Annotated in this window: 51 protein-coding genes and 3 pseudogenes (2 of these 54 running past the window's edge); 8 read left to right on the top strand and 46 right to left on the bottom strand. The window is 33.9% G+C overall.

The window, feature by feature from the left end:
• The 4 genes from FFM68_RS06615 to FFM68_RS06600 form a co-directional block, all read right to left on the bottom strand.
• Positions 1-72, bottom strand: the start of a protein-coding gene (locus FFM68_RS06615) for a hypothetical protein (protein ID WP_137618620.1). It extends 261 nt beyond the left edge of the window; 72 of the gene's 333 nt are visible here — the first part of the coding sequence; the start codon lies at positions 70-72; the stop codon falls past the left edge of the window.
• Positions 73-171: 99 nt separating this feature from the next.
• Entirely contained in the window at positions 172-537 is a 366-nt protein-coding gene (locus FFM68_RS06610) for a hypothetical protein (protein WP_137618619.1), read from the bottom strand.
• 433 nt (positions 538-970) lie between these two features.
• Positions 971-2,251, bottom strand: a complete 1,281-nt coding sequence (locus FFM68_RS06605; RefSeq protein WP_137618618.1) for a 2-hydroxycarboxylate transporter family protein — start codon at positions 2,249-2,251, stop codon at positions 971-973.
• A gap of 17 nt (positions 2,252-2,268) precedes the next feature.
• Positions 2,269-3,891: a malolactic enzyme gene (locus FFM68_RS06600; protein WP_137618617.1), complete on the bottom strand. Its 1,623-nt coding sequence runs from the start codon at positions 3,889-3,891 to the stop codon at positions 2,269-2,271.
• A gap of 161 nt (positions 3,892-4,052) precedes the next feature.
• On the opposite strand from FFM68_RS06600, the gene FFM68_RS06595 reads away from it, so the two are divergent.
• Positions 4,053-4,946 carry a LysR family transcriptional regulator gene (locus tag FFM68_RS06595; protein WP_137618616.1) on the top strand — a complete coding sequence of 298 codons (894 nt, stop codon included), beginning with the start codon at positions 4,053-4,055 and terminating at the stop codon, positions 4,944-4,946.
• A gap of 144 nt (positions 4,947-5,090) precedes the next feature.
• Here the strand turns inward: FFM68_RS06595 and FFM68_RS06590 are convergent, their stop codons facing one another.
• On the bottom strand, positions 5,091-5,765 hold the full coding sequence (locus tag FFM68_RS06590) for an alpha/beta hydrolase fold domain-containing protein (RefSeq protein WP_275578070.1): 675 nt from the start codon (positions 5,763-5,765) through the stop codon (positions 5,091-5,093).
• 255 nt (positions 5,766-6,020) lie between these two features.
• Positions 6,021-6,320, bottom strand: coding sequence for a hypothetical protein (locus FFM68_RS06585; protein WP_137618614.1), 300 nt, complete (start codon positions 6,318-6,320; stop codon positions 6,021-6,023).
• A 257-nt stretch (positions 6,321-6,577) separates the two neighbouring features.
• On the opposite strand from FFM68_RS06585, the gene FFM68_RS06580 reads away from it, so the two are divergent.
• Positions 6,578-8,677 carry an LTA synthase family protein gene (locus FFM68_RS06580; protein WP_137618613.1) on the top strand — a complete coding sequence of 700 codons (2,100 nt, stop codon included), beginning with the start codon at positions 6,578-6,580 and terminating at the stop codon, positions 8,675-8,677.
• Between the two features lie 87 nt (positions 8,678-8,764).
• Here the strand turns inward: FFM68_RS06580 and FFM68_RS06575 are convergent, their stop codons facing one another.
• The 7 genes from FFM68_RS06575 to pbp4 form a co-directional block, all read right to left on the bottom strand.
• Positions 8,765-10,651 carry an endonuclease MutS2 gene (locus FFM68_RS06575; RefSeq protein WP_137618612.1) on the bottom strand — a complete coding sequence of 629 codons (1,887 nt, stop codon included), beginning with the start codon at positions 10,649-10,651 and terminating at the stop codon, positions 8,765-8,767.
• Positions 10,652-11,040: 389 nt separating this feature from the next.
• Positions 11,041-12,921: an asparagine synthase (glutamine-hydrolyzing) gene (gene asnB / locus FFM68_RS06570; protein WP_137618611.1), complete on the bottom strand. Its 1,881-nt coding sequence runs from the start codon at positions 12,919-12,921 to the stop codon at positions 11,041-11,043.
• Between the two features lie 203 nt (positions 12,922-13,124).
• Positions 13,125-14,153: a hypothetical protein gene (locus FFM68_RS06565; RefSeq protein ID WP_137618610.1), complete on the bottom strand. Its 1,029-nt coding sequence runs from the start codon at positions 14,151-14,153 to the stop codon at positions 13,125-13,127.
• Positions 14,154-15,002: a hypothetical protein gene (locus FFM68_RS06560; RefSeq protein WP_137618609.1), complete on the bottom strand. Its 849-nt coding sequence runs from the start codon at positions 15,000-15,002 to the stop codon at positions 14,154-14,156.
• Positions 15,003-15,201: 199 nt separating this feature from the next.
• Positions 15,202-16,239: a DUF1002 domain-containing protein gene (locus FFM68_RS06555; protein WP_137618608.1), complete on the bottom strand. Its 1,038-nt coding sequence runs from the start codon at positions 16,237-16,239 to the stop codon at positions 15,202-15,204.
• A 210-nt stretch (positions 16,240-16,449) separates the two neighbouring features.
• Positions 16,450-16,632, bottom strand: a complete 183-nt coding sequence (locus tag FFM68_RS06550) for a hypothetical protein (protein WP_137608440.1) — start codon at positions 16,630-16,632, stop codon at positions 16,450-16,452.
• Between the two features lie 55 nt (positions 16,633-16,687).
• Entirely contained in the window at positions 16,688-18,709 is a 2,022-nt protein-coding gene (gene pbp4 / locus FFM68_RS06545; RefSeq protein WP_137618607.1) for a penicillin-binding protein PBP4(5), read from the bottom strand.
• A 65-nt stretch (positions 18,710-18,774) separates the two neighbouring features.
• On the opposite strand from pbp4, the gene FFM68_RS06540 reads away from it, so the two are divergent.
• Positions 18,775-19,314, top strand: a complete 540-nt coding sequence (locus tag FFM68_RS06540) for a guanylate kinase (protein WP_137618606.1) — start codon at positions 18,775-18,777, stop codon at positions 19,312-19,314.
• Here FFM68_RS06540 and FFM68_RS06535 read toward each other — a convergent pair.
• The 6 genes from FFM68_RS06535 to FFM68_RS06510 form a co-directional block, all read right to left on the bottom strand.
• Complete coding sequence (locus FFM68_RS06535) at positions 19,306-19,953, bottom strand: GNAT family N-acetyltransferase (protein ID WP_137618605.1); 648 nt, start codon at positions 19,951-19,953, stop codon at positions 19,306-19,308. The two genes, FFM68_RS06540 and FFM68_RS06535, sit on opposite strands and share 9 nt — an antisense overlap.
• Entirely contained in the window at positions 19,943-20,854 is a 912-nt protein-coding gene (locus tag FFM68_RS06530; protein WP_137618604.1) for a sce7725 family protein, read from the bottom strand. The genes FFM68_RS06535 and FFM68_RS06530 overlap by 11 nt, the downstream gene beginning before the upstream one ends.
• Before the next feature lie 5 nt (positions 20,855-20,859).
• The gene (locus FFM68_RS06525; protein ID WP_137618715.1) at positions 20,860-21,546 is read right to left on the bottom strand and encodes a hypothetical protein; all 687 of its coding nucleotides are present in this window, start codon (positions 21,544-21,546) and stop codon (positions 20,860-20,862) included.
• Between the two features lie 74 nt (positions 21,547-21,620).
• Positions 21,621-22,943, bottom strand: a complete 1,323-nt coding sequence (locus FFM68_RS06520; protein WP_137618603.1) for a dihydrolipoyl dehydrogenase family protein — start codon at positions 22,941-22,943, stop codon at positions 21,621-21,623.
• A gap of 2 nt (positions 22,944-22,945) precedes the next feature.
• A complete protein-coding gene (locus tag FFM68_RS06515) occupies positions 22,946-23,899 on the bottom strand; it encodes an ABC transporter ATP-binding protein (RefSeq protein WP_137618602.1) in 954 nt (317 codons plus the stop codon).
• A complete protein-coding gene (locus tag FFM68_RS06510; protein ID WP_137618601.1) occupies positions 23,900-25,435 on the bottom strand; it encodes an ABC transporter permease/substrate-binding protein in 1,536 nt (511 codons plus the stop codon).
• A gap of 70 nt (positions 25,436-25,505) precedes the next feature.
• Between FFM68_RS06510 and FFM68_RS06505 the strand changes: the two genes are divergently transcribed.
• Positions 25,506-26,126, top strand: coding sequence for a hypothetical protein (locus FFM68_RS06505; protein ID WP_244925812.1), 621 nt, complete (start codon positions 25,506-25,508; stop codon positions 26,124-26,126).
• A gap of 390 nt (positions 26,127-26,516) precedes the next feature.
• On the opposite strand, the pseudogene FFM68_RS06500 reads toward FFM68_RS06505, so the two are convergent.
• The 7 genes and pseudogenes from FFM68_RS06500 to FFM68_RS06460 form a co-directional block, all read right to left on the bottom strand.
• Positions 26,517-26,690: pseudogene (locus FFM68_RS06500) on the bottom strand (metal-sulfur cluster assembly factor); the annotation flags it as partial.
• Between the two features lie 347 nt (positions 26,691-27,037).
• Positions 27,038-27,322, bottom strand: a complete 285-nt coding sequence (locus tag FFM68_RS06495; protein WP_002338257.1) for a hypothetical protein — start codon at positions 27,320-27,322, stop codon at positions 27,038-27,040.
• Position 27,323: 1 nt separating this feature from the next.
• Positions 27,324-28,442, bottom strand: coding sequence for a UvrD-helicase domain-containing protein (locus tag FFM68_RS06490; RefSeq protein ID WP_119364752.1), 1,119 nt, complete (start codon positions 28,440-28,442; stop codon positions 27,324-27,326).
• A complete protein-coding gene (locus tag FFM68_RS06485) occupies positions 28,421-30,034 on the bottom strand; it encodes an ATP-dependent nuclease (protein WP_137618599.1) in 1,614 nt (537 codons plus the stop codon). The genes FFM68_RS06490 and FFM68_RS06485 overlap by 22 nt, the downstream gene beginning before the upstream one ends.
• Positions 30,035-30,294: 260 nt before the next feature.
• Positions 30,295-31,464: an HNH endonuclease family protein gene (locus FFM68_RS06480; protein WP_137618598.1), complete on the bottom strand. Its 1,170-nt coding sequence runs from the start codon at positions 31,462-31,464 to the stop codon at positions 30,295-30,297.
• Positions 31,461-32,765, bottom strand: coding sequence for an adenine-specific methyltransferase EcoRI family protein (locus FFM68_RS06475; RefSeq protein WP_137603275.1), 1,305 nt, complete (start codon positions 32,763-32,765; stop codon positions 31,461-31,463). Before FFM68_RS06475 ends, FFM68_RS06480 begins: the two co-directional genes overlap by 4 nt.
• Positions 32,766-33,811: 1,046 nt before the next feature.
• The gene (locus tag FFM68_RS06460; protein ID WP_137618596.1) at positions 33,812-33,994 is read right to left on the bottom strand and encodes a hypothetical protein; all 183 of its coding nucleotides are present in this window, start codon (positions 33,992-33,994) and stop codon (positions 33,812-33,814) included.
• Positions 33,995-34,263: 269 nt separating this feature from the next.
• Here FFM68_RS06460 and FFM68_RS06455 point away from each other — a divergent pair, with 269 nt between their 5' ends.
• Positions 34,264-34,779 carry a DUF6933 domain-containing protein gene (locus FFM68_RS06455; RefSeq protein WP_137618595.1) on the top strand — a complete coding sequence of 172 codons (516 nt, stop codon included), beginning with the start codon at positions 34,264-34,266 and terminating at the stop codon, positions 34,777-34,779.
• A gap of 2,443 nt (positions 34,780-37,222) precedes the next feature.
• On the opposite strand, the gene FFM68_RS06440 is transcribed toward FFM68_RS06455, so the two are convergent.
• The 7 genes from FFM68_RS06440 to FFM68_RS06405 all read right to left on the bottom strand — a co-directional run bounded on the left by FFM68_RS06440 (position 37,223) and on the right by FFM68_RS06405 (position 43,551).
• Positions 37,223-39,064 (bottom strand): hypothetical protein, encoded by a 1,842-nt coding sequence (locus tag FFM68_RS06440; RefSeq protein ID WP_137618594.1) that lies wholly within the window; start codon positions 39,062-39,064, stop codon positions 37,223-37,225.
• Entirely contained in the window at positions 39,045-39,314 is a 270-nt protein-coding gene (locus FFM68_RS06435) for a hypothetical protein (protein ID WP_137618593.1), read from the bottom strand. Before FFM68_RS06435 ends, FFM68_RS06440 begins: the two co-directional genes overlap by 20 nt.
• A 535-nt stretch (positions 39,315-39,849) precedes the next feature.
• Positions 39,850-40,326 (bottom strand): hypothetical protein, encoded by a 477-nt coding sequence (locus tag FFM68_RS06430; protein ID WP_137603279.1) that lies wholly within the window; start codon positions 40,324-40,326, stop codon positions 39,850-39,852.
• Positions 40,327-40,328: 2 nt separating this feature from the next.
• Entirely contained in the window at positions 40,329-40,970 is a 642-nt protein-coding gene (locus tag FFM68_RS06425) for a Fic family protein (protein ID WP_167483467.1), read from the bottom strand.
• A gap of 474 nt (positions 40,971-41,444) precedes the next feature.
• Positions 41,445-41,681 (bottom strand): hypothetical protein, encoded by a 237-nt coding sequence (locus FFM68_RS06415; protein WP_137603281.1) that lies wholly within the window; start codon positions 41,679-41,681, stop codon positions 41,445-41,447.
• Positions 41,674-42,762, bottom strand: a complete 1,089-nt coding sequence (locus tag FFM68_RS06410) for a hypothetical protein (protein ID WP_137603282.1) — start codon at positions 42,760-42,762, stop codon at positions 41,674-41,676. Before FFM68_RS06410 ends, FFM68_RS06415 begins: the two co-directional genes overlap by 8 nt.
• A 219-nt stretch (positions 42,763-42,981) precedes the next feature.
• Positions 42,982-43,551: a recombinase family protein gene (locus FFM68_RS06405; protein WP_137603283.1), complete on the bottom strand. Its 570-nt coding sequence runs from the start codon at positions 43,549-43,551 to the stop codon at positions 42,982-42,984.
• A 341-nt stretch (positions 43,552-43,892) separates the two neighbouring features.
• Here FFM68_RS06405 and FFM68_RS06400 point away from each other — a divergent pair, with 341 nt between their 5' ends.
• Complete coding sequence (locus FFM68_RS06400) at positions 43,893-44,573, top strand: hypothetical protein (RefSeq protein WP_137618591.1); 681 nt, start codon at positions 43,893-43,895, stop codon at positions 44,571-44,573.
• A gap of 946 nt (positions 44,574-45,519) precedes the next feature.
• A complete protein-coding gene (locus FFM68_RS06395; RefSeq protein ID WP_242618492.1) occupies positions 45,520-46,443 on the top strand; it encodes a hypothetical protein in 924 nt (307 codons plus the stop codon).
• Positions 46,444-46,464: 21 nt separating this feature from the next.
• Here the strand turns inward: FFM68_RS06395 and FFM68_RS06390 are convergent, their stop codons facing one another.
• The 12 genes and pseudogenes from FFM68_RS06390 to FFM68_RS06340 all read right to left on the bottom strand — a co-directional run bounded on the left by FFM68_RS06390 (position 46,465) and on the right by FFM68_RS06340 (position 56,071).
• Positions 46,465-46,824 carry a DUF1304 domain-containing protein gene (locus FFM68_RS06390; protein ID WP_130760066.1) on the bottom strand — a complete coding sequence of 120 codons (360 nt, stop codon included), beginning with the start codon at positions 46,822-46,824 and terminating at the stop codon, positions 46,465-46,467.
• A 92-nt stretch (positions 46,825-46,916) separates the two neighbouring features.
• Positions 46,917-47,489 (bottom strand): tyrosine-type recombinase/integrase, encoded by a 573-nt coding sequence (locus FFM68_RS06385; protein WP_130760065.1) that lies wholly within the window; start codon positions 47,487-47,489, stop codon positions 46,917-46,919.
• A 228-nt stretch (positions 47,490-47,717) separates the two neighbouring features.
• Complete coding sequence (locus tag FFM68_RS06380) at positions 47,718-48,278, bottom strand: hypothetical protein (protein WP_137618590.1); 561 nt, start codon at positions 48,276-48,278, stop codon at positions 47,718-47,720.
• On the bottom strand, positions 48,271-48,891 hold the full coding sequence (locus FFM68_RS06375) for an AbiTii domain-containing protein (protein WP_137618589.1): 621 nt from the start codon (positions 48,889-48,891) through the stop codon (positions 48,271-48,273). The genes FFM68_RS06380 and FFM68_RS06375 overlap by 8 nt, the downstream gene beginning before the upstream one ends.
• A 79-nt stretch (positions 48,892-48,970) precedes the next feature.
• Positions 48,971-49,948, bottom strand: a complete 978-nt coding sequence (locus tag FFM68_RS06370; protein ID WP_137618588.1) for a tyrosine-type recombinase/integrase — start codon at positions 49,946-49,948, stop codon at positions 48,971-48,973.
• Positions 49,949-50,129: 181 nt separating this feature from the next.
• Entirely contained in the window at positions 50,130-50,471 is a 342-nt protein-coding gene (locus FFM68_RS06365) for a metal-sulfur cluster assembly factor (RefSeq protein WP_137608428.1), read from the bottom strand.
• A gap of 175 nt (positions 50,472-50,646) precedes the next feature.
• Positions 50,647-51,705 carry a D-alanine--(R)-lactate ligase gene (vanA, locus tag FFM68_RS06360; protein ID WP_137618587.1) on the bottom strand — a complete coding sequence of 353 codons (1,059 nt, stop codon included), beginning with the start codon at positions 51,703-51,705 and terminating at the stop codon, positions 50,647-50,649.
• A gap of 38 nt (positions 51,706-51,743) precedes the next feature.
• A pseudogene (locus FFM68_RS06355) lies at positions 51,744-52,319 on the bottom strand (M15 family metallopeptidase); the annotation flags it as partial.
• Between the two features lie 135 nt (positions 52,320-52,454).
• Positions 52,455-52,820, bottom strand: a pseudogene (locus tag FFM68_RS13250) (VanZ family protein); the annotation flags it as partial.
• A 136-nt stretch (positions 52,821-52,956) separates the two neighbouring features.
• Complete coding sequence (locus tag FFM68_RS06350) at positions 52,957-54,303, bottom strand: sensor histidine kinase (RefSeq protein WP_204652632.1); 1,347 nt, start codon at positions 54,301-54,303, stop codon at positions 52,957-52,959.
• Entirely contained in the window at positions 54,300-54,962 is a 663-nt protein-coding gene (locus tag FFM68_RS06345; RefSeq protein ID WP_137618585.1) for a response regulator transcription factor, read from the bottom strand. The genes FFM68_RS06350 and FFM68_RS06345 overlap by 4 nt, the downstream gene beginning before the upstream one ends.
• 206 nt (positions 54,963-55,168) lie before the next feature.
• A complete protein-coding gene (locus FFM68_RS06340; protein WP_137618584.1) occupies positions 55,169-56,071 on the bottom strand; it encodes a YitT family protein in 903 nt (300 codons plus the stop codon).
• Positions 56,072-56,219: 148 nt separating this feature from the next.
• On the opposite strand from FFM68_RS06340, the gene FFM68_RS06335 reads away from it, so the two are divergent.
• Positions 56,220-56,711: a YajQ family cyclic di-GMP-binding protein gene (locus tag FFM68_RS06335; RefSeq protein WP_137618583.1), complete on the top strand. Its 492-nt coding sequence runs from the start codon at positions 56,220-56,222 to the stop codon at positions 56,709-56,711.
• Between the two features lie 150 nt (positions 56,712-56,861).
• Here the strand turns inward: FFM68_RS06335 and FFM68_RS06330 are convergent, their stop codons facing one another.
• Positions 56,862-57,671 carry the 3' end of a helicase C-terminal domain-containing protein gene (locus tag FFM68_RS06330; protein WP_137618582.1) on the bottom strand. Its footprint extends 1,533 nt past the window's final position, so only the last 810 of its 2,343 coding nucleotides appear in the window; its start codon lies beyond the right edge, outside the window; the stop codon is at positions 56,862-56,864.

Below are 57,671 nucleotides of genomic sequence, written 5' to 3'. Positions count from 1 at the left end.
AGTTATTCCTACATATCCAAAAGGATACACCCCGTCAGCATTAATCGAAATTATCCATACTATTTTTTTCATATGTGCTTTTCCTCCAAACTCATTAAATTTGAGCCCAGTTGATATTTACTTACCTTAACAAAAATATCTCTATCGTTGTCTAGTATTTTCCAAAATGGTCTACTGTTTTAGGACTCGGTTGCTCTTTACTTTGTAATCCATGACTGAACAGAAAATTTTCTTAAAAGAGTTTTTAGAAAAGTAGTCATCAATATAGAATTTCATTTTCTCATAATCTCTTTTCATAAATAATACGGCTGGTATTTCGATAATTGGTAAATTGTTTTCGTTTTCAAAAGGAGGAGATGGTTTTGGAACCACCAGATAATCAACTTTATCTTTATCCTTGATGTAATTGATAGAAACATCATAATCCTTTAAAAAATAATCTTTCAAATCATCGTGATTCTTGATTGATGGCGCAGCAAAGATCGAGCCATAATTGATCCCTGTGCTGACTGTTAATACAAAACATATCTTTTTCATACTATGCCTCCTCCTTTTTACTAACTATAACGCAAATGACCGCCTTTGGTAAATCGCTTTCAAAATATTCTTGAAGTAGCCTCTATTTCCAAATAAAGCAGTAGAATTTACGACATACTCAATTAATTTTTTTCATGCAATTTAAAAAAACAAAGGATTATTTTTCGTTTCTCTAAAAAATTTATCGTGACTTCTGGGTTGCTAATAGATAAAGTTTTAGTTCTTGATTAACTATTTCTGTAAACAAGCCAATCCCTCTCAATATGAAGTTTCCACAGTCTCTTATAAGATCTTTTTTTAATAAACTAGAATTATTCTGCAATTTTACGGACTTATCTCTTAAAAAAGCCCGATCATCAAAAATGATCGGGCTCGCTACGTAATGCTATCTATTCAAAAATCAGGTCTTTATAAAATATCGTTCGTATCAAGTCTAACCATAAAAGAACCGGATAAGTACACCGCCCATAATTAGAACGATTGCGCCGCACAATCGATTGGCCATTTGCGCAAAGGCAATCATTTCCATTCGATTAGAAGCAGATAAAACGGCAATGTTTCCTGTTCCGCCCATCGAATTATTGACCATTCCAGCACCGATAGAAGTTTCTACAGGATACATTCCTAAAACCAATCCTAGGAACCAGCTAGTTAGCCCCATCGAAACAACACTCGTCAAACATAGTACGATGAATTGCCAAGTTAAAGCTGAAGCAAGCGTTGTAAGATCAATCATGGCTAACCCAATACCGGCTAAAACAGCATGTGTTAAGTTCGTCATAATAATTTGATTGAACATTACAACGGAATTCTCGAGTTCTTTGGGAACCGCGTTGAACGCTTTAAGCAAAAAGACAATAATAATCATAAATGCATATTCGTGAACATTTGGGAAAAATTTATTGAGGATCGCCCCAACCATAAGTAGTGAAAAAGCGAAAAGCATCCCCACACCGATTTTTGTCGCATCAAATGTAATTTTTGGTTTTTCAAGTTCTTCTTTCGTCGCAGAGACCAATGTCCCATGACCATTGTATTTTGTCTTATCAAATATTTTGGAAATCGAAAGCGCTCCAATGATCGCAATAATATTTCCAAAGGTCACAGCTGGTGCTAATTGAGAAAAGATTACCGCTTGATTTCCATGTGCTAAGCCATCCGCATAGATTTGAGAAAGTGGTGTAATCCCCGCTCCCATACCGCCGGACATCATAGGCATTGAAACATACATCACTGAATGAGCAAAACCTTTACCTAGCAAAACCCCTACAGTCCCTACTGCAAAGAAGCCGACAACCATGGTAACTAGCGCAACTGGTATAAATTTAGCAGATGCTTTAACAAGTAAACTTCTGTTCATTCCTAGTATCGAACCACAAATAAGTGCCGCGATATAGAAATCTAAAAAGCCAAATTTTCCACCCATAAATGTTCCTACTGCCATAATCACATCTGACGGAAGAAGATGAAATGCTGATATCAGCATCGCTCCGATCAGTGTAAAAACGGAGCCGCCGCCAAGGTAAGAATTCATAATCGGCAGCTTTTCACCGATAAAATATAGCAGGTGCCCTAACAAAACAAGAAGCAATGTAATCCCCACCATATTCAACGGCAGTTTTCCTAAGGCAATCGTACTTATCATGACGATTAGGAAAAAAGCATACAGTGGGAGACTAATTCCTGAAATTTTTATATCTTTTAATTTTTTCATTTTAAACAGTCAGCCTCCTAGTATTTTGGATACCATTTGATATTTCGAACAGCTTTTTCCATATCTTTTTCTTCAGCCTTAGCTAATCCTTGTTCTTGAGCTTTTTTAGCAACGGCTTCTGCTACTTTGATCGACATTTCTGTCACTTGTTCGAATGGAGGAAGAACCGGAGCACCCGCTTCATCTGGATTAACTAGTCCGCCTAATGAATGTGCTGCTGCACCGATCATTTCATCAGTAAGAAGTGCTGCTTCTGAAGCAAGCATACCTAATCCCAATCCTGGATAAATCAACGCATTGTTCGCTTGACCAATTTGGAAGTCGATTCCTTTGTAGTTTACATTGTTTGAAGGAACACCTGTTGCTACAAATGCTTTTCCGTCAGACCAAGTAATCACTTGTTCAGCCGTAGCTTCCAATTTTTTTGTCGGATTAGAAATTGGGAAAATAACTGGACGTTCTGTATTATCGCACATAGCTTCTACAACTTCTTGCGTAAAGGCTCCAGCATTTGTAGAAGTTCCAACTAAAATAGTCGGTTTAACTGTTTTTACAACATTCGCAAGATCTGTCAGTTCCGCCGCATTTGCAAAATCTTCACGTTTTTTTGCAAACGGTTTTTGAGCAGGGGTCAAATCTTCCATATCGTCAAAAAGTAATCCTTGTTTATCCATCATGAAGAAGTGTTTGTATGCTTCTTCTTCTGACAAACCTTCGCTTACCATTTCAGCATGAACACGGGCAGCAATACCAGCACCAGCAGATCCGCCGCCGTAGCAAAGATAGACTTGATCCGTTAATTTTTCGCCTGTAATATCAAGCGCTCCAAATATTCCGCCAAGAACTACGATCCCTGTTCCTTGAATATCATCATTGAACGTTGGAATTACGTTTTTATATTTGTTTAAGATATTTGAAGCCGTTGACCGACCAAAATCTTCCCAGTGTAAGTATAATTTAGGAAACATTTCTTCGGCTGTTTCTACAAAATTATCAATAAAATCATAATAACTTTCGCCATAGACACGTTCGTGACGATTTCCAAGATACATAGGATCTGCTAATAATTCTTTTCGATTGGTCCCTGCATCAATAACGATAGGTAAAACGGTAGCAGGATCAATCCCAGCTGCGGCAGTATAAACCATTAATTTCCCAACTGAAATATCAACACCTTGTGTTCCCCAATCGCCGATACCAAGAATCCCTTCAGCATCTGTTACAACGATAAGTCGAATATTTCTATCACCCGCTGCATTTTTTAAAGTAGCTTCGATATTTTCAGGATGATTGATATCAAGATAAGCTGCGTATTGTGGATCAACAAAAAGATGGCTATAGTTTTCAATGGTTTCTGCAATAACAGGATCATAAACAATTGGATTAAATTCTACAATATGTTGATTAAATAAATAATAGAACAATGTCCGATTCGTATTGAATATTTCCATCAAGAAATGACGTTTCTCGATATCAGAAGGTTTTTTCAAGTATTGTTGATACGTTTGTTCAGCTTGCTCTCCGATTGTTTGAATATATGGTGGTAAAAGTCCTACCAAACCAAGTTCTTTACGTTCTTCCATAGTAAAAGCTGTTCCTTTATTCAAAAAAGGATTATTTAATAGTTCATGTGCTCTCATGTGTGTGACCTCCAAGTAAATTTAATATAAGTAATCATTACTGAAGTATTTTAATGCCTATAAAAAATTATAGTCAAATCCCTTAGTTATGATAAATATTTTTTATATCAAATGGAAAGACTTGTGGTAAACTATGGAAAATGAAAGGAGTCTTTTAACCAATGAATCTGCATGATTTCGAATATTTTAATACCTTAGGAAACCTGCTTTCTTTTACTGCTGCAGCAAAATACTCTGGTGTTAGTCAACCTACGATCACTTATGCCGTAAAAAGGTTGGAAAAACATTATGATTGCGATTTAATCTATAAAGATCCTTCTCATAGAACAGTCGCTCTAACTAATGAGGGAAAAGTTTTAAAGATGCACATAGAGAATATCTTGGATGAGCTAGCTTTAATCGAACGGGCGATCGAACACTCTAAAAACAAACAGATCCCAATCGGTTTCCCACCCATTATTAGAGTAAAGATCCTCACTCAGTTATTACAAAAAAAAGAAAATATCGACTTCATCGCAAATTTTAATTTCATATCGGGCGGTTCTGAAGAGTTGTTAGCGAAACTTCTATCTGGGCACATTGATTTTAGTCTTATTGGTAGCATCACTCCACTCAACCATCCGAATTTAATCGTTAAACAACTCTATGAACGTGAGTTTTATATTTTTGTTTCTAAAAATAATCCTTTAGCACTTCGCGAGGAAATTTCCTTTGGCGAGGCACTGGAATATCCATTTATCCTACTTGATGAAAATTATGTCCATATGGAAGCTTTTCGGAACCTCAATGAAAAATATCATAAGAAAGCTAAGATCCTGCTTAGTTCTTCTGATATTCAAACTACTGGTCAGCTAGTTAAATCCAATGTTGGGATTACTTTAATGACAGATTTTCTTCCGTTTGCTGACATGGAAGGTCTTGTCAAAGTTCCCTTAATCGCAGAAGACAAACAAACTTTCCATGTCCAATATTCATATTTAAAGAATGCATTCCTCAGTGAAAAGCTGCAGGAATTAATCCTCCTTTTAGACGGACTCGATGAAAGTAAAAAATAGGTATCCATTTTACCCGAGCTATTTAATAATACAGAGCCAAAAGAAATCTATTTGAAAAGAGACTGTGACAAGATTTTGTCGCAGCCTCTTTTTATATCTATCTGATTTTTTTGAGAAATATTTTTACTTGTCAATAACTATTCCTTACCAATCAGTGTTGATCATATCGATAATAAGTTGATTGGCTTTTTCAGATTCAGGGATCATGTATAACATAAATATGTGTGGCATATTTTCTACCTGGATATAATTGATTGAAGGATTTTTCTCTGCTAAAAGTTTAGTATCAGGATTTGTGATATCTCGCGTGCCAGAGATCATTAAAACATTTAAGTCTTTGTAGTCTCCATTAATCGGACTAACGATAGGATCTGTAATCAAATGAGTTCCTTTATACCATTCACCGACATCTTTTAACGCAATCGGGGAAACAATGGTATCTCTTTTAGCCACGACTGTTATTTCTTCATTCTCAAGTGAAAAATCTACGAATGGAGATAAAGCGATGATATTTTTGACCTTCTTCTCTTTATTATAAACGGATTGACTGTAACCAAGCGAAATATTCCCACCGGCAGAATCCCCCATTAATGTTATCGTCTCATACGTATTCAAGTGACTAGAAATTGCGAGATCAATATACCGCATTACATCATCCACATTGCTTTTAGGCGTCAATGGGTAATTCAATACCAAGAGATCGGTTTCCGTCTCTTTTGTCAGCATATCTAAATAATCCCAATGCAAGCCTGATATCGGAAGAATAAATCCGCCGCCCGCTAAATAAATCAGAATTTTTTTGGAACCTTTACTGAACAGATAGTTAGTTGTCCCTTCAACTTCAATAGAAGTCTTTTTAAATCCCGTAAACTGCGTATTTTTAGGAACAGCAATTTTTGTTTGCCGCTTTGCTGCTTCTTTTTTAAACTATCCCCGCTTAATGTAAAAACTTTTTTAACGTTTAGTAACCGTGTTGCTAACAAAATCATATTTAGTTGAATACTCATCCAATAGAATCCTCTCCGATGTACACTTTATTTAGTTATTATTCACATTTTTTATTATAAAGTACTTTTAGGATTTTGCCCCATTTTTTGCGACTTGGTTTGGATACTCTTTTTTAAATTCTTGCCATTTTATTGATTCAACTAGATTTTCTTGTCCAGTAGTCAGATCTCGAATAGGAACTGTGCGCATTTGACTACTATAGACGGCCCAAAAGACAACGATTGCTGTTACACCAAGCAACCACCACCATGATTGCCAAAATGCCGCAAGGATGAAGAGAATTGTCAGAATTGATGTGGTGACAAATAATCTTTGCGTCATTTTGGTCGCTTGCTGAGCATAACGATGTTTGGGATCTAAATTCATAAGTTTGTCCTCGCTTTTAGTTTATATTTTTGCATAGGTATTGTAGCTGAAACATCTGATGGAATCAATCCATACGTTTGACGGATCGTAAGCTAAAAAAATTTGGATCTGCGTTTATTAAGAATTACTTACATTATATAAAAAGAGGGATTGAAATGCTGATATGTCAGCGTCTCTGACTTGCTTCAGTTTGACCTAAGTATAAAAAAACGATAAACTATTTAAGGATATGAAAAATAATTGTAAGGAGCATGAGAATGTTTCATTTAAAAAAATATAGTGATTTTATCAAGACTAGAATTGGATTTTTTAGTTTGTTGATTGGTTTGCTTTGGGTGAAAAATATGTTTGCCTATATCGTCGATTTTCATCTAGGAATCCAAAACCCTATGCAATTATTTATTTTACTGATCAATCCTCTGAGCGTTTCAATGTTATTGCTTAGCATCGGATTATTTATCAAGCGGCCAAAAGCTGCTTACGCGACGTTGTTTACTATTTACAGTTTACTGACGATTTGGCTGTTTTCAAATGCTGTTTATTATCGCGAATTTACAGATTTCATTACGATCAATACCTTGCTCGGCGCAGGTCAAGTATCGACAGGGTTAGGTGAAAGTGCTGTTCGTTTATTTCGCTGGTATGATATTTTTTATGTTTTAGATTTATTTATCTTCCCCGTTCTATTTTTCAAAAAGAAAATCGCAGTCGCTGAGAAATATCCGCGTTTTCGTCAAGCTGTGGCACTAACGGCCCTTTCTTTGTTAATAGGCAGCGGAAATATTTTCTTTGCAGAGATCGATCGCTCAGGTTTATTGAGTCGACAATTTTCACGGGAAAATTTAGTGAAATATTTAGGGGTCAATGCCTTTACTCTATATGATAGTTATCAAACGTATCAAAATAACCAAATTCGCGCTGAAGCAAGTCCGAACGATCTTAAAGAGGTTGAAAGCTATGTCAAAGATCATTACGCCGAGCCTAACGATTCCATGTATGGAATTGCTAAAGGAAAAAATGTAGTCTATATTCATTTAGAGAGTTTTCAACAGTTTTTGCTCGATTATCAATTAACTGACGAAAACGGTGTGCAGCATACGGTAACACCCTTTTTAAACAGTTTGTATCATGGCGAAAGTACGTATAGTTTTGATAACTTTTTCCATCAAGTCAAAGCTGGGAAAACCTCCGATGCTGAAACACTGATGGAAAACTCGTTATTCGGTTTGAATCAAGGAGCATTGTTTACTCAAATGGGTGATAAAAACACCTTTGAAGCGGCACCAAATATCTTGAAACAAAAAGCAGACTATACTTCCGCGGTCTTTCATGGACATTCTGCTTCGTTTTGGAATCGCGATAAGACCTATAAGCATTTAGGATTTGAATACTTCTTCGATTCCTCTTATTACGATATTAACGATGACAATTCGTTCCAATATGGGATGCATGACAAACCATTCTTACATCAATCTGTGCAGTATTTAGAACATTTGCAGCAGCCATTTTATGCAAAATTTATTACCGTGTCGAACCACTATCCCTACTCTCGTTTCAAAAACGACGAAGATGGGTTTCCGTTAGCCAATACTAAAGATGAAACGATCAATGGTTATTTTGCAACGGCGAATTATTTAGATACCGCATTAAAAGAATTCTTTGATTATATGAAAGCGAGCGGTTTATACGACAACTCGATTTTCGTCTTGTACGGAGATCACTATGGGATTTCCAATACACGCAATAAAGAGCTGGCCCCATTATTAGGGAAAGATTCTTCCGACTGGACAGATTATGATAATGCGCAATTGCAGCGAGTTCCTTTCATGATCCATATTCCCGGGACAACGACTGGCGGGATCAATCACACATATGGCGGACAAGTCGACGCACTCCCTACGCTGCTTCACTTATTAGGGATTGATTCTAAGAAATATCTACAACTTGGCCAAGATTTATTTTCAGCTGAACACAAACAAGTAGTGGCCTTTCGCGATGGTGATTTCGTTACCCCAGAATACACTTTTTATGGCGGTAAAATGTATGATAATCAAACAGGACAAGTTATCGACGAGCCAACACCGGAGCAAGAAAAGCTGTTTGTTGAGTTAAATCAAGAGGTGGATCAACAATTGATCACTTCTGATAAAATTACTAATGGCGACTTATTGAGGTATTATCAAGATAGTGGCTTAGATCCTATTGATCCAAGCTCATTTGATTACCATAATCAAAAAGCGCGCTTAGAAGAAATCGAACGGCAAAAAGGTGCACAGTCTTCCAGTTTATATAGTGAGAACAATCAAAAATCGACGATCGGTTTATATAAAACTAAGACCTATCAACAATATGAATAAAAAAAGCGACCCGGAAATTTAATTTCCCAGGTCGCTTTTTGCTAGACAACAATCGGGTTTCTCTGCTCCGATATGTCATACTAGAGTCTACTTTTGTTTTCTCTGCATGGCTTCTTTTTTTAATTTTCGCTGTGCTTTTTTTGAGCCGCGGTCGATATCACGTCGTTCTTTCCGCGACTGAAAGTCTTCGAATAAATTTTCAAGCTCATAATCTTTTGGATAAAGTTCGCTGGCACGGAATTCAAGTTTGATCCGGCGTTTCGGAACTTCTATAAACTGACCGTCAAGATACACCGATATGTTATCTGAAAATGGGATCTCTTGATAGATCAGAGCAGATTTCTGTTGTTCTAATAAGAAGACTTTGTCCCCTTTATAATAGGTCGAGTCATCTGCGCTTGTGATTGGTTTAGGTGATTTTACTTTAAAGCTTTTCTTTTCCAGCTGGTAATTCCGATCTGAAAAATATTTTTGTGCTTTACCGATGATCTGATCGGAAAGATCCATTTTTTTAGCGATCCATAGCGCGTTACTTTCTCCAGTCTGACCAATCAGCAAACGATACTTCGGTGTTAAGTGCTGTGCGTCAAAATCCATGGCCGCGGTAATAAAATCTGGGTGCAATTCTGTAAACCGTTTGATCTCTCCATAGTGAGTTGTAGTAATCAGTATACTGCCTTTTTGATAAAACTCTTCCATGATCGCAATGGCTAAAGCTGCGCCCTCGTTCGGTTCCGTTCCACTGCCTAATTCATCTAGTAAGATCAAACTATTTTTCCGCGTTTGACGGAGAATCTCAGAAATATTTTGCATATGGCCAGAGAAAGTACTCAACGCATTTTCGATACTTTGAGAATCACCGATATCAACGAAAATCTGATCGAAAATTGCGATTTCTGTACCTTCATGTGCGGGGATCTGCAGCCCAATCATCGTCATAAGCGTCAGTAGCGCGACGGTTTTTAAGACGACCGTTTTCCCACCGGCGTTAGGTCCAGTGATCGTCAAGCCTCGATAGTCTTTACCGATTGTCAAGTCAAGAGGCACTGCCTGTTCAATCAAGGGATGCTTCGCAGATACTAAACGAATATAGCCCTCAGCATTTATTTTCGGCGTGATACCGTTCAGTTCACGGCTGAACTTTCCCCGCGCAAAAATCTGATCAAACTCAGCTATAATCTCAAGATTTTGTTGAATTTGTGGAAAAGCTTCTGCCAACAAACCTGTAAGTGTCGCCAAAATTTGATAGACTTCAGCTTCTTCAATCATTTTATGATACGTTAATTGTTCGTTCCAACGACTGACGCTGCTAGGTTCAATATAGGCCGTTGTCCCCTTACTTGAAAGTTCAATAATCGTTCCAGTAATTTGTTTTTTATAGGCGGCTTTGATCGGAACAGTAAAAATATCATTGCGTTTAGTAATGATTGCTTCTTGCAATTTTTCTTTATTTTGACGGATAAATTTCTTTAATAGTTCCTGGATCTTGTCTTGTGTCTCCGCGATATCTCGCCGAGCTCTCCGCAACTCACGACTAGCCTCATCAACGATCCGTCCATTGCGAATCACCTGGTAGATCTCCGTTTCAATTTCAGAAAAATCACTGAGTCCTTGGGCATAACGATCCAAGGTAGGCGCGATTGTTTGATTTTTAGCAAAAAATTGCCGAATCAAACGCAAACTGCGTAAAAAATCTGCGTATTCAAGTAATTCCTGTGGTGATAGAACGAATCCTTTTTCGAGTTGATTCGTAATATGCTCAATACTCTGGAGCCCCATAAACGGTACGTGAAGGTTGCTGTCGAGTAATTTTTTTGCCTCCGTCGTTTCAGCCAATCTTTTTTCGACGACGGATAATTTTACGTGAGGTTGAGTTGCGACGATCAGTTTTTTTCCAAAGCTACTGATTGCATAGCTGCTTAATTGTTGTTTGATTTCATTAAATTGTGTTTTAGTATAGGTTTTAGTATTCATAGTCTCTTTCCTTTCGATTGAAAAGACACCTATCACTGCTGTGGGAAACTCAACTGGAAATTGTTTTGATCACAGCTACCTTTTTTTGTTGTGCTGTTTGCTGAATGGCCTGTCAAAAATATTGTTATCTTATACTGACAACTCAGAAAAGCCTCATCGACAAAAAAAGCTGTGAAGATTCCTCTTCACAGCTTGAATAGACTTATTCATCAGCTTTGATAGGTATCTAATTTGGCATGCGAAATAAACCTGTATCAACAGTTGGTTTTTTTCGCTATCAAGTTACTCCAAATTAAATAACTACACTCACAAAGCACACCTCAAAATTTTTTGTTAAGTTTCCTAAATAATAGTCTAACGTGATATTTTACGTTTGTCAATTATTATCCTTACGCGATTGCGGCTGGGACTGGTTTTACGCCTTCATTGATGAAGTATACTTGATACCAAGTTAAGAAAGTATAAATTGTCCAAATTTTACGGCGACCATCAGCGGTTCCCGCAAAGTTATCGTCTAATAGTTTTACGATTTTTTCTTGATCAAAGAACTCTTTGACGAAATCTTGCGTAAATAATTCGCGAACGAGTTGATAATATTTTTCTTCACGCAACCAATCTTTGATCGGCACTGGGAAACCAAGTTTTTCACGATTATACCATTCTTCCGGTAAATGACGAGCTGCCGCTTGGCGGAAGGCATATTTCGTATTTTCGGCATTGATCAAATATTTTGTTGGGACGACTTCTGAAACTTTCATCAATTCTTTATCTAATAGCGGCACTCGAACTTCTAATGAGCTAGCCATTGATAATTTATCAGCCTTCAACAAAATATCTTTTGGCATCCATTGGTGCATATCTAAATATTGCATTTTTTTGATTTCAGACATGTCTTGAACTTTTTCGTAATGAATATCGACGATTTCTTTGATCGTTGGACTTTGTTGGTACTCAGGCTGTAAGTAATCGACTGCTTCAGCTTCTTCAAAGACTTTGGCTTGTCCAATAAAGAATTCTTCGGCTGGTGCTAATGAAGTATATAAATGTAAAGCCCCTTTGAATGATTTTCCTTTTAATCCTTTAGCGATCGAGTAACGCATGCCTTTAGGTAATTTTTTTAACCCTTCTGCGACGACTTTAACGGCTTTAGATTTTGTATTCATACCATAAGCTTGGTATCCAGCAAACAACTCGTCTGCCCCTTCGCCGCTCAAGGCAACCCGAACGTCTCGACTAGCAAGTTCAGCCAAGAAATATAATGGCACACACGACGGATTTGAATCTGGTTCATCTAAGTGATACTGGATCAATGGGAAATATTCAAACGCTTCATCTCCAGTAACTACCCGTGAAGTATTATTTAAGTCAATTAAATCAGCTAATTTTTTCGCTTCGATCGATTCATTGTACGAATTGTCGCCAAATCCGATCGAATAAGAATGTTCTGGACGTAAAACAGCTGTTACATAGCTTGAATCCACACCAGATGATAAGAATGAACCGACTTCAACATCAGCGATTCGATGTGCTTCAATCGATTTCACTACAGTATCATCGATCAAATCAACGGTTTCTTCTAAGCTCATGTTTGTTTCTTGTTCTTTTACATCCCAGTATTGTTGGATATCTAATTTCCCATCTTTATAAAGGAAATAGTGACCCTCTTTGATCCGGTAAACATTTTTGAAGAAAGTTTCATCTAATGCTGAGTATTGGAAAGTCATATAAGGTTTCAATGCTTCTTTGTTCAATTCTTTAACAAAGTTTGGATGTTGTAAGAAGCTCTTGATCTCTGAACCATACATAAAGGTACCGTTCATCAGTGCGTAATATAGCGGTTTAATTCCAAAATGATCACGCGCACCAAATAATTCTTGTTTTTCCGTATCCCAGATCACAAAGGCAAACATCCCACGGATTTTTTGCAATAGATCGATACCATATTCTTCATAGCCATGCAGCAATACTTCCGTATCGGCATGGGTCGTAAAAATATGCCCTTTCGCGATCAAGTCTTCACGAATGCTTTGATAATTGTAGATTTCTCCATTAAAGGTAATGATTTTTGTGCCGTCTTCATTTTTAATCGGTTGAGTTCCGCCTTCAAGATCAATGATACTTAGCCGGCGAAAACCTAAGGCAGCACCTTCATCGATAAATTGTCCCGCACTATTTGGACCGCGGTGAACAATCGTATCCATCATATTTTTTACAATTTGTTCTTTTTGCGTTGTATTTGAACGGTCAATAAATCCTACTATTCCACACACAATCTCTACCCTCTTTCAAACATGGTAAATGATACTCTTTCATATCAACTTTCAAAGTATATCATAGGATTTGTGGACTTTCACGAGGGAACGCAATTTCCTATCAAAAAAGTGCGAAAGATTAATTTTTTTCAAAGAGAATCTTCTAATTGCGTTTGATCAAAGTAAAACGAGCTGCACCTATACTGGCACAGCTCGTTTCATTAGTGTTCATCAGTGATCGTCAATGGAACTAAAAATGGATAACTGCCAAAGAATTCGATCAGCGATTTATTTTTACGATCAGTATTGAGTTTCAAACTACTGTTTTGATCGATCGTTTTGATTGTCACTGACTGATTGTCGTTTAAAGCAATCAAATAACTGTTTTGATCAATCTTTTTAAAGTCGTACTCTTCGTTCTCCATCGCCGTGATGAAAATTTTATCCATCACATCTATTGGTGTTTTATGATGAAGATCCACCGATAAGTCTAACGGCTTGCTGTTGTCCAATAGATTATCTGCAAATTCAAATCCTAGCTCCTTCATATGAGCCATCACATCGTTCATTTCACGACTGAACATCGAGTTTTGACCGCTGGTGTAGATATGTTTGCTATAGCAATCCTTCAATAAAGTTAAGACTGCTTCATTAAAGACCGTAACTTTCATCGTTTCAGGAGCGACCTCCATCAATTTGATCTTGCTATTACGGAATTTCCCGTCAGAAGTCGGCATCATAAAGCTGAAAAGAATCTCATTTGTACTTGTCAACCGATAAGACAAATTGAAATGTTTGCTTTCCCAAGTTGAAAATTCATTAGTGGAAAGGTACAATTCCTGATTTTGCAAAGGTTTGATCAATTCAAAAGTAAAATACTCTAGCAACGCGCCTTTGGCAATAGCCGAGACGGTCAATTCTTCGGTTAAAAAGATTTGTTTGAAATAATCTAACAATGCAGGAAAATCAGATTCCATCAAAACTTTTCTAAATTTCAGATCAGCAATCTCTTTTTCTGCATCAGCGATCAAAAGCAGCAGATCTTGGTAGTTTTCTTCACGATTGTCATAGTAAGTCAACGAAGAATCGCTGACTGGTTTTGTTGAAGGTGTCGCTTTAAGTGTCTCGTTCGATTCGTCTGCAGTATCTTCAGGGTGAAGAATTTCTTTTTCATGAATGTTCAAATTGGCTTCTTCAGTATCGACCAAAGAATCGTAAATCTGATTGATTTTATTTTTTTCTTCCGCCATTTATTCCGCCCCCTTGGATAAAAAATCTCTGATAAAATTCTCAAGCGCGGTGTCCATCTCTTCCAAACCGCCGAAACGTTTCTTGATCAAACGCAGCTCTTTTAAGGCGATTGCTTGTTCTAGCGACAGACTATCGATTTTATTGGCTAACTCAATCTTTTGCGATTCACTGGATAATTGATCTTCCGCAAAAGGTGCCCATTGGCTTCGTTGTTGCTTCAAGTCTTTCAATTCACGATTGATGCCATCAATCTCTTCTTCGACTTTCTTTCGGTTCATGAAGCTTTTGGTTTCTTCCAATTCTGCTTTAAGTTTTTCCTGCTGAGCGATTTTTTCATCGAGCGCTTGCAACTCCGATTGTGCAGCAATCGTTTTTGCATCAAAATCATCTTGCTGGTTTTGGAGCTCGGTCAATTGTTTTTTGTATTCACCTTTTAATGTTTTTTCCCACTGTTGACGGATTTCAGGCAAAATTTCTATCGTCGGTTGCGTCGCATCGACTTGTAAAACCGCACGGTCCCGATAGTAGCTGCCAATTTGATAATTCATCAAGATCGGTGAAACGACTTCTTGCATGATCATAAATGGGAACGTCCGTTGGATCTCTTGATCCAATTTACTTGTCAAGAAATTGTCCATTTCGTGGTTTGTATTGCTGGATTGTTGGATTGAAGCGGGCAGTTCGTGCCAATAGATTTGATAAACATCGCCCATATGTTCAGCTTTCATTGCTTCTTCCAATCGTTTGATCTGTCCTAGCAATCCGCCCAATACACCAGAAGCTGATTCTTTTACTGAATCAAATGATGTTTCAGTTTGAAGTTCTTCCTTTTTCTCTGGAGTCTCCATCTAAGACCCTCCTTTATTTAATCATTATCTATTTCAATCATTTTTATTCAATTCAATTAGGAATATAGGAAATTCTCTAATTGGAATTGAAGCTCACTCCTCTATTTTACCCTAGCACAGCGATAATGATAAGCATAAACTATCAAAGTAGCTAAAAAAAGACCGTGTCTAGTGCAATCTAAAACACGATCTTTTTCTGTTATTTAGTTAAACCACTAAAGAAATCTTTGATTTGCTGCCATAGGTTAGCGAAGAATCCTTGATTATCTTCCAACGTCCCTTTAAGCGAGTCGCCGAATTTCCCAAGTTGATCCGATAATTTATTGACTGTTCCTTTGAAATCATCGCTGATCTTATCTAACTGTTCGATGGATTCTTTGTCTAATACTCCATCCGTTGTTTGGTATTGTTGCGCTAATGTTATCAGCTTATTAATATCATCTTTTGTGACGTACTGGGACAAATTATTTTTTTCCAAGGCATCATTGACGATTTTTTCGACATCTTCTTTTGTCGCCAATTCTCCTTGCTGTTCTTTAAGCTCAGCTAGATCTTTTTTTATGTCTACTAATGCCTGATTCAATTGTGCTTTATATGCTTCATCAGCTTTTTCCTTCTCATTATCAGACAGATCTTGGTTTTGACTTTGTTCATTCGCATTGTCGACGACTGATTGCGCAACATCTGACGTCGTATCTAATTCCGTTTGTGCCAGTTGTGCTCGTTCAGGATCAACCGTCTCTCCATTTGCTTCAAAGGCTTTATATACCCCGGTCAAGGCACTTTCACCAGTTACTTTCACTACACTAGCAACTTTAACCGTTGCATCAGTGATCCCAGCAGTAACTAATGGATTTTTATATTGGTCAGCTGTGATTTGAGTAATATTTTGCGGTGTCAAGATCTCGACATTGATTCCTTTACCTTGATATTCGCGGTTTACGACTACTGAACTAAGCATGACGCTATCATCACCGCTACCATAACCTAAATATTTTACAAGATCCGCTCCTGTTGCTTGTTCCATTTTAACAGTATCTTGACTGATCTTTAACGTATCCATCGTTTCAGTCAATTGTTGCTGACTCAATCCCGCTCCCGCTACAAAAGTCGATTTTCCCCAACGTTCGTTGATTGCGCCATCATCTGATGCGGCTTGAGCATTTGTTTGACCGATCAATCCAGCACTAAGGAAAAGACCTGCTCCGGCCAATAGAATATATTTATGAAGTTTCATTAGAATGCCTCCTGTATCTCTTGATATACGTATTTTAACTCATTTATCTTTTTTTACTTACTCATAGACCGATTCTTTAAACAATTATTTAGTAAACTAAGAATCTCTTAATTATTTTTTCAGCCTTAGGACGGAGGGAAAATTTGAGCTGTTATGCTTTATGATTAGCCAAAAGAGACTGCGACATTTTGCCGCAGTCTCTTTGATTAATTATTTTTCTTTAGTAGTAAAGTGAATCTTAGCTTGGTCATCGCGTTCCAAGTAGGTTGTTTCTTTTAAATAGCTGAAATGTAACTCAGCAATGCTAGGATCTTCTAACATTTTTTCGTAGCCTTCAAAAATTGCACGAATGTATTGCTTGTATGCTTGTTTTTTTCGTTGTCGCTTGTTCATAAGACACCGTCCTTCTTGGATATCTTACCAAGCATCCGCTTTTCAGACAAGTATTTTATTGATAGGTCTGTTGCAAATAGGTCAACAAAGTTTTGGAAAGATCTGTAGCGGAAGTTCCTTCAGGCTTATTTTCAAGAAATTCAACGACTGAATAATTTTGTTTAGCTGAATCAAATGCATATAAGAAACTATTTTCCTGACCTTTTTCATCTTGGGTCTGCTTGATTTCCGCTGTCCCGGTTTTAGCTGCCAGCGGGATATTCAATGCGGCCAAACTATGAGCTGTCCCATTTTCATCGCTGACGACTGCTTGCATATCTTCAGTGATAGTTTCAGCCGAACTAGCTTTGATCACTTCCTTTTTATTCGTTGTTTTTTGATCAGCGATCAATTTCGGATAAACCAATGTCCCCTGATTAGGAAAAACAGAGTAAGCAGTGATCTGTTGGATTGGATTCAATAATAATTGTCCTTGTCCATAACCGGTATCGGCTAATAAGATCTCTGAATCAAAACTATCATTCGTAGAAATTTGAGCAGGATCCATCGCAATTGGCAGATCTAAGTCTTGGCCGAAAATAAATTTATCTAAACCGGCCCGGAATGTTTTTTCGCCCATTTTTAACGTTTCTTGTGCCATATAGATATTATCTGAATAAACCAAAGCGGTCTTCAAATTGACTGGACTGGCCTCCGAAACACGAGTAATTTGATAAGAACCCCAAGAACTGTCCTTTTGCCACTTCAATCCGTCGATGGTTAACTCTTCACTAGGATCTAAAGTGCCCGCATCCAATCCGATTGCCGCGGTGATTGTTTTAAAGGTTGAGCCTGGTGCATAACCTGTAGCGAAGCGACTCATGAAAGGTTGATTCTCATCATTGCTATAGGCATCATAATCCGTTTGGCTAATGCCATTGGTCATTTTATTTGGATCAAAACTTGGTGAGCTGGCAGCAACTAAGAGATCACCAGTTTTTGGTGCCATTACAACACTTGCCCCAGCTTGATCATCAAGACCATCATATGCAATTTGCTGCGCACGACTGTCGATCGTTAATTTGATTGTTGCACCGTCTTTTTTAGCAATCTTTTGCAAGACTTTTTTTTCATTGCCTTTACTATCCGTAATCGCTAATGAACCCCCGTCTTTTCCGCGTAACTGTTTATCTAATGCCATCTCTAACCCGCTACGACCGATCAAACTATCACTAGCAAGTTTATCATTCTTCTTAATATCTTCTGCGGTGACTTTTCCGACATAACCAATCAGTTGTGCTGCCGCTTCTTTTAAAGGATAGGTCCGACCAGTTGTTTCCCGCGCTTCTAAGCCGTCTGCAAGTTCTGCCGGCACATCTGCTGTTGTTGTTAATGGTACAAATAAATTATCTTGTACCCAGCTTTGAGCCAATGCTGCTTCCACTTCATCAACGGTAAGATCCAGACTGTCAGCAATTGCTGCGATTTTTGTTGTTCGGTTTTCTGTACCGAGATTTTTAGGTATGACACCTAATTGATAGACCGTCCCGTTTGCTGCAATTTTTTGACCATTGCGATCCAGCAATTCTCCGCGGACAGCTGAATCGACAGAATAATTGACTTTATCCTTGCCAGACATTCCAGGGAAAATCAAATTCGGTTTCCAATTGATTGATTGACCGTCATTGCTCAATGTACCAGAATACTTTTGATTTTTTAATTTGCCAAAACCAGTATTTATCGCTAGCTCATAGGAAAACTGATAATTACCGGACTTTTTGTCAACAGCCAGATTTTTTAACTTAATATTTGAGGCACTAATCCCAGAAAAAATCGACTGATATTTTTCGGCGACCTGTTTTTTTGTATACCCGCTTTTCTTGAGTGAACGGGTACTTAGATTTTTAGGTGTATCTTGATAGTTGCCTTTTTGCAGACTCTTAACAAAGGCGGTTACAGTTTTCTCACCTTGTTTTTTGACTTGACTTGCTTGATATGCCCGAACGCTGAAAAATCCAACGATGAGCAGAATAATAATCCCGCCGATCATAATCGGCAGCTTCTTATTTGGTTTCGTATTGCGTGTACTTCTTTCCATTATGGACTTCCTCTCTAGCATCTTTTGTCCTCATTCTTTATACTATAAAAAAGGACGTGTAAAATATGAATCATTGCTATTTATTCATTGGACCAAGCGGATCAGGCAAAACCAGTTTGGCTGAAAAAGCTTTTTCTCCCGAACAAAAAATTATTTCTTATACAACGCGTGCTCCTCGTAAAGGAGAAAAACATGGAACTGACTACTACTTTGTTTCAAAAAAAGAATTCGAACAGATGGTACAACAAGAACAGTTTGCTGAATACGATACGTATGACGGACAGTTTTACGGGATTGCCAAAGCTACACTGCAAAACGCATTAGCTGTCGGTGATTGTTATGATCCAATCACTACGACAGGGTTTATTAACTTGCATCGCCTCTTTGGCAATCAAGTGGTTCCAATTTGGATCAATATCTCCAAAGAAACGATCATTGACCGACTGGAAAAGCGTGACGCTAGCGAGGTAGCAAGACGCTCAGCAATTTTTCAACAAGATCAGGAAAACTTAGCTCGGTTGAGAAAATTTCCGAATTTGATTGAGATCAACGGAGAAACTTCTTTAGACGATATGTTGGCTCAACTACAACAGGCATTAAATTAGCTGAAATGCTTTGCGCTCTCCGTGTTCAAATGGAAAATAAATCATTCCGCAATAAGTAAATCCAAGTTTTTCAATCAGATGGAGCATCGGTTGATTTGCAGGATACGTATCGATTCGTATATCTTTATAGCCTAATGTTTTCGCCTGATTGATTGCTAGGCTCAACAAGTGTTTCCCTAATCCCCTACTGCGATGAGTTTGGCTGATTGCTGCATGATGCAGTGCGACATAAGGACCAGTGCCTTGCCACTTTCCTTCGATTGCTTCATAACTAGGATCTTTTTCAGCAATCAAGGCAATCGTGCCAACAATTTCACCTTTTAAAGTCAGCACATAGCTGGCTTTTTTGCTGATATCTTTACGGATTACTGCTTCATGGGGCTCATGACCATTTTGCCATTGCGGCGAGCCTTGCTCTTTTAAATATTGTTTGGCTTCATTAATAATGACGCCAATTGCCGAAATATCTTCTAAAGTACTTAGTCGAAAATCAAATTCAGTTTCTTTTGGTTCGCTTATTTTGGCTTGATCGCCAAAAGATAAAATTGCTTCAGCATCTTCTTTGCCGATAATGCCACCTAAAAGCTCCCCCATTTGTTTTGCTTGTCTAATAATAAAATCTTCGTCTTCATAGCCCATTATTTTGCCATCCTCTCTGCCAGTGGTCCCCATGTTCTAAAAAAGCGCCAATCAATTCTAAATGGTGCGCTAACGACCACTTCTTAATCGTTCCGAGACCAGGAAATTTTTGTGTTGCTTGATAGTGCAGCAGTTCTGCTAAACCAAGGGTCAATAGCAGCTGGTCTTGATTTCGTGAATACCAGCTGGATAATTTTTCCAATGCCTCAAAAAATTTGCCTTTTTGATCTTGTGCATTTTCATTACTGTCAGATACAAAGTGTTTGATTCTTAAATTAAGATAGGCATCAAAATAGCTGATATGAAGCGCGATTGCTCTGCTTGGACCGCCTTTATCAAAGTAATGACTGCCATCGAGCGCGTAATCACTAAATCCAATCGAATCTGTTCTTAGATAAAGATGTTCGTCGCTATAAAAATCATCTGCTTTTTCGACATAATCCGCAACATTTTTTTTAGCTTGGAAGGCTTCTCTGAGTAAAATTTTATTTGTGATTTCTAAAATTCTAAACCTGCCTTGATCTGGAATGATCGAAAGAGCTTCTTGCGGAATAGCTAATTGCTTGGATTTTCGCGGAGAAGTTGCATTAAATAAATAAAGCTCCGCGTCAAATGGGTTTTCTTTTGTCACAATCTCCGCCTTTTTTATAGTAGAAGTTTCACTTAGTTTCCATTCAAATCGCTTCTGGGCAAAAAGCTTCGCTGTTCCAACTTGCGGATTCGTCACTAAGTAACAAATGAACGCATTTTTATCGAATGTTTCAATGGTTTTTTTTAAAGTCGCTGAATCGCGGACGGGTTCAATGACGGGCTTGATTTTAGAAGACCAGCGTTGTTCATTGATCAAAGTATTAATCGCTAACAGGTCAAACTGTTTCCCGCGCAAATATGGGTAGTACATAGAAATCACTCCAATGGTTCAGTCGGTCTTCGTCGGACCTGTCTTTGTCGTAAAAATTCATAATCTTGTTCTAGTGCTCGCAGCTCTTCTTCTAAACTTTCGATTCGGGCGGACTGGACATCTTCGATAAATCGCTGATAATAATTATCTGCTTGCAAGCTGTCTTTTTCTGCTAAACGCCGCCGTAATTCTTTGTACAATTGTTCTGTCGAGAAGAAACTAGTTCCGTAAGACATTCGTTTGGCTTTTTGCACCTCTCGAAATAACGAAGCCATAAAGCGCTGAGTCAGCGCAGACTCTTCCACTTGTAACGAACGCTTTACCGGTTTTTTAGCGATAAAAAAAGTTCCATCCGCCGGTAAATCATCGACCTGTTGGTAAGGGCGGTAAACTAAGACCCCAATCTCGCTGGGAATATCATCTTGGACTTTTTTGTACAACTCTTCAGTTAAAACAAAATAATTGTAATGACCAATAAAGGAAAGTTTGGCTTTTGAATAAAAATCTGCTTTTGTGACTTTCAACTCGTAACAACGCCACTCTGTTTCTGCATTTGGTTTAAAAAAACAAGCTAGCGTATCAACGATACCTTGCTCATCCGGCATGGTAACTTCTTCAACGACGATTCCGCCGAGTTCAATACAATAATAGTACAAAGCTTTTTCAATTTCTTGGGTTAAAGTTGTTTTCATAATCTCACCATGGGAACGTATTTTCGTAAACTTTAGCATATCTGTATCAAAAAAAACAGAGGTTCCCCTCTGTTTTAAATAAAATATGAAAGATCACTGGCTGGACTTGGGTAGGCAAAGATATATTTTTCTACCTCTTCGTGTGTCATCTTCTTCGTCAAAACAATCAAGAGATAATTGATGACTTCATCGGCTACTTGGCTTAAGCAAGTAATCGCAACAATCGTGTCTGTTTCATCATAGATAAGCTTGATCTTAGCGCCTTGATCATTGAGCCGACGATACGTATACCAACTAGAAAGATCGATTGTCTGAGCATGGTATCGCTCTGGATGAACAGCCAGCTCTTTTTCACTTAATCCAATTCTAGCTAAGCGCTGATCGCCAAAGACAATCGTTGGGATCAACGGGTAATTGATCGCGGCAGTTTCACCATTAAGGGCCTTTGCGACATAACTTGCCTCAAAACCAGCAACTGGTGTGAGTTTAGGCTGAGTCTTTGATAAAACATCTCCGCAAGCAAAAATCGTTCGCTGTGTCGTTCGTAATTGATTGTCTACTTTGATGCCTTTTTTATCATAAGCAACGCCGGCATTTTCTAAATTTAACTCTTCAATATTTGGAATACGCCCCGTTGCTCCAATCACCATATCTGCACTCAATTCAAATGCTTCCCCGATAATTCGATATTGCTGCAAATGTTCAACGGCTTTAGTATCTACATTAAAATGAAATTGAATGCCAGCTGATTTCATATGTTCGACTAAAGCCATCACTAATTCTTGATCAAATTCTTTTAATGGACGTTCATTGTGATGGATAATATGGACTTCTGACCCAGCAGCATTTGCGATCATAGCTAATTCAAAGGCGATATATCCGGCTCCGATAAAAGCGATCTTTTCAGGTAAGTGTTCCAACTCTAAGAAATCTGTACTGCTTTGCAATAAGTCTTGGCCATCGATTGGTAAGACCGCAGGACGTTGACCGGTTGCGATCAAAAATTGATCAGCTGCTACTATTTCTTGGTCAACAGTAATATGATTGGTATCAATAAAGCTGGCCTGACCATAGAAGAAATCAATTTTTGCTGCGGCTAAACCTTTTTTCGTATTTTCAGGTACAGTATCCGTATAGCTCTGCTTAAATGCCATCAGCTCTTCCCAAATAATTTCTGGTGTTTGTTCAAACCCTTTGCCGATCATCGTCTCGATTCGTTTTTTAGCCTCCACTCCGCTTAGCAGCATCTTTTTAGGATCACAGCCGCGATTCGGACACGTCCCGCCCCACAAGTCTGACTCGATGATCGCGACTTTTTTCCCCTGTTCTTTTAAGCTGTACGCAGCAGAATTTCCAGCTGGTCCGCTGCCGATCACGACCACATCATATTTTTCCATCATTAGCCCTCCCGACTTAAATAACTGAAAACATCGCTTCGATCGATTTTTCCGGCTACTTTTCCTGCCCGTTCGATCGTAAACGCTTCTTGTTTGGTCAACAGTTCAAAAACATCGCTTAAACTTGTATCGATCGTTAGACTTACTAGTTTAGAATCAGCGCTCTCAGCATTTTGATAAAATCCGCCGTTATAGAGCGCTTCAAGTGTCTGGGTGTAAACTTCGTCTGTGGTTTCATCAAAGAATTCTTCAACAAATTGATTGGCAGGATGCTTTTGAATTTCTTCTGGCGTATCACATTGGATCAACTTACCCTCGTGCATTACTGCGATACGACTGCCAATCTTCAGCGCTTCTTTCATATTATGCGTTACAAATATGATCGTATTCCCTAGTTTTTGATGCAATTTCAACACGAGATCTTGCAAACTTGCTCGTGAAATCGGATCAAGTGCGCTGAAGGGTTCATCCATCAAGACGATATCAGGCTCTGATGCTAGTGCGCGAATGATTCCGATCCTTTGTTGCTGACCTCCGGATAGTTCACTAGGCATTCGATCACGAAACTGTTCAGGATCCATATCAACTTCTTTCAATAATTCATCGACCCGCTTTTTCCGCTGATTTTTATTCCAGCCAAGCATATCAGGAATGACTTCGATATTTTCTTTTACACTCATTGTTGGGAATAAAGCAATTTGCTGCAAGACGTAACCGATTTGCCAGCGTAGTTTTTGGATATTATAATCTTTGATGCGTTTTTCTTTAAAATAAAGATTGCCGTCAGTAGGTTCGATCAATCCATTGATCATTTTCAAAGAAGTCGTCTTCCCACTGCCGGAAGGTCCTACTAAAACGAAAATCTCTCCTTTTTTAACCGATAAATTCAAATCTTTTAAGACAACATTGCCTTCAAACTCTTTGCTGACATCTTTAAATTCAATGATCGATTCCATCTAATTTCCCTCCCCAATGATATTTTCCTTCACTAAGAAGTCATGGGCGACTTTTGCCGGTTGTTCTTTCTTCACGTTGACAAGATAATTCATCTCAATCATTTGTTCCTCCGTGATTTTACCCGCTAACCGATTCAAGGCTTTGACGACTTTAGGATGTTTGTCCGCAAATTCTTTTTTCATTAAAGGAGCACCTTGATATGGTGGAAAGAGCTGTTGGTCATCTTCTAATGTCACTAAATCGTATTGCTTGATCTCACTATCTGTGGAATAGGCATCAATCACATCTACATCGCCATTATTGATGGCTTGATAACGCAATGCTGGTTCCATACTTTGTACCGAACTTAAATTTACGCCATATTGCTCTTGAATTCCACGATAGCCATCTTGACGGTCGATAAATTCTAAAGTAAAACCAGCCTTTAATTGCCCTTGCTGCGCACGCAGATCTGAAATTTTTGTGATTCCGCGTTTTTCGGCTTCGCTTTTCTTCATAGCTAAAGCATATGTGTTTTCATAAGCCATCGGTTCTAACAAACGAATATCAAATTGGTCAGCTAGTAATTTATTTGCTTCACGATACGTTTTTTCTGGCGAAAGGTCATCCGGTGTGTTTTTTGGAACCTTCACTAAGCTTTCTAAAACCGTTCCCGTAAATTCAGGATAAATGTCGATCTGGTCGCTCTTTACAGCGCTGAATAAGAAACTAGTCTTCCCAAAATTAGGTTTTAACTCCACCGTGATTGAAGGATCTTCCTCTTTAATCACTTCTTTATACATATTAATTAAGATATCAGGTTCAGAGCCAAGTTTCCCGGCAATTGTTATGGTTTCGTGACCAATCGGATGACTCTGAGCAAAAAAGATTCCTCCGATACTTACGGAAATGACGCCTAACGTAATCAAAATTACTTTTCCGCTGCGATTTTGTAAGAAACGAATCAATGTACTAAAAATAATTGCCAATAAAGCTGAACTAATCGCACCGATCAATGTCAAGTTCGGATCGTTTCGATCGATTCCCAATAGAATGAAAGTTCCTAGTCCACCAGCACCGATCAACGCAGCCAAGGTTGCGGTCCCAATGATCAAGACCAAGGCAGTCCGAATCCCGGAAATAATTACAGGCATAGCCATCGGCAACTCAACACGTACCAATTTGTGCATTCGCGACATTCCAAATGCGTCAGCTGCCTCTTCAATAGATGGATCAATCTCGGCTAAGCCGATATATGTGTTTTGAAAAATCGGCAATAATGCATATACGACTAGTGCGATCAATGCCGGCACTGTCCCTATCCCTACAAAAGGAATCAACAATCCTAGTAAAGCTAATGAAGGAATCGTCTGCAAAATACTAGTTATTTGTAAAACAACTTCCGCTGATTTTTTCCGCTGACTTAACAAAATTGCCAATGGGATTGCGATCACAATGGCGATTAACAGCGCACTCAAAGAAATCGCTAAATGTTCAAAGATCGCCGATAAAAGCTCATCTTTTCTCTCATTAAATGTAGCTATCAATTCATTCATAAATTTTCCTTTCAAAAATATGACCTATTTTCAGTATAACGTAATCAAAATAGGAGGCAAAAGGATTGGCTTGTCAAAAAGTAGTATAATAGCAAAAAAAGAAAGCGGGAAAACAATGAAAACAAATGATGAATTAAAAAAAATCCAACGAACTACGCAAGAGAAAACTTACGCTTATTTAAACTCGCATCACTATAATTGGTTTAAAGCAATCGACCTAAATTTATTAAATAGCGATGGTTTCACTAACTATTTCTTGCGGATCAAAAAGAATGAGCCGGCTGTTTTTGAAGTTTTACAAGAAAAGGTATTAGACGCAACAATCCTAGCTTTTCAAAAAGAATTATCAGATGCCGATAGCTTTGTCTTGTTGACGGCAACTTGGGCCAATGGATTCATGCCGGAAAAAGCCGCCGCTGCGATGCAAGATCTTGACCGGTATTTAACGAATTATACGCTGCAAAAAGATCCGTTGATCGGGATCAACCAAATGAACACAGACTTCAATCAAGTCTTGCTGCAGCATCTGCCAAAAGTTCGGCGCCAAGACTTACGCTTGATCTACCGACTGCTCGCTCTAAAAGAAGCTTCTGCTAGTGAACGTCAAACAGAGCTTACCTCACTCAATGAACCGACTAGGATCAGAACCGCAGCTTTATTAGATTTTTTTACCTCGCTTTTTATTAAATGATTGGTTTTAACAACTTGACTGATCCGATTCTAAAATCTGTATAAAAAACGCTAGAAAATTTTTTGACTAAGCCGAAAAGTGCAAAATTCTACTAGATTGTGATTGTTCAAAAAAACACCAAAAAATCTGAAGGAGTAGCGGACATTTTGGTGTTTTTTTTACTATTTTTAAAAAAATCGGAATATAGATATCCGTTGGACTTGTATCCTTTCGTTTTTTAGGTGGCTCCGTAAGGAAAGATCTAAGACAACCATACGTAATAAAAACATTGGAAAACAAAAAAAACTCTTTTACCAACTTTTTAAAGTCAGCAAAAGAGTTTTTAATAACACTTTGAATAGTTTCTAAAATTGGCAGAGATCTCCTAGACTACAATTAAATCAATGAGGCTTAACGAATCCCCAATGCAATCCGCGCATAGCGGCTCATTTTATCGGTCGTCCACGCTGGATACCAAACCAATTTTACTTCGACATTCGTTACTTCTGGAATTTCAGCTAATGCTGATTGGATATTATCCGTTAAAATATCTGCTAACGGACAGCCCATGGTGGTCAAGGTCAAGTGCTGTTATATCAGCATTTCTATCGCTTTTTCCTGCGTTAAAGCGATAGTAAATCCCCGATTCCAGTGCATCTTAGAAACCAAAATTCTGTTCTTTTTATTAACTTCTGCGGATTCATTATACCTCAAAAAATAGTTGAATTGTCCCTTTAAATGGCTTGGACTACATACTCAATGAGGATTTTTTTACGCATCTTGTCTGTAGTCCAATTAAATTTTCTCAAAAAAAAAAACAATTCATAATCTCAAATAATTCCAGAAATATGTCCTTAAATACAGCTCAAAATCAGCTTTAATTTTTCATTTTTTGTAACAAACATACAGATTTAAAATTGATAAATTTTATTTTAATGGATGAACTTTCTCTTATCCTTAGGGATTAAATCTATCAATAGGATTGCTGAAGGGTAATGTTTTTGCATATATTCCACAGCACCTAATGCATGTGAATCTTCAGAAGCATACAATTCGTCCTTTAATTGCCCCATATCTATTACAATACTTCCACTTAGAAAATCAACTGCATCCTTAAATTCTTTATTTTCGTGATAAGTATCATAAAAATCGGCAAGCTGTTTACAAGTAACTACTCCATCTGTAATAAAATTTAACAGAGATTTCTTAATGTCCATATCATTCTCCTTTTTCAATTCTTTGTTTATTGAATAAGTCAAAAAGACTTTTGGTACATATATATAGCTCATTATTACTTCGAGTTAAAGCTACATATAATTTATTTGCTTCAGCTTGACTAGTATTCTTAGAAATTATATAATTTTCCTCACTAAATTTTTTATATGGTTCTGTTAATATTACTAAAACTTTTGAATAAGTATCTCCTTTACAATAACTCCAATTAATAGCAGGTTGATATGGAAAAGCTGAAGCTTTTCGATAAACTAATTTCACGCATCCTTCATCAATTAAAAGTTGTTCTAATTCATCAATATCAATAATATATTTAAAACTTCCTTTTTTCTCATTACAAGATAGTATGTCTATACCTAACTTCTTTTCAATAATTGAACAAATACTGCTTGGAACTCTTCGGCTTTTCTTTAAGGCTTCCTTATCAACTTCTAAAGATTTAGGTAGTGACAAACAAAACTCTTCTTCAGTAAGAAATATTTTTTGTTTTTTATAAGGTTTACCACTTTTAGAAGATGTCATAGCAACAGAGTGTTGATAAAAATCTCCTACAGCAACTGTATAAACTTTTTTTGATTTCATCAATAACATTAATAAATCAAAATCTTCCCCTTTAAAATCTTGAAACTCGTCAATATATATTGTATCAACAAGCAATGATAATCTTTCTTCAATCAAAGGTTTTAGTATCTTTTTATTTTTTATTATCAACTTCGACATTCGACCAGAATAGTATCTATTATTATCAGGATTCAAATAGTGTCCTATCTTGTCATCAGTAATGTATCCCTTTCTCGGTGGATTAGTACGAGGAACTGGTTCTTTAAAAATATCTACACCTCTACTTTTGATATTTTCAAATGGTAGAACTGCCTCTAAAGGTCTAATAATCCATGAATATAAGAAGCTACTATATGTGATTACTTCAACATTGTTGGGAATGCTATTATTAAATCTCTGCATAATTTCTTTTTTTATATTCGCCACGTTTTGATTGGTAAAAGTAATAAATAAAACTGATTTTTTCTCATCAAATGCATTAGCAATATGATACGTTTTTCCCGAACCTGCTCTTGCAAGAATTATTTTACCTGATTTAGCCATTTTAACCCCTCACTTATATACATTGGAACTTTTAAGTTATCAATATATTCAGAATTTGTTGTTATCTCAATAGCAGAATCGGCTTTATTTTTCAACATATATGCTAATGCTTTGCTTTCTACATCTTCTTCTTTATAAATAGTAGATACATTTGAATTTTTTTTATAATCAGCTAATATTTTGATATTTTCATTAAATAGAACTCTTTCAAAAGTTGAATTCTCTATTTTCTCATCACACTTTATTAATATATTGCATCCATTTTCATTTAAACAATTATTCAATGCATCGATAGTCGTTATTCTCTCAGCATCTCCATCATTATCCGTAATAACTAAAAGTGGTTTTTGAATTTTTTTTGCAATTTCAACATAGTTTTTGTAAGTAATTCCTGACATCGATATTATATGCACACCAGATTCATCTATGCCTTTTCCACAAACAGTGTGATAAAAGTTAGGAATGTAAATATATTCCGTTGCACCTTCTACTAGAATTACTTTCTGAGATAAGATGAACTCTAGTAGGTTAGAATTATCTGATTTTTCAAAGAATTTAGCTACTTTTTTATCTACATCATTTAATTTTACAGCTTTTTCATTTGGAGTTATCCATATAGTCTTTTGAATGTTTAGTCTAGATGTTATTAAAGGATTATGAGTAGTAATAATTATTTGGGAATTATCTGACTCTACTTTTATTTTTTCAATTAATTTTTTTGTCATCGAATGGCTCAAATGGTTTTCTGGTTCTTCAACTAGAATAAGGCTTGAATCTATTTGCAATGCAACCTCAGTCTTAATAAAATTTTCTCTGCCTTTTCCCATATGTTGTATTGATATATTGTTTTCTCGGATATCAATTATTTTAGTAATACCAGATTTCTTCTCGTCAATAGAGATAGTTTGTTCACCTATTTTTAGTGATTCTTCTTCTGAATCTAAGAAGTCAGCAATATGTGTTTTTAGCTTCATAGACAATTTTCTTCGGATATCATTTGGTATCTTATTCTCAAAAACTTGTTTAGTATAAGAACCATACAAATCATTCTTTACAGATGAATTATCAATGAAAAGAGATTTTATTGGATTTTTCAATCTTTTATAGCTCCCACCTTGAAATGTAAGCCATTCAAATTTATAGAATTCTATAGGTATATTTGGATTTTCAGAAAAATTTAGTTTGTAAAAATCTTGTTCAAAATCATTATCAAAATGATACCAAAATTTTATACCTGTTTTTTCTTCCTTCAATACTTTCCCATTCGTATAATCTAATCCCATAAAGTGTTGTTTACTTATTGGAAGCTCTGAATCCATATTTAAATATACTTCTACTAGAATTTCAGGTAGGTGAGAAAATTCAGGTTTGTTCTTGAATCGTTTAATATTATCTGCGTTAAATAATTGCTCATTATTTCCATCTATCAACCCATATATTTTTTGGTTTAAAGCTAAATCTATTGCTTCCAAAATTGTACTTTTTCCTGCTTCGTTCTCACCAACCAAAACATTCATATCTTTATTAAATACAATTTCAAAATCTTTAAATTTTTTGAAGCCTTGGATTGTCATTTTTTCAATGTAGCTCATTGTCACACCCCAATCTTCATAATAAACATGTTATACATTTCATAATTTGTGTCTCAGTACAATAAAAAGCCTAGTTAAAGGCTTTTTTTTAAAATTTGTTATTCAACCATTTTTTACAAGGAAAATGCTGGTAGCTATTACAAAAAATATTTTGTTTAAACATATTGAAATTTACTTGTATAATATATAGAGAGAACTAAATACGAGTTATTTATTAAATTCAATACAAGTTATAACTCAATTGACCAAAATACTAGTTGCTAATGATTTGATTTCAAACTATTGTGATGCTTACATAGCATTTGTAGATTGTTTCGTTCAGTTTTCCCACCTTTACTCCATGGTATTATATGGTCTCCTGCCATCTCTTTGTATTTCCAAATATGTGTAGTATGTTCGTATTGTAAATCAGTTTTACAAATAGGACAGTTGGAACTATTATTTTTTTCCGCTTCATTAGTTTGTTCTCTATATTTAGACTTTTTATCTGTTTCTGAGAATGCCCGAATAGATAGCAGCTTAATAAATTCTGGTTTTTCACCACTTAGTATATACTCGAACATACCACTTTTCTTAGTTATGTCACTATCTTCATATAATTTTGAAATTTTATTTTCTACTTCAGTTGGATTATAAGAATTATTATGATATGTTTCATACAATCTTCCCCATTCCAAACCACGCATTTCAGATTCAACGCTAGTAAAAACACTAGATACCCAATCTATAACTGTATTAAAATATGTTTTTAATTCATTAATATTCGTATCATTTCGATGCTTTGACATATAATTATCAATTTCACCTTTACTTACCCAATTTAAAGCTTCTTGTAAAATCTCTTGCCTATTAACAACTCCCTTAATATAACTTTGCCATTTTTGTTGATTTGCATTTCCTGAATTTGAAAATTCCTTTTTCGCTTCTGATACAAAAGGGCCAGAATAAATTGCATTTCTCAGTTCTTGTTCATTAAGCGGTACTCCTGAAATATTAATCGTTTTAAACCATTCCTTTATTTCGCTTTCGCTTCCTTCACACTCATAGACTAAAAGTTCATAATTTAATATCTTCTCCTGTTGGTCAATACTAAGTCCAGAAAAATAATTTCTGTTTCCATTAAAGTCCAATACAGCAAATTTCCCAGTGACAAAACGTCCTATGGAGGTAATTCTTTGTTGCCCATCTAAAATCTCAAACGAATCATCTGAGATTTTATTGAAGTAGATTAGTCCTAAGGGATAACCTTTAAGAATAGATTCAATACACGCCACATCTCTCTTTCCATCAGCATATATATAGTTCCGTTGATATTCAGGTTGGATGATTAACTTTCCAGATAATCCAAAAAGACCCTTTCCTTCAAAATCATTATATATAAACCCTCTGACAATTTCATCGACTGTATATGTTTTCAACTCCGTTCTCATTTATTGCCACCTATCCTTTTCTTAATTAAAACTCTAGCATATGGTGCTATCAAATAATCTGCATTATCAGCACAGTAGTAAGTAGTATTAATATCAGGTTCGATAGTTTTCCTTATTGCCAAAACTTGATTGATTGCTCCACCATTTACTATTTCTCTTGTTTTTTTCATTACTTTTTTGGGATTTATATAATCCTTGTTAGGAGTAAAATTTTCTCTACTATTTCCAAGACCTATTATTTCAAATTGTTCAGGATTATATTTATCTAAAAATGAAATAGGAACTCCCATTACTCCGTTATAATCTTTAGGTATCGCATCTGTAAATGGTACTTCGATACCATCTAAATTGTCATAATAGTCGTAGCTTTTCCCTTTAATACTTTTATGTTTACTAAACTTAATATTATCTTCCATAGTCATTAATGAAAGAACTTGATGACGTTTTCCATGGTCTAAATTAGTTAACCATAGTGCATTATTTGTCGCTACAATCCTCTGCCCCTTTTCTATTCTAGCTTCTGAACCGTATAGTCCATAATTATCCGGTACAATAAAGCCTGAAATCCATCTTCCCATTCCTGTTCCTAGCCAAATTTTATTATCCTTTATCAATGGAAATACTTCTTTGTAGGTAATAGCATTCATATTTCCAATAATCAAAAATTGTTTCTCCAAAGGGTTAATCCAATTAAGAAATTCTCGAAACAAAGAGAACGGTGGATTTGTAATAATAATATCTGCTTCCTCTCTAAGTTTCGATACTTCTTGACTTCGGAAATCTCCTGCTGAAAATCTTTCAATATTATCAGGATTTTTGTCACCTTCTAAATAAGATAAAATACTGCTTTTTCCGCCAGAATCAATTTTTTCTTTTTCTTTTTTCAATCTAGTAATTACGTCATTAATATTTACTGCACCAATACCATCTTCATCTATTACTTCTGTTAGTTCTATCTTATAAGCTTCTTTGATATATTTATTTCGTCTACTATCAATTTCTTTTTCAGGTACTAATTCGGGTAGTAATGTAAGTTGAGTATTAACAATTGGGCTTGGTGCATATGACGTTGAAATTAATTTTTTAATTCCAAATTCATTGAATTTTGTAGCAAAAAACTTAAAAAAATTACTCTCGAATGGGTCATCTGCTGGTAAGAGAATTGTTTTTCCTAAAAAAACATTTGGATTATATTCTATATAGGCATTTATCTCTTTCTCTATATCTGACCATTGAGTATAAAACTCATCATTCTTGCTTTTTTTGGCTTTTGTTAAATGTTGTCGACGTGAATTTGCCATCCCACATAACTCCTTCGTAAAATATTCATTTTAATTATAACAGCTTTCAACTTAATTAGGGATATAAAAAAACCTAGTCTAAAGCAGACTAGGTTTCAATTTCTGGAAAACTTTCAATAATAGTCAATTCAATTTCTGCACTTTCTATTGTTTGATGAATAATATTCTGCACAGTATCTTGATATACCTGATTTCCCACACAATCATTAGACAATGCCTCTAATGCTAGTAAAGAGAAAATAGCTTGTTTATAGCTTAGATTACTTGTAATAACAGTGACGCATTCAATTCATAATAATAGTCTCCATTCATTTTGATGGTTCTGAAGACCATCATTCAACGTTGCTATAGTCAATAAAAAAATACGATTTTTCTATTCAATCAAATATTTCTTTACTCATTTCAATTTAGAAAGACAAATGCTCTTAATATTTTATCTCCATCAGGTCTAATAAGTATTTTTATCTCAAAATTTTTATCAAAAGCCACTTAAAAAATGACACTTGAAAAAGTCAATAAAATCAAGGGTTTTCTACTTGTTGACAATATCAACAGATTATTGTTATATCAACGTTTTAAAGCACTATTTTTCAAAAAACACCTGTCAGATACAACGAAGAAATTTTTATGGGTAATTCTACACTTAAAGTTATCTGGGAGGTGTTTTTTATATAAACTATTTATATCTGCTTAAATAATCGTTGATAAATCAACGTTTTAAATAACAAGAAAAAACTTACTTCTTAGCTTTAGATTCAATTCTATATTACCTAAAATGTATTTTAAGATTTTTCAAATCTCATGTATCATTTTGCTATTAAATATATTTTTATTCAATTTTTAAAATCTATAACTGTTTGTCTAATTTTCATATCTCTTGTTCAATAAGTATACAAAAAAGCAAGCAGAATAAATCTACTTGCCCAAAAGGAAAGAGAACAGTGGACTAGACTGTTCTCTTAATTTAAATATGACTTTTTTTGTTTCGCATCTCTATAAATAAGATAACATCCTTTTTCTATAATTGCAAATTTATAGAACACTTTTTAACCTGCAGGTGTAGATTTATAATTCAAGCTTGCTCCTGCATCAGTTGTTGCTTTACTGAATATTTCAGCTAATTTAGGTTGTAATGTATCACGGAATAAAATATATGCGATTAATACAAAAATACCAAAAATTACCACCGCTACGATTACAAAAAGTCCTTGTGAAGCTCCATCTGTCATGAAAAATGACCTCCTTTAATATAAAATTTTATACAAGAATAATGAATATTCATGTTATATTTTTATAGTATCATCATCATTTTTAAATTGCAATTTTAACTGTCGTATCAACACTTCACGTCTAACTTTACTTATTTATATAAATCCAATTATTCGTTATATTTAATAAAAAAGTAAAGGGTGTTTTATTGCTTTCAACAAACGTAAATTAATCAATTCCTAACAGAAATTCATCTGATATAATAAAAAAAAATCACTTGGAGGACATTATGAATATCATACCCACTAAAAAAGCATTACCTCTATTTTCAGTTTTTCCAAAATCACAAAAAGAATCGCCTGACTTAGAACGTTCTTTTTATTCTTGGCACGCAAACTATTTTACTTTTAATCGAAAAAAGATTTTGGTGCTAGTAAATGATAAATCATTTTCACCAATCGTATTAGCTGATATTAATGCTAAAAATAAAAAAGATTTAAACGATATGATTAAATCAGGAATTGAAGAAGTATTTAGTTATAGTAATATACCACCTGTTCAAATTAAAAAGTATTTTCTAAAAGCTGGTAGATTGGAAATTTCTTCAAATTATAATCGTTCAATTATCAGTATCAACAATAATATGATTCAACACTGTCAATTCTTTACTGAAGAAATTGATTTCCAAACGAATCTACAACCAACTATTATGAAATTCTTAGCAAATACTCCTTATCGTAGCCAAACACCAGAATATTTTATCAGCACTGAAATTGTTGCAACCGAATTAAAGAAATTAATCTAAATTGACTATTCATAATTATGATTTTTTTATCTCAAATTTTATAATAAAATCCATTTAAAAATCGACCTTCAAAAAAGCCAGTAAAATCAATAGTTTTCTGCTTGTTGACAAAATCAATAGATTATTGTTAAATCAAGCTTTTAAAGGACTATTTTTCAAAAAATACCTCTCAAACGACACGAAGAAAAATTTGTGGGTAATTCTACGCTTAAAGTTATCTGAAAGGTGTTTTTTGTATCGAAGATTTTCATAAACTATACTTAAACGTTTGTATATCAATATTTACATATAGTTTTTCAAATCATAAAACTGGTACAAGTAAAATTTTTATCTTTCCATCAGATTATGATTTAAATTAATATCCACAAAGTCATTTTACTATTTAAAAGTTCAAAAATATTTTATGGATTTCTACAATTTATTCTATGCTGCTTATTTTACGTTCTAAGACGTTTTAAATTTTTATGTATAATTTATCGAAAATAATTTCTAACGCTCTCTAAAGATAATATATGCTGTTTAAAACAAATTTAGAGTTATTTTATTATCTAAAAACTTCATTAATTCATTTTATATAATATTATGTATATTGTTGCTAGATAGAGGTTTATATAGATTTTCTACGTACTTTCATTTACTGAATTAAAAAATAGAAACATAACGTTTCGTTATATATACATAATCACTAACAGAGAGTAAATTTTAGCTATTTTACTGAATATGGATATTTATATTAATAAATCAGTATTTATGATTACAAACCTAAATATTGTATACCATTAATATTGAATTATAAATTTTGTGGAGAAAACCCAGTATTTATGGTAAAACTTGTTAGGTTTTATAATCATACCTCAAAGAAGAATATATAAATAATAAATTCTTTCTTAAACTTTAGAAACCCATTTTTTAGAAATAATTTTTAGATATAAACACTGATATATCAATGTTTTATAGCTATTTTAATCACACTATTATTTAGTGTAAATAAGTTTTTGCGTAAAGATATGTGTGAAAACAGGTAGTTTTCCCCTAGTTTTATTGACTTTTATAGACCTTCCCATTATACACATCTAGAGGGAATATAAAAAGTGCGTATTGATTTTAGAAAAAACACGTAGTTTTCTATTGATTTTATTGGCTTTTATAAGCCTCCTCATTATACACATCTAGAGGGAATATCTTATATAGATGTGTATAATGATTTCTATCAATTATGCCAGTATTTTCTAGGGAAAACTATACGTATTCTTCCTGACTAATACGCAGTTTTGATTTGATATAAAAAGATAATATTCTTAATACGATAGAAATAATCCTTTATCATCATAGGTTATTAATAAAAAAAACAGATAGAAATACTACCTGTCTAATATGCTAATTCATTTTATATATAACATTCTTAGATGAATACTTCTCCTTAATCTCTAACTGATTATACAATTCTTTAGTCAGTCTACACGTATTCAAACCATATTTATTGTATACATCAGCTCTAATTTTCTGAAAGTTATTTTGAATAATTCTGTTCTTTATTTTTCTCACTCTAGCAAGTTTAGATATTAAATCTAGGCAGCAAATTTTAGCTATTTGACTAAACCTATAATTCTCTGTTTAATAAGGTGGTTTCACCACCTGCTTATCAATGCTTAAAAATAAAAATTCAAAAAAATGAAAATAAAGTTGCTCAAAAGTCGCTTTTTTCTAGGGGAATATTCAAGTTCATTTTATGACAATAGAATATTATATAAAAAAATCAATTTTTTTTGAAAAACACCTTTAAAAACAGCCCTTTTTTCTAGGGAAATATTCAGGTTCAATTTATGACAATAGAATAGAATATACTTATATATTGTCATAAATTGAACTGATAAAAACCTATTGATTTTATTGACTTTTATTAACCTCTTTTTTTAAAAATGAAAAAAATTAGACGAAATTCAAGAGAATACTATTCCTAAATCTCTCTATTAAGTAAGCAAGATTATATCTTGCTGTCACAAAAAAATAGAAATACTTATATACCAACGTTTTATAGCTATTTTAATCACACAATTATCAAATGTAAATAGTTTTTTGCGTAAATAATAGTGTGAAAACAAGTAGATTTCCCTAGAATTTATTGGGTTTTTTTAACTAATTTGTTTTACACTAATAGAAGTAGTATGTAAAAATGGAACAAATCCTTTGAAAATACCTATGAAAAACCCTTGATTTTATTGACTTTTTTAAACCAATTCGTTTTACACTAATAGAATTAGTATATATTATTATATTATTGTAAAATGAAATAGCTAAAAAAAGACAGTATTTATGGGAACTTTCTATACATATTCACACTATTATTTACACTATAACCTATTTACAATTAAGATATGTCTGATAATAGCTATACAAAACATAGAAAAAAACAGGTATATAATTCTACCTGTTTAATAGCTTACTATTTATAAAGAACAACTTTAGATGAATATTTCTCTTCTATACCCAATTCATAATATAATTCCTTCGTCAATCGTTCTCTTTTAATTCCATAATTATTATAAATATCAGCTCTAATTTTCTGAAAGTTATTTTGAGTGATGCTCTTCTTTGTTTTCCTCACTCTAGCAAGTTTAGATATTAAATCTGATTCATACATATATCCTTGTTCTTCAATCTGAGTCATAAGAATTTTTACAGCTGATTTCTCTAATGCCACACTAGCCTTAGTTAAATTTCTATCTCTTTTACTCATGCTCACTAAACCTCTGTCTTCCAGTGGTTTATATGCTTGTGGAAAGTCTTGGTTTGCTTTTTCCTCTCCAAATAATCTATAAACCAAGTTATAACCTAATCCTGAAATCGTAACATTATTTTTCACCATTTCCTTAGCTAATATTTGAGAGTTTTCAATATTTACCACTGGATAATATACATTACTTGTTCTTATTTGCCCAGAATTCTCTTGTTGATTTAAAATCAACTTTTCCTTCAGGTCTAAAGGTATGGATTTTGACTCTGCCTTACGAATCAGTTCTGTGACGGTCACTACATTTAAAATATTCCACATTTTCCCTTCGGATATTTTATACCCCAAATTTTCTTTTACTAACTTGGCATACGTTTTTAAAGAAATGAAATTCATGTATTTCACTTCCCCAGTCACTTTATCCATATACGTATAATCAAAAATTAAGTCTAAAAGTAAATCTATTTCTTGTCTGTAATTATACAAATATTTATTTAAATCAGGATAGTTTAACCTTAAAGTATTACGTTTTAATGCTTTTTGTAGTTCCATTGCATTATATCTTGCTTCTCCAATTTCACTCTTCCAATTTATTTCACTATTTGTAATCGTTATCAGAACTTCAATAACTTTTGTATAGGATTTAATATTGAGCAACTTCCTTATAACTCTTATAATATCTCCTTGGAAAGGAGATTGTTCACTGAAGCACTTATATAAATAAATATCGTATTCTTCATTTAGATAGACACTTGCACTTGGGTTTATTTCCTCATGGAAAATATCTAAAAATGGATTCGTATCTGGAAGTTCCAATATTTCTACCATATCTATAGTTTTAAAAAAGTTCCCTGCAACAATAGGGTCAGAAAATTCACCAGAAAAATTATTTCCTAGTTTTTCTGCAATAATATCAAATTTTCCTAATTTTAATAGTTCATAATTTGGTATTGAATCATGCACTATTTCATTGTTTGAATCTTCTATTACCAGAGAATTTTCAACATTTATGTTTCTCAACAGCTCAGAAACATCTAACCGATTATCCCAATCAATCACTTCATATCCAGAGTTGCTTCCGAAAAATAATCTACTCGTTTGCCCAACACTAGTGTCTGCTTGAGGATATAATTTAAATAATTCTTGATATATTTGTTCAATTTCTTTATTAGAAGTAACCACTCTATCTAATCGAAAAACCACACGAAATTTATCTACGTTAGAATTTTTATCACTAAATGTTTTATATATAAAACAAGCATATTCTTGCATCAACGAATCTTGCTCAAAATCCTCAATCGTATACAAATTATTTTCATCTTTATTATCAAAATCAAGCATTATTAATTCTTGACCAATAATCTCTGTATACTTAGACAACTTAGGCTCTTTTAATTCAGCTAAAACAACGGTTTTACCATTCAAAGTTAGTTCTTCTGCAAAATCCTGAATAGAAATCTCTACTAACGTGTTCATAATAGTGTTAGATATTTTGCGAATGGTAATTGGATTGGGCTTTTCTTTATTAGTAATATTACTTAGATAACACTTCATATTCACTATCCTCCAGCATTAGAAGTCTCCCATATTTCATCACAATCACTTTCTCTAATAATATCGTTTTTTCTTCTGTCAATCCACGCTTTCCCTTCCTAAAATTATGTAGGTTTTGATTGTGAACACCTATGGATTTAGAAAAAACAGTCATTTTTACCCCATAGATTTTGTCCAATATATGTAGCCAAGTCTTTACCTTTTCTTGTTTCTCCGTCAATTCCTCTTCTGTTATTTTTTTTGAATTCATTCAATTTATCCTCCAGAAATTATTTTATTAATCAATTTAGGTCCGGACTATATCATCAATTATCAACTGAAGTCAAGAATGAGTCTCATCTCCTTTTAGCAAAAATATAACCAGTGTATTTTTATAAAAAGAATACTCTTATTTTTTTATTCCGTTCTTAGATATATCAAAACTATTAAAATCATTGATATATCAAAACTATTAAAATCATTGATATATCAAAGTTTATTCTATTTTCTATCTTAAACCCAAACTAAAAAACACCTTAAATTGAACATGTAGTGGATAATTCCCCATAAAATTTTTTTCGTGATGTCTGAGAGGCATATTTTCAAAAATCCATTGAAAAATCATTGATATTACAGTAATCTTGTATTTCTGTCAACAAGTATAAAACCCTTGATAAATAAGGCTTTTTTAAGGGTCATTTTTTAAGTGGTTTCTGATGATAATTTTGAGATATATTTTATCAAAATAAAAAAATATTGGAACGAGCATCTCACTCACCTTCCAATATTTTCTTCAATAAGCTATTTTACAATTTTAGTTCCAACCATTTTTTATTTTTATTGATATTTTTTCTCATGTATAAATCTTTTTGGCTATAATCTAATAATTTGTCCTTAGATAATAATACACCTTTTGAACGGATTCTTAATCGCATATTTTCAATAATATACATATAATCACTTTTTTCTTTTGGTGGTTCGTTAGATAGTATGTCCTTTTTCACTTCTTCTTCACTTTTATTGAAAAACCTAGCTATTCTATGAACAGTTAATTTTAAGTTTTCTTCTACATCACTATTATCAATGCCAAAACACCGTATCAACACACGCATCATTTTGTCAAATGTTTCTAAATTATCAAAACTACCAAAGTCATAGTCTCTAAGTGTTCCTTCAATTTCTGCTTGTATAATTTCTTCAGGATAAGAAGGAAGTAATTGCTTTGCTAGAATAGGTAAAGAAACACTGTTACTTAATAACTGGTCATCTGATATCACTTCCATAATTACACCTTCTTTAGAAAATATTTTTTCAAATAGGAAATGAATGATTGATATTCTCCTTTTTCATACCAGCTCTTCAGATATTCATACCATTTTTTTCCATTATCACTTGGTAAATACAACACACCTAAATTACTATTCATTAATAAATGGTTTGTTAGCAAATACGCTGAACGTTTGTTGCCATCGTTGAAATATTGTTGCTTCATTAAAATAAGATACATATACAAAATAGAATCTACACTCGGTTTCACTTGATTAAACAGATGATTCAATTCTGCCACTGATTCAGAATAACTTCTAACAGGGGGAATGTAAGATGAACCACTGATAGTTATTGTTTTTATTCTAATCTGTCCTTCTTCCATAGGATTATAAAAAGTTCTATCCGTCAATGATTCATTGATATCTGAGTAAAAATCAATAGTGGGTTTTCCCGCTTCTTTTGCTAATATCATTTTCCAAGAAGCATAAATATTAAGTAGAATAATTTTATCTTTACCAACCAGACTACTCACTTTACCATTACTTAATAACTCAGCAGTTTGAAATCGAGTAGCAATTTTCCCTTCAAGTAAAGATGTTCGATAAACCAAATCTACTTTATGTTGTTTAAAGTATTCAATGTATTTTTTCTGAACCATGTATTTCATCCTCCTTTCTAAAAGCAATCTCACTTACCTTCATTATCTTCTATTAATCTTCATATAAAATTGCAAGCTACTTTCTCAGTATCACTCAATTTTCTTCAAGTTTTACTTTATCTATTTTTTTTGTCCTGAAAGCTTTCCAATACAACATGACCTTACCATCATCTAGAACTGAAGTAAAGTCTTTGATTTATCAACATTTTAGTTGCTTATTCTCATTTCTATATACAAAAAATACCTTAAATTGAACAAGAAGTGGATAATTCCCCACAAAAAAATTTTATTGAAGTCTGAGAGGTGTTTTTTGAAAAATAGTGCTTTAAAACGTTGATGTAACAGCAATCTATTAATTTTGTCAACAAGTATAAAACCCTTGATAAATAAGGCTTTTTTAAGGGTTATTTTTTAAGTGGTTTTTGATGATAATTTTGAGATAATTTTTGAATAAAAAAAGAGATATGAATTTATTCATATCTCTTCTAATAATTCTGTATTCATTTTATTCATGTGCATATTCCACAATTTAATCACTAAATCCTCGGAAAATATCAATTTTTCCTGCTGCTTATCAGATAGTTTTTCAAATTGACTATATAATTCATTTGCCAATTTATTTAAAACAATCTTAGGAATGGTTACATTGGCTCTCATAAACGTTCGCTTTACTTTATTTTGCACATATTTCTTCTTATCTAAATTATTCATCCGCATCATCTGTTGTGATTTCCAACCATTGACCTAAGGTATCATTTATACGAAAAGTAAATAGAGCATTTTCAATTTTTCCTAACTTTTTAATCTTTTTATCAAAGAATATCAAATCAGATTCTTTTTCATACTTTTCTTTGTCATCAATAATTTGTTGATTCCATTCTGATATATCTTCTCCTAAAGCTTCCTTTTCATTCTCAGAAACGCTATATGTTCGCATATATAAGCTCATTGGACTGTATGTTGGTAAGCCAAAATCTTCTGGAACTACATACCCTGTTCTTCTGAAATCATAATTGCCTCTAGCAAAATATCCTTTTTTTAACTTTTCAGAATATTGACCTTCAAAAGGTGTTGCATTTAAAATTTCTACTTTTCTTGGAACATTTCCTCTCACTTTTGTTACTAAATAGGTAAAATCTTTTGGTGATAATTCATTCGTGATTAAGCTTGAAACATATTCACTGATGGTTGAATACCCACCTTTAACTGATTTTTCATTATAACCTGTATAATCCAATTCAGAAGTAAAATCGCGTGAAAAGAAACACTTTTCCTTTGCAAACTTTTCATAATTATCAATATCATGTTTTTTCATATAATTTTTAGGAATTGCTATCCAATAATAATTTTCATCTTCAAACTTATCAGCTAACAATTCTTGAAATCTATAGGGGTTATAGGAATATTGACCATCTCCTGTATTAACGAACTTCATGATTTCTGGTCGAACAGCTTCTTTTAAATCAACAGTATATTGAACTTTATCTTTTGAATCTAATGCTAGTTTAGTCAACTCATCATTTTGAGAATTATAGAGATAATACTCCATTTTTTGTCGTTTATTATCATCAATATACTCTTTGTTGAACTTAAATGTCATCACTAATTGACCATCTTCATCTGAATAAGTTTTACCTACTGCAGAAAACGGTCTTAAATCTTTTGTTTCTTCAATTGTTAGCTCTCTTTTCAACTCTTTTTGTTTCTGAACATAGGTGTAAACTCCCCAACTAGAAATTAGAATTGCTCCTATTATTCCTATACCAATCTTTGCACGTTTACTTAGTCCCACAAAACCAATCCTTTCTCACTCTCATTCGATGCAATAAATCAACGTTTTTTCTGCACAAAAATAAGACCACTGAATCAACTTCTGAAATGTTGATACAATCGTCTTTTTTATGTAAATTATTTTTTTAATTTGGTATCGGTAAAAAACGTTGATTTATTGCCGGTTAATTACCAACTTATACTACTAAATTCTATCGTTTGTCCATTGAAATGACAAGTCTCATTTTCTGGACAAGCCTGCTTTTTTAGCAATGTTATAAACAGTTTTTTCGGATACTCCACATTTTACTGCAATTTCTTTCAAAGATAGCTGATTTTCTTGATACAAAACAATAATTCTTTTGCGTTTATTTTTCTTAATCGGTGGTCTACCCAACTGTTTATCCGAGTTAGCTAACGCTTCTTTTGTTCTTAAACTAATACTTTCTGCTTCAAATTCTGCTATACCTGCTAAAACGGTGAAGAATAGTCGTCCGCTCGCTGTTCTGGTATCAATGGATTCTTGAATACTTTTCAGATATATCTCTTTCTCATTCAGTTCAGACATAAGATTTACCAATTGCCTAGATGACCTGCTTAACCGAGCTAAATTATAAATTAGTAAGGTATCTCCTTTTTCTAAACGTTTCAATGCTTTGTCAAGTTCTGTTCGATGTTCCTTTCTTCCACTAATCTGCTCAGAAAATAATTCATCAGGTTCAAACTTTTCCAATGCCTTTCTCTGCACTTCTAGTCCTAAGTCCTGCGTATTTTTGCTAGTGCGAATATAGCCAATCGTTTTATTTTTCATTCGAGGTTTCCTCCTTTCTTTTCCTTAGTTTAATAATTTATTTTTAAATACAAAAATACCCTGACTAGTGGGAAATAGACAGGGTAAATGAAAAAACATTTAAAACCATAGAGGCGATTCAAATGGTTCTCGTCAAGGTAGTTTTATTATCACATAAAAAATAACAATTGTCTAGTAAATAAATCGTCACTTTACTTTTCTATTATTTCTTATTTTTTTAAATGAAAAAATATATAAGAACCTATGTATCAACATTTATAACGTATTAAAAAATTCATATCAGTTCTTTAAGATGCTATAATAACATATGTATTAAAAAACAAAAAAGGAGGTCATTTTTCATGACAAATGGAACAAGTCAAGGACTATTCATAGTCGTTGCAATTATAATATTCGGTATTTTTATATTTATAAGTTATTTACTTTTTAGGGATAATTTAAAACCTAGTCTGTCAGGAATATTTACAGATGGTTTAGAACAATCTGTAAATAGTTTAGATAATTACGATGGAAAAAATCACATTGGAAATGAATTAACCATCACTAGAGGATATGTTTCTAATTATTTACATGACAAAGGTACTCCAATTAGTGGTGAGAACTCTGTCTATTTAAAAAATAAAGACTTAAACATCATTGAGTTAACTTCTGAAGAAGCAAGTGAAAAATGGAATTATTCAGTAAATAGCAATACTATTACTATCAAAGGTATTGGAGTGCTTTATAAAAATGTTTATAGTAAATCTTTAGAAAAATATTTAGATGAAGAAACACAAAATGCAACTTTCACTCAAAAAATAACTGGTGATATTACAAACTTCACAAGTACTAATAAATTTATAGACCGTAAGTCAATAAAAAATAATCGTTCAGAAGATGCTGCTGGGCTGCATAATTCTTCAGGCTACTCTATCCAACTAGATAAAGAATATACTTTCACACAAACTTTAACTAATAATTATAGTGGTAAAGTAACTCAAGAAACTTACAAGTTTAAGTTTATAATTAATGATAATAAATAATTATAGGAGGTTTTATACTTCATGAAGTCATTCGTTTTAATGTTATGGGTATATTAAACGCTCAGGAATATGAATCTATAAAACCTGATACTTATACCATCAGCTCATCAGCCACTCATTTATAAATATGAAAAAGAATCTAGTTTATAAAATACTTATCAAAATATATTCTATGTTAAATACATTCAAAAATTGATAAAGTCATTCGTGGAGATGTTGAAATGAGTGATGGTTCCACTGCAACTAACACTTCTGGAATACACCCAAAAGCTATTAAATTGGCTAATGGTAGTTGGTATGATGGGTCTAATGCCTAATTAATCTTATAAAACAGAAAAATCATGAGACAATAATCAAAAAAATGAGTTATTGTCTCCTTTTTTTATTTTAAAATTTTATAAAAACCACGTTTTATACCACTGTATATATAATTTAATGATGTATTTATCTTTTTTTGTCAACAAATCTTTACATGTCATTCAAATTTCCATCTGTAATTTATCGATGCTATAATGAAGGGGTGATGTAGGTGTGGGATACTTTTAATATTAGGATACTTTCAAGGGATAGTTTCGAGAATTAATAGCTTTTTTTAATGATGTAAAAACCCTGCATAAACCCTACATTCTTAGCTAATCATACCCTACACAATCCCTACATTAACCCTACATAAGTATTTTTTTCAAGAAGTTAGATGATAACAAAATGAGAACTTTTGTGAGAACTTTTTTAAAACTACAGGAATTCTGAGGGTATTTTTGAAAAATCCCAATGGAAACCTCCGTAAAATTTTCAAAATAGCTGCCCCATTAAAATTTCACAAAATTTCAAACTACTAACACCCCTATTTAGAAAGGGATAGTTTAGAGGGGATACTTATGAGAGTAAATATTTAATTCTAATAATAAGCAAAATAAAAAATATATATACAAAATTATAGGAGGGAGTGAAATTGAACACACTAAGTGTAAACAAAAGAGCAATAGATTCTGATGAATTATTTCAACTAATAAATTGTTCAAATGGCATATATGAATCCACACTAATAAAGCTACTTCAATGTAATCGTATTAGTTTAGAAAGTCGGTTACAAACACTTGAAAACAACAAAATGATTACTAAACAAAAGTTAGGAAAATATTTTTACTATACTAATAGCTTTGAATCTAATAATTTACAACTATTAGATATACAAGCAGACGTTATTCAGAAATTAATCAAATATGCTATTTTTACGGATAATATTCAACTTATTACTAATCACAATAAACAAAAAGAATTACTTATTTCTTGCCATTCATCAGGAAGAACAAATTTTTCGACTAACGAACAGTTAAAACAACAAGCAAATACACTATATAATCAATTAGCTTCTACTGAAAAAAAGGAAATATTTTTAGAGTTTGTTAAAAATGAACTTACTAAATTCCCAATGAAAATTTCTGCTATTACCAATAAAGTAAACATTGATTATCATACAAGTTCTTTAGATACTATTGAAATTTTAGCTATTCCTAATGCTGAATACTTACCTATTATTGAAGCAAGACTAGATGATTTTTCATATAAAAAACTTGAAAAAAATACTCAATTTATTCGTGATGACATTTTAGTCTATATAAAATCTTTAAATAGATTTTATTATTTTGATAAAAACCAGAATAGACAGTATGAAACTAAAAAAATTGACTCGATTATGGATTTCTATTATGTGTTAAGTAAGTATTCAAAATCTAAAAACTCTTTCTATTTTTCCTTAGATAAAAATGATTTTAACGCTGCACATTATCTTTACTATAAAAGTGATTCAAACAGGCAAAAATATAATACTGTTCAGATAAAAAGAAACAAACAAAAAGCACACTCTTAATTGACTGTGCTTTTTATTTGCTTAAAAGAATGTTGAAATAAGTGCTAAAATAGCTAAACCGCCTTGGGTTAGAATAATTTTTTTATCACTTGTAAAACTGCCATATAATGCCACTAAAATAATATAAATTAATAATAATCGGCTAATTTCAATTGAATTACTTGAAATAAAAATACTATATAATAACCCCACACCAATCAAACCATTATATATTCCTTGATTTTTAAATAGTGTATTCAAAGATTTACCTTTTAATTCTTCTTTCTTCATGTTAAATACTCTACTTGTGCTATCTGAAATAGTAGCAAATGTTTCTAAATACATAATGTAAAAAAATTCTAATGCAACTAAAATAATTAATATTGTTGATACAATTGACATATATAATTTACCTCTCTAGTCTATATCCTTAGATTACTAAAATAATATACACTGAATTTATTTTCATGTAAAATAATTTAGCTTAGTAAACGTTAATCTAATGGATTGAACTTATCTAAACTTGCCCTTATTTCTTCCTCTTCTAATCCAATGTATCTAATAGTTATTGCCTGACTAGAATGATTAAGTATTCTCATTAAAGTAGGAATATCTCTAAATTGTTGATAATATTTATATCCAAAGGTCTTCCTCATCGTATGAGTGCCTATATAATCCAATTCTAGCAGGTTTGCGACCCGTTGAAGAACTTTATAGTATTGATGAGTACCTAGGGATTGTGAATGGTCTGTAGGACGATAAAATAGCCATTCAGATTCTCCATCATGATAAGTATTCAAATAATCAATAATTATACTAGTCAAATTAGATAAATTTAATTCCCTTTGTTTATTAGTCTTCTTCTCAACAATTATAGTAGTCGTTTTATTTTGAACATCAGCAACTTTCAAATTCAAAATATCAGAAATTCTTAATCCAGTAAAAACCCCTATTGTAAAAATTAAATGGTCTCTCTTTCCATGATTCCCCTCTTTTAATTCAGATAAAAAATCTAACATTACCTTCTTGTCTTTAATTGGTTTGACATTGATAATTTTTCGTGTCATAAAAATCTCCTCCTTGAACGATTTATTGGGATACTTTTATATTAAGTATTGATTAAAGTATCCTTATAAAGAATATGGTATTATTGAATGTTGATGAATCAACATTCAGGAGGGATACTAATTACAAAAGTATCCCTAATTTAATTATATCTACAGAATTAGCCTGTAGCAAATTTGTAGAACATGAAAAAAACCACTTACATTTTTCTAAGTGGCATACGATTACTATCAATTTATTAAAACCCAATCTTTGTCAATAGAGTACATTTTACTTTCCCACGGATTATCTATACCTAAAATTTTTCTTTCATGATACTTATCCTTAGAATCATAATATGATATTCTAACTTCACTAAAATCCTCTTCAATTTCTAATTTTTTAATTAGAAATTGCAAATCGAATTTTGAAATAGATAACGGCTCTAAAATAAAGGAGTAGGCTCCGTTATTTGCATAGGCGGTTTCTTTTATATGAGAAGCTTGAACCATATTGCTAATGTATTTACCTTTATTATAAATTTGAAGATTAACGTTTCTAATAATTTCTCTTTTTTCTTTAGTATTATGAAATTCAATCCAAATTGGAACTGAAAAAATCATATCCCTGCCATCTTTGATAAATCCGTATGGTTGATTGTTTACCTTACTATAGACTTTTTTAATATAGATTTTTACTGTTCCTTTATTAGAAATTAAATATTGAATAAGCGTTTGCCCAAGGAAACCAATCATTGTTGATATTAGAGAGACTAAGGCTCCAATAAGAAGTAAATTTATATCATTATTCATTTTGGTCTACCTTTCCATCATACATAAGTTGTTCAAAAGTATTCGAAAGAGTCTTAACTTTTTCAGTAGTTATGATTTCTTTTTCAATATCCAATGTATCTAAGTTTCCAAATTGATGTTCAAGGTTAATCAAAAATAAAATAAGTTTGCTTTTTATATTACTTAATAATTGTTCCAAAGATAAATTACTATATTCTTTAAAAATTTCATAACACATAATATTTGTATTTTTAAGTATATCAGGTGCTAGATATGTTAAGTCTTCGCAAACAGTTTCATTTTTTAGAATAATTCTTTCAATAGATTTTATACTAATATATATATTAGTTTCATCAATACCATCTCTAAATCTTTCAGAAAAATGGAGTAATGGTAGTGGCTGATTCTTCATTTGAAAATTACCATTAATTCCTGAATAAATCAATTTATAAGCAATATTTCTTCTATAATCTGGCAGAGTAGCTTGTCGGTGATAACCATTTATTTCTGACAATATCCATTTAGAAATAAGTTGATTGTCAAGCTCACTAGTTATCAAAAGTAATCTTTGTAATGATTCTTCAATACTAATACTATTCGTAGCAATATCTTTGATTAATTGACTTTTTGTCATTATAGTCACCTTCCTCATTTAAATCAATACTTAATTATACCTTTTTAAAAATACAATAACAATTGAACGTTCGATTTATTTAAATCGTCTGCAATGGTGAAAAATTTACTGCTTTACTAATTTCATCTTCAATATTTAAACTTCTTAGATAAACTTCCGTTGTTTTTATTGAAGCATGTCCTAATAGTTTCTGTATTCTATAAATATCAGTTCCATTCCGAACTAATTTTTGGGCAAAATAATGTCGAAAACTGTGTGGACTTACCCGAATAGATTTTCTAATTTCACACTGATTCCCAATTTTTATGATTGCTCGTTCAGCTAAGATATAATTGTATTGTTTACCTTCTCTTGTTAAAAATACATAATTGTCTATATTCTCTATTTCATTATATTCAAAAAAGGAATTTGCTACTCGCTTGTATTTTATATATTCTTTGTAAATCAACGGTGAGCAATGAACAATCCTATCTTTCTTCCCTTTCCCATTTTCAACAAATAACTCTTTATTAGTAATGTGAACATCTTTTAAGTTCATTACCTCATTAATCCTAAGTCCTGTGTCTATAAGAATTAGTAAGAGCAAATAATCCCTTTGATTTGTGAATTTTGTTTGATAGCCAGTATGTTGCTTATCCATTTTCTGAGGTTTAAAGAAAGTTAACTTCTTTGCTACTCGCAACATCTCTTTGATTTCCATATCATTAAATGTCTGAATAATTACCTTACGCTCTTTTACCCATTTAACACGCATACAGGGGTTTCTATCGTATCGGATATAATCTTCATCTACACAATACTTAAAATACGCTCTGATGCTTCTTAGATGGCTATTCACATATGTTTCAGCACATCCCTCTTCTAATTTCATCAACATGAATTGCCGAATGCTTTTTGGAGTCACGTCTTCAATAAAGTATATCTGCTCTTTTTTCAAAAATTCAAAAAACAGTTTCAAAAACTTCTGATGCTTCTTTATCGTCTTTTGTGAGATTCCTCTGGCTTTTTCGTTGAATAACATTTCTTCTAATAGTTCCTCTAACATGAAATTTTGCAAAACAAAAACTCCTTTACCAACTTTTTCTAAAAGTTAATAAAAGAGTTCAGAAATTGTCTTCTCATAAAGTATGGTATCCGTATCGAAAATACCCTCATTTTATCTGGTATCCGAAGTCCGAAAAATCGGCTTAGACTACATACTAAATGAGTGAGAAACGCTGTTAAATCAACACGAATCCTTATCTGATACCAAGTGCAATCCGTGCATAGCGGCTCATTTTATCGGTCGTCCACGCTGGATACCAAACCAATTTTACTTCGACATTCGTTACTTCTGGAATTTCAGCTAATGCTGATTGGATATTATCCGTTAAAATATCTGCTAACGGACAGCCCATGGTGGTCAAGGTCATCTTGATCACAGTATTCCCAGTTTGTTCAAATTCTACTTCATATATTAAGCCAAGATTTACGATATCGATTCCTAATTCAGGGTCAATTACTGACTCCAAAGCAGTCAAAATAGTTTCTTTGATTTCGGCTACTTCTGTATCGGTCCATTTTTGTGCGTTCTCTTCCACTTGATCCACTCCCTTTCGAGTTTCAAAAGTATTTTACTCTATCTACAAGTATTTGTAAATGATAAGTGGCTTTTGTAATCGGTTGTTTTCAAGTTGTATACCTGGTATGTCATTTACTGTACCCGCTGTCTTTTCGCTTTTAACCAGAGTTTCTCCCTTTTCGATGACGATTAATTCACTTTTTTATTGTTTTAATGATGAGCGTCTTTTCCTGTGCCAATGCGATGCTATTTTCAATCAATTGGGTGATAGAGAATCCAGCTGCTTTCATCATTCTAGGGTAACGACTATACGAAGTGAATCCTGGCATAGTATTGATTTCATTAATGATCAAGCGCCCGTCATCTGTTAAGAACAAATCGATTCGAGCCAATCCGGTACAGCCTAAAGCTTTATAAATATTTTTCGCCGTGGATTGTATCTCTTTTCTTTTCTCAATTGGTAACGCAGCTGGGACTGTAAAGAAAGAATTTTCTGACCCTTTCTCAGGATTTTTTTCTTGATGGATTTTGAAAAAGCCATTGTTTAATGTGATTTGATCGACTTCACCTGTAATCAGTTGTACCTGATTCCCTAACACTGCACAACCTACCTCGATTCCTGAAACGGCTTCTTCGATAAGTATTTTGGAATCGTATTTTCTAGCTGTTTCAATCGCCTGATCTACTTCTTCTGGCCGATATACTTTAGTTACACCAAACGATGAGCCAGAACGAGCAGGCTTGATAAAAACTGGATAGTTGAGCGGATGCGCACCGAGCCTTTCCTCCTCGTCTAACACTACAAATTTTGGCGTGTTGAATCCTGCATGTTTAGTAACAAGATAAGTTAATGATTTATCCATACAAAGAACGGAACTTTGAATATCACAACCGACATAAGGAATTCCCGATAATTCGAATAACCCTTGCATTGCTCCATCTTCTCCTGTTTTGCCATGCAAAACTGAAAAAACGACATCGATTGGAATCCTTTGATAACCGCGTTCATTTAAAATGATCAATCCAGGGATGTGTTTATCTGGTGATAAAAATGCTGTAGGAAGATTTGCTTGTTCCCAGTTTGTTTCAGGAGAATCACACAGTTTCCAATGACCAGCTTTTGTAATACCGACATAAATCGGCTGATAGTTCTCAGTATCGATCGAACCCGCGATCTCTTTTGCTGATTTGATCGATACGTCATGTTCTTCTGATTCTCCGCCGAATAAAATAGCGACTGCTAATTTTTTCATTTAAATCCCTCTTTCAATTTTTAATTGGTTATCGACTATTAGCGTGTGACATATTCTTCCAAACATAGACCTTGTTTAGAAATTTCCGTTGCCGCCTCAATTCCGACATACCGGTAGTGCCAAGGTTCGTTGATAACACCGGTTATTGCGGTTTTGTTCGCTGGATAGCGATTGATAAAGCCAAACTTATGTGCATTTTGTTTTAACCAGTTATAAACTTCAGTGGAAGAAGAATGTAATTTATCCTCGTTGATATCTACTGAAATCCCTAGTTGATGCTCACTTGTTCCAGGGATTGCTACCCATTGCTCGGCTTTTTCTTTTGCTTGCTTTTTGGAATAACCCTCAGCCAAGTACGCTGCGTTTTTCTCATCTAGTAATTTTTGTTGTTCTTCCGTGCTACGATAGCCAGAAACGACGACTGGATAAACGCCGGATTTTCTAGCGGCATCAAACATTTCCTGTAATGGCTCATAAATTCTTTGATCGATCATTTGACCGTTCGATAGTTTTTCGAGTGTCACCTCATAATCTTCAGGGATTGGATTTGCTTGATTGACTAATAAAAGCTCCCAGCCTTGATCCTGCTCATTATTCTCTGCTTGTGCTTCAGCAGTAAAAGCGAGAAATGAATTCTTTTGAAAACTTTGGTCAAATGAACGATAAAATCCCACTGACAGCACTAAAATTAGGCCACCGAATACAAGTCGCTGATTTTTCCGCTTAAAAAGAGATGAAAAAAATAAATATACTCCAAGACCAAGACTGCTTCCTACACTTGCTGTTATCAAATCATTAATATCAGCGTTTCCCTTAGCTAAAATATATTGAATGCTTTCAATACCGAGACTTATCCAAAACGTCTTTATTAGCACTTTTACTAGCGATGCTCTAGGAAATAAGGCAGTGAGCGTATAACCTAATGGAATAAACAGAAAAATATTTTCTAATCCTTTTAGCCACGTGTTCTCCTCGACTAGATTTATAATGGGAATCAAATTGACACTTCGTCCGCCTAAGTTTTCTGTTTGACTGATAACTGAACCAATAATCATTGACAGCCAGATGATCAGTACCCCAAATAAAACTACTTGATAATAATTTATTCTCTTCATGATAGCCCTCCGTAAGATAATGGATTTCTTTTACCTATGCAGTATGTCAAATCAATCTGTAAATAAACTGGATAGTATCTGTAGTTTTTCTGTAGAAACAAAAAAACAACAGCGGTCAACTGTTGTTTTTACTAATTTATGCTTTTGGGAGGTCTATGGAGAACTGGACACCTTCTGAAGTATTCTCTAACGAAAAAGAAAGCTTCAGCTCATCCAACATCTTTTGTACAATCGTTAACCCCAATCCGCTGCGAGTATTTTTGTCAGTCCGTGCTTTATCGACTTTATAAAATGGATCAAAAATTTTTGTAAGTGTTTCAGGCGCGATATAAGACTCTGTATTTAAGATGTTCAAACGATAACTATCTACTTTTCCTTCAGTCCAAATACGGATCAACGCTTCTTCAGGAGAATTTTGCAGAGCGTTCGCAATAATATTTGAGAGAACTTTCTTTAAGATGTTTTGATCAGTAGTAACCATACTATCACTCGGGATCGCTATTTCTATTTTTTGCTTTGCTGTATGGATCTGTGATTGATACGCCGAAAGTGTTGCTTTGACTATTTCAAAAAGATCGATCCTCTCGGAAGTAAAAAGCACTTTTCCTTCATTCAACTTGACGATTTCTAAAATTTCAGAGACCAGCTCACTTTGTTTATCCATCAAGTTCAAACATTCTCGTAAATATTTCGGATGGTCTTTATAGTCTCCGATATTTGCCAGCATACCTTCCAGTAAAATGCTAGTAGCGGCAATCGGTGTTTTCAATTCATGGGAAGCCGCAGAGAAAAAATACCGTTGTGTCGCTTCTATTTCTTGCTCACGAAGGATTTCGTCTTGCTGATGCGCGATAGTTTCCTTTAGTTCGCTATACATAGAATGAACATCACGTGATAGGTCCCCTAATTCATCCTTTCGATCTGAAAAACGCGGCTGGACTTCTTGGAGATTGGACATCTTTTTCGTATCTTTCGCTAAACTTTTGATTGGATCAGCTATTTGTTTCGTAAAAATGTACCCAATCACCAGACACAGACTAACTATGAATAAAAAAATCAAGAGTCCGCGAATAATCATCTCCTGATAAAATTTTGTTAGTGTTGGTCTAGTCAGAGCAATGATTGAATTTCCTGACCTCTCGTCCTTGTCAACGACGAAGAAAAAATCTTTTTGAGTACTCAGCGACAACTCTTCAGCCTTCGGAGTTGAAAACAAAGTATCCCCATTTTTATCGGTAATCATAAATTCAAATGATCGATTTTTCTGATAAAACTCTTGTGCTGTTTGTGAAACTGCCTCAACCTTGCTTCGCGTTATTTCGTTTACTAATGGCTGATAAGATTCATAGATTGATCGTCGCTCGACAGATTTATAGAGTGTTGAAAATTGATTAAAGAACAAACCTGCGGTGACTAAAACTAAAAATAGCATCGCAACAACAGTGTAGCTAAAGATTTTAAAGAAAATTCCATTTTTTCTCATAAAGAATCCTCCAAATAATAACCGACCCCACGGACTGTTTTAATCATATTTTCCGGCAATTTTCTCCGCAAATTTTTGATATGTGTATGAATCGTGCTTTCATCACCATTAAAGTCATAGCCCCAGATACGGGATAAAATGATTTCATGAGAAAGTGTTTGCCCTTTATTTTGGACCAATAACAATAAGATCTCAAACTCTTTCAACGTTAATTTCAATTCTTTTTCAGCATAAACTGCTTTGAAACTTTCCGGCAGAAGCGTTAATTTTCCGATGCGAATTACTTTTTCTAAAGTACCAGAGCGTCTTAGCAAAGCTTCCACTCGTTTCAACAATACTTGGATTCTAAATGGCTTGGTTACATAGTCGTCTGCTTTTTCATCAAACGCTTTGATCTCATTTTCATCACCAGAAAGTGCAGTCATCATTAAAATCGGCGTATTATTTAATTTTCGGAATTCTCGTAATAATTGGTAACCATCCATACCTGGCAGTAAAATATCTAAAATAGCCAGTTGATATGTCTGTTCATAAAATTTCTCGTAGGCTGCATTTCCATCAGAACAGGCATCTACTACATACCCTGCTTCAATTAAAAAGGCTTTGACTGTGTTGCGAATTGTTTCATCATCTTCTACAAGTAAAATGCGTATAACCATGTCATCTATCCCTCCAAAGAAATCATATGATAAAAATCTGTAGTTTGTCTGTATTGAAACTAATTTTCCAGTAATATTCTGTCTTTAAGCTTTGTGTGTTATTCTACTTCATTTCAAAATTCATGACTACCATTCTAAATAAAAAGACTGTCCACAGTTATCCTCTGCGAACAGCCTTTTTATCTATTTACCATTTTGTTTGATTCTTAATCATGAACTGTTTGCGATTTTTTCAAACGATTTTGCTCATCTTGAGTCAAGAAGCTCCCCACGACTGAGTCCGTTGCTACAATATTCGTAAATGAATTGGGATCTACATCGGCAACAACTTGTTTTAAGGTATATAATTCATAACGCGTAAAGACGATCATAATAACTTCACGTTCGCTGGAACTGAATCCACCGCGAGCAGGGATCACTGTCAACCCTCGAAGTAATTCATTGCTTAACGCGGCACACATTTCCGAGCTTTTGCTAGTACTGATAAATGCAGTCATTTTCTGATGACTCGTATGCACATAATCCACTACTGTACTCATCGTAAAAATTGTAATGATCGTATACAATGCACTTTCCCAAGCAAAGAAGAAACCTGCTACAACTACGATTACACCATTTAGCAACATCATGTAATTTCCGACTGTTCGACCAGTTGTTTTAGACAGCAGCAGTGAAACAATGTCTAATCCGCCAGTAGTAAAACCAAATTTCAATGAAAAACCCGCACCGATTCCAAGCAAGACTCCGCCAGTGATCGCATTCATCAATACATTGTCAGTTACTTGACCCACCGGTACTAATGTGGTGAAAATGGACATTGAGATCACATTAGCAAAACTTAGAATCATTGCTGATTTTCCTAATTTAATGAAACCTAAAATAAATACTGGAACATTCAGAAGGAAAATCAAAATCCCGGTATCAATCGATAAACCAGTTGTCGATAATAAATGTTCCGCAATTTGGGCGATCCCTGTCATCCCCGCCGAGAACACATTTGCTGGGATCAAAAAATAATTCAATCCGACTGCCCCAGTCAAGCCAGTAAATAAAATGACAAAGATTTTCTTTGCTAAATCTTTTGACGTATAATTGATAACCTTCCGCATCTGATAATCCTCCTTTAATTCAAACCTACAATAGAGTAACAGGTTCTCTCATTATTAATCAATCGTTTTCAACAACTTATTGGAGAATAATCATAACTTTCTTAGCATTTTTTGATAAACTAGAAGAAAAGACCTGAGGAGGATGTTTATGGCTAAAGATGCAAGTTTTGATATCGTTTCAGAATTAAATAAAGAAGAAGTCAAAAATGGTATTCAAATCGCCTTAAAAGAATTAAAAAATCGCTTTGATTTCAAAGGAAGTATCTTCGAAATTAAGCTCGAGGCAAATCAATTGGTGATTAAAGCTGAGGATGAATACAAACTAGAACAAGTCAAAGATGTCTTGTTCAGCAAGTTGATTAAGCGGGGTGTTCCATTAAAGAATATTCAATTTTCTGCTTCTGAGCATGCTTTAGGTGGGAATGCTCGTCAAACGGCTGATCTTGTCAGCGGTATCGATAAAGAAAGTGCCAAAAAGATTACGACTGCGATCAAAAACAGCAAACTGAAAGTCAAAGCACAAATTCAAGACGATCAATTGCGAATAACTGGAAAAAATCGCGACGATCTACAAAAAGTTATCTCATTAGTAAAAGAGATCGACTTACCAATTGATGTCCAATTTACCAACTATCGTTAAAGCTGATATCTTTTATCAGCTTTTTTCTGTTTAAAATAGAGTCGGTTTCGCCTAGGTGCTTGTATTAAGAAAAATTTATTAATATTTTCTTTGCGATATTTTTAGTCCGCTTACTTCATAAAAAAAAGAACTCGGTTAAACGAGTTCTTTTTATTTCTGCTTTTCCCAGAAATTATTTGCTGCTTTTCCAACTTCCGCTGAACCGTAGACGATTTTGCGATCGGACCAACTGCTAGGCAACAACTTTTGATAATGCTGATTCGTATAGCGTTGATCTAATAGTAAGAGAATTCCGCGGTCTGTCATCGTTCGAATCACCCGCCCTGCTGCTTGAATGACCTTATTCATTCCTGGCAGCTGATACGCGTAACTAAATCCTTGATTCTTTTTCTCGTCATAATATTCTTTGATTAGCTCTTGCTCATGATTAACTTGCGGCAATCCGACTCCGACGACTACCGTACCAATCAAGCGTTCACCAGCTAAATCAATACCTTCAGAAAAGATTCCACCCAATACACAAAAACCAATCAATGTTTTTGTTGGCTGATCAATAAAAGCTGCCAAAAATTCTTCTCGTTCCTCTTCACTCAGCTTTGTTCCTTGAATTTGGATCGCATACTCTGGATAAACTTCATGAAAATAATCCGCAACTTGATCTAAATACTGAAAAGAAGGAAAAAAGACGAAATAGTTACCAGTTTTATTTTTTACTAGTGCCTCGATCGATGCCGCGATTTGCGGGATACTTTGAGTTCTCTTCTGATAAGTCGTCTGGATACTAGCATCGACCATAACTAGACGATGCTCAGCTGGAAATGGGTTTGGCAAACGATAACTAAGGCTATCATCCCCGCCGCCTAATACTTCTTGATAATAATCTAACGGCGAAAAACTGGCAGAAAACAAAATAGTGCTACCAACTTTTTCCATTGTCTGTTCTAAAAACCAGGAAGGATC

It is taken from the genome of Enterococcus xiangfangensis, assembly GCF_005405365.1.
Taxonomy (GTDB): Bacteria; Bacillota; Bacilli; order Lactobacillales; family Enterococcaceae; genus Enterococcus_A; species Enterococcus_A xiangfangensis.
Note: the sequence above shows the minus strand (reverse complement) of the source record. Positions and strands in the feature narration are given on the sequence as shown.

Excerpts from the sequence above, each read along its gene's own strand:
- FFM68_RS06495 (WP_002338257.1), bottom strand. The coding sequence starts at position 27,322 with ATGGACATTAAGAAATCTCTGTTAAATTTTATTACAGATGGAGTAGTT.
- FFM68_RS06335 (WP_137618583.1), top strand. The coding sequence starts at position 56,220 with ATGGCTAAAGATGCAAGTTTTGATATCGTTTCAGAATTAAATAAAGAA.
- FFM68_RS06380 (WP_137618590.1), bottom strand. The coding sequence starts at position 48,278 with ATGAATAATGATATAAATTTACTTCTTATTGGAGCCTTAGTCTCTCTA.
- pbp4 (WP_137618607.1), bottom strand. The coding sequence starts at position 18,709 with ATGGAAAGAAGTACACGCAATACGAAACCAAATAAGAAGCTGCCGATT.
- FFM68_RS06375 (WP_137618589.1), bottom strand. The coding sequence starts at position 48,891 with ATGACAAAAAGTCAATTAATCAAAGATATTGCTACGAATAGTATTAGT.
- vanA (WP_137618587.1), bottom strand. The coding sequence starts at position 51,705 with ATGAAAAAATTAGCAGTCGCTATTTTATTCGGCGGAGAATCAGAAGAA.
- FFM68_RS06560 (WP_137618609.1), bottom strand. The coding sequence starts at position 15,002 with ATGGAGACTCCAGAGAAAAAGGAAGAACTTCAAACTGAAACATCATTT.
- FFM68_RS06610 (WP_137618619.1), bottom strand. The coding sequence starts at position 537 with ATGAAAAAGATATGTTTTGTATTAACAGTCAGCACAGGGATCAATTAT.
- FFM68_RS06595 (WP_137618616.1), top strand. The coding sequence starts at position 4,053 with ATGAATCTGCATGATTTCGAATATTTTAATACCTTAGGAAACCTGCTT.
- FFM68_RS06400 (WP_137618591.1), top strand. The coding sequence starts at position 43,893 with ATGACAAATGGAACAAGTCAAGGACTATTCATAGTCGTTGCAATTATA.
- FFM68_RS06385 (WP_130760065.1), bottom strand. The coding sequence starts at position 47,489 with ATGACACGAAAAATTATCAATGTCAAACCAATTAAAGACAAGAAGGTA.
- FFM68_RS06480 (WP_137618598.1), bottom strand. The coding sequence starts at position 31,464 with ATGAGAACGGAGTTGAAAACATATACAGTCGATGAAATTGTCAGAGGG.
- FFM68_RS06580 (WP_137618613.1), top strand. The coding sequence starts at position 6,578 with ATGTTTCATTTAAAAAAATATAGTGATTTTATCAAGACTAGAATTGGA.
- FFM68_RS06585 (WP_137618614.1), bottom strand. The coding sequence starts at position 6,320 with ATGAATTTAGATCCCAAACATCGTTATGCTCAGCAAGCGACCAAAATG.
- FFM68_RS06490 (WP_119364752.1), bottom strand. The coding sequence starts at position 28,442 with ATGGCTAAATCAGGTAAAATAATTCTTGCAAGAGCAGGTTCGGGAAAA.
- FFM68_RS06440 (WP_137618594.1), bottom strand. The coding sequence starts at position 39,064 with ATGAAGTGTTATCTAAGTAATATTACTAATAAAGAAAAGCCCAATCCA.
- FFM68_RS06350 (WP_204652632.1), bottom strand. The coding sequence starts at position 54,303 with ATGAGAAAAAATGGAATTTTCTTTAAAATCTTTAGCTACACTGTTGTT.
- FFM68_RS06455 (WP_137618595.1), top strand. The coding sequence starts at position 34,264 with ATGAATATCATACCCACTAAAAAAGCATTACCTCTATTTTCAGTTTTT.
- FFM68_RS06515 (WP_137618602.1), bottom strand. The coding sequence starts at position 23,899 with ATGGAATCGATCATTGAATTTAAAGATGTCAGCAAAGAGTTTGAAGGC.
- FFM68_RS06430 (WP_137603279.1), bottom strand. The coding sequence starts at position 40,326 with ATGGAAGTGATATCAGATGACCAGTTATTAAGTAACAGTGTTTCTTTA.
- FFM68_RS06460 (WP_137618596.1), bottom strand. The coding sequence starts at position 33,994 with ATGACAGATGGAGCTTCACAAGGACTTTTTGTAATCGTAGCGGTGGTA.
- FFM68_RS06390 (WP_130760066.1), bottom strand. The coding sequence starts at position 46,824 with ATGTCAATTGTATCAACAATATTAATTATTTTAGTTGCATTAGAATTT.
- FFM68_RS06520 (WP_137618603.1), bottom strand. The coding sequence starts at position 22,943 with ATGGAAAAATATGATGTGGTCGTGATCGGCAGCGGACCAGCTGGAAAT.
- FFM68_RS06415 (WP_137603281.1), bottom strand. The coding sequence starts at position 41,681 with ATGAATAATTTAGATAAGAAGAAATATGTGCAAAATAAAGTAAAGCGA.
- FFM68_RS06435 (WP_137618593.1), bottom strand. The coding sequence starts at position 39,314 with ATGAATTCAAAAAAAATAACAGAAGAGGAATTGACGGAGAAACAAGAA.
- FFM68_RS06405 (WP_137603283.1), bottom strand. The coding sequence starts at position 43,551 with ATGAAAAATAAAACGATTGGCTATATTCGCACTAGCAAAAATACGCAG.
- FFM68_RS06475 (WP_137603275.1), bottom strand. The coding sequence starts at position 32,765 with ATGGCAAATTCACGTCGACAACATTTAACAAAAGCCAAAAAAAGCAAG.
- FFM68_RS06340 (WP_137618584.1), bottom strand. The coding sequence starts at position 56,071 with ATGCGGAAGGTTATCAATTATACGTCAAAAGATTTAGCAAAGAAAATC.
- FFM68_RS06600 (WP_137618617.1), bottom strand. The coding sequence starts at position 3,891 with ATGAGAGCACATGAACTATTAAATAATCCTTTTTTGAATAAAGGAACA.
- FFM68_RS06525 (WP_137618715.1), bottom strand. The coding sequence starts at position 21,546 with ATGAAAACAACTTTAACCCAAGAAATTGAAAAAGCTTTGTACTATTAT.
- FFM68_RS06565 (WP_137618610.1), bottom strand. The coding sequence starts at position 14,153 with ATGGCGGAAGAAAAAAATAAAATCAATCAGATTTACGATTCTTTGGTC.
- FFM68_RS06530 (WP_137618604.1), bottom strand. The coding sequence starts at position 20,854 with ATGTACTACCCATATTTGCGCGGGAAACAGTTTGACCTGTTAGCGATT.
- FFM68_RS06575 (WP_137618612.1), bottom strand. The coding sequence starts at position 10,651 with ATGAATACTAAAACCTATACTAAAACACAATTTAATGAAATCAAACAA.
- FFM68_RS06540 (WP_137618606.1), top strand. The coding sequence starts at position 18,775 with ATGAATCATTGCTATTTATTCATTGGACCAAGCGGATCAGGCAAAACC.
- FFM68_RS06555 (WP_137618608.1), bottom strand. The coding sequence starts at position 16,239 with ATGAAACTTCATAAATATATTCTATTGGCCGGAGCAGGTCTTTTCCTT.
- FFM68_RS06510 (WP_137618601.1), bottom strand. The coding sequence starts at position 25,435 with ATGAATGAATTGATAGCTACATTTAATGAGAGAAAAGATGAGCTTTTA.
- FFM68_RS06550 (WP_137608440.1), bottom strand. The coding sequence starts at position 16,632 with ATGAACAAGCGACAACGAAAAAAACAAGCATACAAGCAATACATTCGT.
- FFM68_RS06425 (WP_167483467.1), bottom strand. The coding sequence starts at position 40,970 with ATGGTTCAGAAAAAATACATTGAATACTTTAAACAACATAAAGTAGAT.
- FFM68_RS06485 (WP_137618599.1), bottom strand. The coding sequence starts at position 30,034 with ATGAGCTACATTGAAAAAATGACAATCCAAGGCTTCAAAAAATTTAAA.
- FFM68_RS06345 (WP_137618585.1), bottom strand. The coding sequence starts at position 54,962 with ATGGTTATACGCATTTTACTTGTAGAAGATGATGAAACAATTCGCAAC.
- FFM68_RS06535 (WP_137618605.1), bottom strand. The coding sequence starts at position 19,953 with ATGGGCTATGAAGACGAAGATTTTATTATTAGACAAGCAAAACAAATG.
- FFM68_RS06605 (WP_137618618.1), bottom strand. The coding sequence starts at position 2,251 with ATGAAAAAATTAAAAGATATAAAAATTTCAGGAATTAGTCTCCCACTG.